47 protein-coding genes and 5 tRNA genes (1 of these 52 running past the window's edge) are annotated in these 42931 nt (G+C 33.6%); 46 read left to right on the top strand and 6 right to left on the bottom strand.

Going from position 1 to position 42931, the window contains the following annotated elements:
- Positions 1-174: 174 nt before the first annotated feature.
- The 19 genes from fumC (at position 175) to fusA (ending at position 19785) form a co-directional block, all read left to right on the top strand.
- The gene (fumC, locus tag CQA53_RS03335; protein ID WP_115542600.1) at positions 175-1566 is read left to right on the top strand and encodes a class II fumarate hydratase; all 1392 of its coding nucleotides are present in this window, start codon (positions 175-177) and stop codon (positions 1564-1566) included.
- A 363-nt stretch (positions 1567-1929) separates the two neighbouring features.
- Positions 1930-2547 carry a dethiobiotin synthase gene (bioD, locus tag CQA53_RS03330; RefSeq protein ID WP_115542599.1) on the top strand — a complete coding sequence of 206 codons (618 nt, stop codon included), beginning with the start codon at positions 1930-1932 and terminating at the stop codon, positions 2545-2547.
- A gap of 145 nt (positions 2548-2692) precedes the next feature.
- Positions 2693-2768 (top strand) — tRNA-Thr (locus CQA53_RS03325).
- A gap of 78 nt (positions 2769-2846) precedes the next feature.
- Positions 2847-2931 (top strand) — tRNA-Tyr (locus CQA53_RS03320).
- Between the two features lie 17 nt (positions 2932-2948).
- Positions 2949-3025 (top strand) — tRNA-Gly (locus tag CQA53_RS03315).
- Positions 3026-3175: 150 nt separating this feature from the next.
- A tRNA-Thr gene (locus CQA53_RS03310) sits at positions 3176-3250 on the top strand.
- Between the two features lie 71 nt (positions 3251-3321).
- Positions 3322-4521 carry an elongation factor Tu gene (gene tuf / locus CQA53_RS03305; protein WP_115542598.1) on the top strand — a complete coding sequence of 400 codons (1200 nt, stop codon included), beginning with the start codon at positions 3322-3324 and terminating at the stop codon, positions 4519-4521.
- Positions 4522-4529: 8 nt separating this feature from the next.
- Positions 4530-4703, top strand: a complete 174-nt coding sequence (gene rpmG, locus CQA53_RS03300; protein ID WP_115542597.1) for a 50S ribosomal protein L33 — start codon at positions 4530-4532, stop codon at positions 4701-4703.
- Between the two features lie 85 nt (positions 4704-4788).
- Positions 4789-4865: transfer RNA gene (locus CQA53_RS03295), tRNA-Trp, on the top strand.
- Between the two features lie 42 nt (positions 4866-4907).
- Complete coding sequence (gene secE / locus CQA53_RS03290; protein ID WP_115542596.1) at positions 4908-5087, top strand: preprotein translocase subunit SecE; 180 nt, start codon at positions 4908-4910, stop codon at positions 5085-5087.
- Positions 5088-5119: 32 nt separating this feature from the next.
- Entirely contained in the window at positions 5120-5650 is a 531-nt protein-coding gene (nusG, locus tag CQA53_RS03285) for a transcription termination/antitermination protein NusG (protein ID WP_115542595.1), read from the top strand.
- Between the two features lie 27 nt (positions 5651-5677).
- The gene (gene rplK / locus CQA53_RS03280) at positions 5678-6103 is read left to right on the top strand and encodes a 50S ribosomal protein L11 (RefSeq protein WP_115542594.1); all 426 of its coding nucleotides are present in this window, start codon (positions 5678-5680) and stop codon (positions 6101-6103) included.
- 17 nt (positions 6104-6120) lie between these two features.
- Entirely contained in the window at positions 6121-6828 is a 708-nt protein-coding gene (gene rplA, locus CQA53_RS03275; protein ID WP_115542593.1) for a 50S ribosomal protein L1, read from the top strand.
- A gap of 224 nt (positions 6829-7052) precedes the next feature.
- Positions 7053-7541: a 50S ribosomal protein L10 gene (rplJ, locus tag CQA53_RS03270; protein WP_115542592.1), complete on the top strand. Its 489-nt coding sequence runs from the start codon at positions 7053-7055 to the stop codon at positions 7539-7541.
- A gap of 2 nt (positions 7542-7543) precedes the next feature.
- The gene (gene rplL / locus CQA53_RS03265) at positions 7544-7918 is read left to right on the top strand and encodes a 50S ribosomal protein L7/L12 (RefSeq protein ID WP_115542591.1); all 375 of its coding nucleotides are present in this window, start codon (positions 7544-7546) and stop codon (positions 7916-7918) included.
- A gap of 176 nt (positions 7919-8094) precedes the next feature.
- Positions 8095-16743, top strand: a complete 8649-nt coding sequence (locus CQA53_RS03260) for a DNA-directed RNA polymerase subunit beta/beta' (RefSeq protein ID WP_115542590.1) — start codon at positions 8095-8097, stop codon at positions 16741-16743.
- Between the two features lie 69 nt (positions 16744-16812).
- Positions 16813-17199 carry a 30S ribosomal protein S12 gene (gene rpsL, locus CQA53_RS03255; protein ID WP_115542589.1) on the top strand — a complete coding sequence of 129 codons (387 nt, stop codon included), beginning with the start codon at positions 16813-16815 and terminating at the stop codon, positions 17197-17199.
- A gap of 21 nt (positions 17200-17220) precedes the next feature.
- Entirely contained in the window at positions 17221-17688 is a 468-nt protein-coding gene (gene rpsG, locus CQA53_RS03250; RefSeq protein WP_115542588.1) for a 30S ribosomal protein S7, read from the top strand.
- An 18-nt stretch (positions 17689-17706) separates the two neighbouring features.
- On the top strand, positions 17707-19785 hold the full coding sequence (fusA, locus tag CQA53_RS03245) for an elongation factor G (protein ID WP_115542587.1): 2079 nt from the start codon (positions 17707-17709) through the stop codon (positions 19783-19785).
- Positions 19786-20362: 577 nt separating this feature from the next.
- Here the strand turns inward: fusA and CQA53_RS03240 are convergent.
- The 4 genes from CQA53_RS03240 to CQA53_RS03225 all read right to left on the bottom strand — a co-directional run bounded on the left by CQA53_RS03240 (position 20363) and on the right by CQA53_RS03225 (position 24911).
- The gene (locus CQA53_RS03240) at positions 20363-21634 is read right to left on the bottom strand and encodes an adenylosuccinate synthase (protein WP_115542586.1); all 1272 of its coding nucleotides are present in this window, start codon (positions 21632-21634) and stop codon (positions 20363-20365) included.
- A gap of 26 nt (positions 21635-21660) precedes the next feature.
- On the bottom strand, positions 21661-22506 hold the full coding sequence (locus CQA53_RS03235; protein WP_115542585.1) for an ATP phosphoribosyltransferase regulatory subunit: 846 nt from the start codon (positions 22504-22506) through the stop codon (positions 21661-21663).
- A 283-nt stretch (positions 22507-22789) separates the two neighbouring features.
- Positions 22790-23293, bottom strand: a complete 504-nt coding sequence (locus tag CQA53_RS03230; RefSeq protein WP_115542584.1) for a chemotaxis protein CheX — start codon at positions 23291-23293, stop codon at positions 22790-22792.
- Positions 23294-23639: 346 nt separating this feature from the next.
- Entirely contained in the window at positions 23640-24911 is a 1272-nt protein-coding gene (locus tag CQA53_RS03225) for a GNAT family N-acetyltransferase (protein WP_115542583.1), read from the bottom strand.
- Positions 24912-25560: 649 nt separating this feature from the next.
- Between CQA53_RS03225 and rpsJ the strand changes: the two genes are divergently transcribed.
- The 24 genes from rpsJ (at position 25561) to CQA53_RS03105 (ending at position 37383) form a co-directional block, all read left to right on the top strand.
- Positions 25561-25872, top strand: a complete 312-nt coding sequence (gene rpsJ, locus CQA53_RS03220; protein ID WP_115542582.1) for a 30S ribosomal protein S10 — start codon at positions 25561-25563, stop codon at positions 25870-25872.
- Between the two features lie 51 nt (positions 25873-25923).
- A complete protein-coding gene (gene rplC / locus CQA53_RS03215) occupies positions 25924-26520 on the top strand; it encodes a 50S ribosomal protein L3 (RefSeq protein ID WP_115542581.1) in 597 nt (198 codons plus the stop codon).
- A complete protein-coding gene (gene rplD / locus CQA53_RS03210) occupies positions 26517-27131 on the top strand; it encodes a 50S ribosomal protein L4 (protein WP_115542580.1) in 615 nt (204 codons plus the stop codon). Before rplC ends, rplD begins: the two co-directional genes overlap by 4 nt.
- A 2-nt stretch (positions 27132-27133) precedes the next feature.
- Positions 27134-27415, top strand: coding sequence for a 50S ribosomal protein L23 (locus tag CQA53_RS03205; protein WP_115542579.1), 282 nt, complete (start codon positions 27134-27136; stop codon positions 27413-27415).
- A 15-nt stretch (positions 27416-27430) separates the two neighbouring features.
- On the top strand, positions 27431-28258 hold the full coding sequence (rplB, locus tag CQA53_RS03200) for a 50S ribosomal protein L2 (RefSeq protein WP_115542578.1): 828 nt from the start codon (positions 27431-27433) through the stop codon (positions 28256-28258).
- 9 nt (positions 28259-28267) lie between these two features.
- Positions 28268-28549 (top strand): 30S ribosomal protein S19, encoded by a 282-nt coding sequence (gene rpsS / locus CQA53_RS03195; protein ID WP_115542577.1) that lies wholly within the window; start codon positions 28268-28270, stop codon positions 28547-28549.
- Positions 28550-28568: 19 nt separating this feature from the next.
- Positions 28569-28985 (top strand): 50S ribosomal protein L22, encoded by a 417-nt coding sequence (rplV, locus tag CQA53_RS03190; RefSeq protein WP_115542576.1) that lies wholly within the window; start codon positions 28569-28571, stop codon positions 28983-28985.
- Positions 28986-29678 (top strand): 30S ribosomal protein S3, encoded by a 693-nt coding sequence (gene rpsC, locus CQA53_RS03185; RefSeq protein ID WP_115542575.1) that lies wholly within the window; start codon positions 28986-28988, stop codon positions 29676-29678.
- Positions 29679-29681: 3 nt separating this feature from the next.
- On the top strand, positions 29682-30107 hold the full coding sequence (gene rplP, locus CQA53_RS03180) for a 50S ribosomal protein L16 (protein ID WP_115542574.1): 426 nt from the start codon (positions 29682-29684) through the stop codon (positions 30105-30107).
- Positions 30094-30297 (top strand): 50S ribosomal protein L29, encoded by a 204-nt coding sequence (gene rpmC, locus CQA53_RS03175; protein ID WP_115542573.1) that lies wholly within the window; start codon positions 30094-30096, stop codon positions 30295-30297. The genes rplP and rpmC overlap by 14 nt, the downstream gene beginning before the upstream one ends.
- Before the next feature lie 14 nt (positions 30298-30311).
- Positions 30312-30578: a 30S ribosomal protein S17 gene (gene rpsQ / locus CQA53_RS03170; protein WP_115542572.1), complete on the top strand. Its 267-nt coding sequence runs from the start codon at positions 30312-30314 to the stop codon at positions 30576-30578.
- Positions 30575-30943, top strand: coding sequence for a 50S ribosomal protein L14 (rplN, locus tag CQA53_RS03165; protein WP_115542571.1), 369 nt, complete (start codon positions 30575-30577; stop codon positions 30941-30943). The genes rpsQ and rplN overlap by 4 nt, the downstream gene beginning before the upstream one ends.
- Positions 30943-31170, top strand: a complete 228-nt coding sequence (rplX, locus tag CQA53_RS03160; RefSeq protein WP_115542570.1) for a 50S ribosomal protein L24 — start codon at positions 30943-30945, stop codon at positions 31168-31170. The genes rplN and rplX overlap by 1 nt, the downstream gene beginning before the upstream one ends.
- 8 nt (positions 31171-31178) lie before the next feature.
- Positions 31179-31724, top strand: coding sequence for a 50S ribosomal protein L5 (gene rplE, locus CQA53_RS03155; RefSeq protein ID WP_115542569.1), 546 nt, complete (start codon positions 31179-31181; stop codon positions 31722-31724).
- A 3-nt stretch (positions 31725-31727) separates the two neighbouring features.
- The gene (locus tag CQA53_RS03150; RefSeq protein WP_115542568.1) at positions 31728-31913 is read left to right on the top strand and encodes a type Z 30S ribosomal protein S14; all 186 of its coding nucleotides are present in this window, start codon (positions 31728-31730) and stop codon (positions 31911-31913) included.
- Positions 31914-31924: 11 nt separating this feature from the next.
- The gene (gene rpsH / locus CQA53_RS03145) at positions 31925-32320 is read left to right on the top strand and encodes a 30S ribosomal protein S8 (protein WP_115542567.1); all 396 of its coding nucleotides are present in this window, start codon (positions 31925-31927) and stop codon (positions 32318-32320) included.
- A gap of 8 nt (positions 32321-32328) precedes the next feature.
- Entirely contained in the window at positions 32329-32865 is a 537-nt protein-coding gene (gene rplF, locus CQA53_RS03140) for a 50S ribosomal protein L6 (protein WP_115542566.1), read from the top strand.
- 16 nt (positions 32866-32881) lie between these two features.
- Complete coding sequence (gene rplR / locus CQA53_RS03135; protein ID WP_115542565.1) at positions 32882-33238, top strand: 50S ribosomal protein L18; 357 nt, start codon at positions 32882-32884, stop codon at positions 33236-33238.
- 12 nt (positions 33239-33250) lie between these two features.
- On the top strand, positions 33251-33700 hold the full coding sequence (rpsE, locus tag CQA53_RS03130; protein WP_115542564.1) for a 30S ribosomal protein S5: 450 nt from the start codon (positions 33251-33253) through the stop codon (positions 33698-33700).
- A gap of 10 nt (positions 33701-33710) precedes the next feature.
- The gene (rplO, locus tag CQA53_RS03125) at positions 33711-34109 is read left to right on the top strand and encodes a 50S ribosomal protein L15 (RefSeq protein WP_115542563.1); all 399 of its coding nucleotides are present in this window, start codon (positions 33711-33713) and stop codon (positions 34107-34109) included.
- Complete coding sequence (gene secY, locus CQA53_RS03120; RefSeq protein ID WP_115542562.1) at positions 34109-35368, top strand: preprotein translocase subunit SecY; 1260 nt, start codon at positions 34109-34111, stop codon at positions 35366-35368. The genes rplO and secY overlap by 1 nt, the downstream gene beginning before the upstream one ends.
- 4 nt (positions 35369-35372) lie before the next feature.
- On the top strand, positions 35373-36131 hold the full coding sequence (map, locus tag CQA53_RS03115; RefSeq protein ID WP_115542561.1) for a type I methionyl aminopeptidase: 759 nt from the start codon (positions 35373-35375) through the stop codon (positions 36129-36131).
- Positions 36132-36356 (top strand): translation initiation factor IF-1, encoded by a 225-nt coding sequence (gene infA, locus CQA53_RS03110; protein WP_115542560.1) that lies wholly within the window; start codon positions 36132-36134, stop codon positions 36354-36356.
- A gap of 145 nt (positions 36357-36501) precedes the next feature.
- Positions 36502-37383, top strand: a complete 882-nt coding sequence (locus CQA53_RS03105) for a tRNA 2-thiocytidine biosynthesis TtcA family protein (RefSeq protein ID WP_115542559.1) — start codon at positions 36502-36504, stop codon at positions 37381-37383.
- Between the two features lie 62 nt (positions 37384-37445).
- On the opposite strand, the gene CQA53_RS03100 is transcribed toward CQA53_RS03105, so the two are convergent.
- On the bottom strand, positions 37446-39182 hold the full coding sequence (locus tag CQA53_RS03100) for an AAA family ATPase (RefSeq protein WP_115542558.1): 1737 nt from the start codon (positions 39180-39182) through the stop codon (positions 37446-37448).
- A 124-nt stretch (positions 39183-39306) separates the two neighbouring features.
- On the bottom strand, positions 39307-40284 hold the full coding sequence (locus CQA53_RS03095; RefSeq protein WP_115542557.1) for a hypothetical protein: 978 nt from the start codon (positions 40282-40284) through the stop codon (positions 39307-39309).
- A 235-nt stretch (positions 40285-40519) separates the two neighbouring features.
- Between CQA53_RS03095 and rlmN the strand changes: the two genes are divergently transcribed.
- From rlmN to CQA53_RS03080, 3 genes are all read left to right on the top strand, one after another.
- Complete coding sequence (rlmN, locus tag CQA53_RS03090) at positions 40520-41755, top strand: 23S rRNA (adenine(2503)-C(2))-methyltransferase RlmN (RefSeq protein ID WP_181882336.1); 1236 nt, start codon at positions 40520-40522, stop codon at positions 41753-41755.
- A 262-nt stretch (positions 41756-42017) separates the two neighbouring features.
- Complete coding sequence (locus CQA53_RS03085) at positions 42018-42899, top strand: polyprenyl synthetase family protein (RefSeq protein ID WP_115542556.1); 882 nt, start codon at positions 42018-42020, stop codon at positions 42897-42899.
- Positions 42900-42919: 20 nt separating this feature from the next.
- Positions 42920-42931, top strand: the start of a protein-coding gene (locus tag CQA53_RS03080; RefSeq protein WP_115542555.1) for a hypothetical protein. Its footprint extends 756 nt past the window's final position; only the first 12 of its 768 coding nucleotides appear in the window; the start codon lies at positions 42920-42922; its stop codon lies beyond the right edge, outside the window.

Below are 42931 nucleotides of genomic sequence, written 5' to 3'. Positions count from 1 at the left end.
AATAAAAATTTTTATTTATATTAAATTTATTATTTTTGATTAAAAAGATTCTCTGATAAAAATTACAATTTTTCACTATAAATTTATGAAAAAATAATGATTTGTTGGATTATTCGCAATATTTCCCTCCTTTTTTATGGTAAAATAAGACATATTTCAACATAAAGGATAACTATGGACTACAGAGTTGAACACGATACAATGGGTGAGGTAAAAGTTCCAAATGATAAATATTGGGGAGCACAAACACAGCGGAGTTTTGAGAATTTTAAAATAGGTATTGAAAAAATGCCAAAAACGCTTGTTTATGCATTTGCAAATCTCAAAAAAGCTCTTGCCATTACCAATAATAAGTTAGGGAAACTTGATGATGAGAAGATGGGAGCGATAACACAAGCGTGTGATGAAATTATTGCTGGTAAATTTGATGATAACTTCCCCCTTGCAGTTTGGCAGACGGGATCTGGCACACAAAGTAATATGAACATGAACGAAGTGATTGCAAATCGTGCAACAGAGATTATGGGAGGTAATTTTAGAAAAGAAAAGCTTGTGCATCCAAATGATCATGTGAATATGAGCCAAAGTTCAAACGATACATTCCCCACAGCAATGAGCATTGTATCTGTGCTTGAAGTTGAGAATAAACTAATTCCAGCACTTAATGAGCTTATTAAAACTTTTGGGGAAAAAGTGAAGAAGTTTGAAAGTATTATTAAAATTGGACGCACCCATTTACAAGATGCTACGCCCCTTACTTTAGGGCAGGAATTTAGTGGGTATCTCTCAATGTTGCAGCATTCAAAAGAGCAAATTGAAGCAACACTCCCAATGTTGCGTGAATTGGCAATAGGTGGAACGGCAGTAGGGACAGGGCTAAATGCACATCCACAATTAAGTGAAAAAGTCAGCGAGGAACTTACCAAGCTTACTAAAACAAAATTTGTTTCAAGTCCAAATAAATTCCATGCACTTACAAGCCATGATGCAATTAATTTTACACATGGTGCAATGAAAGGTTTAGCAGCAAATTTAATGAAAATTGCTAATGATGTCCGATGGCTTTCAAGTGGTCCTCGTTGTGGTTTAGGTGAGATTTTGATTCCAGAAAATGAGCCTGGAAGTTCTATTATGCCAGGTAAAGTAAATCCTACACAATGTGAATCTCTTACAATGGTTGCTGTCCAAGTAATGGGAAATGATGCAACAATTGGTTTTGCAGCAAGTCAAGGAAACTTTGAGCTCAATGTCTTTAAACCTGTAATTATTTATAATTTTTTACAAAGTCTCGATTTACTTGCTGATGGTATGCATTCATTTAATATTCATTGTGCAGAGGGCATTGAAGCCAATGAAGAGAAAATCGATTACAACCTTCATAATTCACTTATGCTTGTTACAGCCCTCAATCCACATATTGGTTATGAAAAGGCTGCTAAAGTTGCTAAAAATGCACATAAAAAAGGCATCTCACTCAAAGAATCTTGTCTTGAATTAGGATTTTTAAGTGAAGCAGATTTCGATAAATTTGTTGTTCCTGCAAATATGATTGCACCAAAAGCGTAATTATCTAGCCAAATTCATTTTCACTTCGATTGTCAAATAACTTTTGGTTTTTAAGAGATTCTAAAGTTATTTTTTATTATATTCAGAATCTAAGATTCTGAAAAACCTTAAATTGTGTTTATTTATAAAGACTCATTAGTGTATTAGAATATTCATAGTAAGTTTTTTATATTCATAAAGAAGCCTACAATTAAATTGGAGAGCCACGCAACATATAGCAGTTTTACATGAATATATATTTTAGATTTAATAAATAGAGGTTGAGTATAGTGAAGTGCCTACAAATTTTATAAATTGAATAAAAGAGAATTTTTATATTTTTAGCAAATCCATATTCCATAATTATTAAAAAAGATTAAGAACATGCAGATATATATATCAGGTATCCATACAGATGTAGGTAAAACACACGCGAGCGTTGCACTTTGTGCAGGATTTAGTTATGATTATTTTAAGTTGATACAAGCGGGGATTCCAAAAGATTCTGATATAGTGAAGCAGTTTAGTCCAAATACACGTATTTTTTCTGAAGGTTTTGTTTTGAATACCCCAACTAGCCCACATATTGCTAAGGGACTTGAAAATGCAAAATATCAAGGTTTGGAGCTACATATTCCTAAGAGCGAAAATCTCATTATTGAGCTTGCTGGTGGATTATTTTCCCCTATTGATGAGCATTTTTGTATGATTGATTTTGTGCAACAATTCAAGTCGCCTACAATTTTGGTCGGAAAATATTATCTTGGTTGTATTAATCATATTCTATTGAGTATAGAATCTCTGCGTAAAAGAGGGATTGAGATTGTTTGTCTTCTTATGAATTCTGCGGATTATAATAAAGAAAGTAGAGATATTGATAATTTTATTATCCAATATTGTGGAATCAAAATTATTCATTTAGGATTTTTTACTCATGAAAATTTTTCTTTGCAAGTAGAGAATCTTAAATATGAAGCGTGTTGTTTGGATATTTCGCTATAAGTTTTTAAATACTATTGATTTGTCTTTAATTTATTCAAAATCATGTAAAACAAATTTTTTATAAAATATATTCTAGTTTATTGTTTATTCTTGACATTCTTACTTTTTTTGTGTATCATTCTTTCTTTTATTCTTTTTATATTTTGCTGGTTTAGCTCAGTTGGTAGAGCAGCTGCCTTGTAAGCAGCAGGCCGGGGGTTCAAGTCCCTTAACCAGCTCCATATTAATTTATAGAATCAAACTCTTTATTTTTATCATAGAATGAAATAAATATCAGTGTTTGACCGGTTTTATATTGTGGTGAGTTACTCAAGTGGCCAACGAGGGCAGACTGTAAATCTGCTGACTTTGTCTTCCGTGGTTCGAATCCACGACTCACCACCATTGTTACAATGAGTGATGCGGGAATAGCTCAGTTGGCTAGAGCATCAGCCTTCCAAGCTGAGGGTCGCGGGTTCGAGCCCCGTTTCCCGCTCCATTGAAACTATGCTTTTTGGTGTATCATTAAATGATGATGTGTAGTATAAGCGACTGGGAGCTGATTAGAACTTGGAATAACTTCTTCGTTTTATCATCTTTTTTTGTAAATTATTCAACAAGAAATAAAATATATTATAGTTGTGTGATTGCCCATATAGCTCAGTGGTAGAGCACTTCCTTGGTAAGGAAGAGGTCGGCGGTTCAATCCCGCTTATGGGCTCCAGTTTATTTTGTTGTTTTTTTGAATTTTTATTCAATTTTTGTTTGTGTTAATTTTATATTGAGGAGATAGCTATGGCTAAAGAGAAATTTAATAGAAATAAGCCCCATGTTAATGTTGGAACTATCGGGCATGTTGATCATGGTAAAACAACTTTAAGTGCTGCAATTTCTGCTGTGTTAGCAACTAAAGGTCTTGCAGAATTAAGAGATTATGATAATATTGATAATGCTCCAGAAGAAAAAGAAAGGGGTATTACAATTGCGACTTCACATATTGAATATGAAACTGAAAATAGACATTATGCTCATGTTGATTGTCCTGGACATGCTGACTATGTAAAAAATATGATTACAGGTGCAGCACAAATGGATGGAGCTATTTTGGTTGTGTCTGCTTCAGATGGTCCTATGCCACAAACAAGAGAACACATTTTGTTGTCAAGACAAGTTGGTGTTCCTTACATCGTTGTATTTCTAAATAAACAAGATATGCTTGATGATCCCGAGTTGCTTGAGTTGGTTGAGATGGAAGTTCGCGATCTCTTAAATCAATATGAGTTCCCAGGTGATGATACCCCTATTGTTGGTGGTTCGGCATTGAAAGCTTTAGAAGAAGCAAAAGCAGGAAGTGTTGGAGAATGGGGTGAGAAAATTCTTGATCTAATGAAAGCAGTAGATGAATATATCCCTACTCCACAAAGAGATATTGACAAAACTTTCTTAATGCCAGTTGAAGACGTATTTTCTATTGCAGGAAGGGGAACTGTTGTAACAGGTAGAATTGAAAGAGGTATTGTTAAAGTTGGTGATGAGGTTGAAATCGTAGGTATTCGCGATACTCAAAAAACAACTGTAACGGGTGTAGAAATGTTCCGTAAGGAAATGGATCGGGGTGAAGCAGGAGACAATGTCGGAGTTCTCTTGCGCGGAACTAAGAAAGAAGATGTTGAAAGAGGTATGGTTCTTTGTAAACCAGGTTCGATTACTCCTCATAAGAAGTTTGAAGCTGAAATTTATGTTCTTACAAAAGATGAAGGTGGTCGTCATACCCCATTCCATAATAATTATCGCCCACAGTTTTATGTTCGAACAACAGATGTTACAGGTGCAATCCAGCTACCTGCGGGAACTGAACTTGTAATGCCTGGCGATAATGTTAAGATTACAGTGGAGTTGATTAATCCCGTTGCACTTGAGGTCGGAACTCGTTTTGCTATTCGCGAAGGTGGTAGAACAGTTGGTGCGGGTGCAGTAACCAATATCATTGAGTAGGGTAGGTTATGGCAAAAGGTAATTTAATTAAAATTGGGTTAAAATGTTCCGAATGTGGTGATATTAATTATAGCACCACAAAGAATGCAAAAACAAACACAGAAAAACTGGAGCTCAAGAAGTTCTGTCCGAGATTAAATAAACATACAATTCATAAGGAAGTCAAGCTAAAGACAAGCTGATATAAAAATAAGGATTGTGTGAATCTTAACTATAAAGAAAAACTTTTATAGTTAAGATTTTGGGTTATATTTAGGTATTGTTCGGAGGTCAGTAGCTCCAATGGTTAGAGCATCGGTCTCCAAAACCGAGTGTTGAGGGTTCGAGTCCTTCCTGGCCTGCCATTTTAATTTTAGACTTTTAATATTTTTACGAGGATATATTAAGTGAAAGTAAAAAAATATTATCAAGAATCAAAAGATGAATTAGCTAAAGTAATTTTTCCTACAAAGGATCAAATCCGCATTGCTTTTATTTCTGTTGTTATTGTAGTTTCTGTGGTTACATTATTTTTAGCACTTGTTGATCTCTTTTTTCATACCACTTTATCAAGTATCGTATCGTAATAAAAAATAATTTTAAAACTAAGGGAACAATTATGAATTTTCAATGGTATGCAATACAAACTTATTCTGGAAGTGAGCAATCTGTTAAGAAAGCCATTGAGAATATTATTGATCAAAATAATGCAAAAGATCGTCTTAAGGCTATAGTTGTCCCCACTGAAGATGTTTTTGAAATTAAAGATAAAAAGAAAAAAACTATACAGACAAGCATTTATCCCGGATATGTATTTATCCATATAGATTTAGATACACAGCTTTGGCATTTAATTCAATCTTTGCCAAGAGTTGGTAGATTCATTGGAGAGAGCAAAAAGCCTACACCTTTAAGTGAAGCAGATATTCAAACAATCTTAGATAAGATTGAAAATAGGCCTGCTCCACGTCCAAAGGTTTCGTTTTCTGTTGGAGAAATTGTGCAAATTACAGATGGACCTTTTGCTAACTTCACTGGTGTTGTGGAAAATTATGACATGATTTCGAAAAAGCTTAAGTTAAATGTTTCAATATTCGGTCGTAATACTCCTATAGAAATTAATGATGTGCAAGTTGAGAAAACTCTTTAAAAATATTTTAGATTTAAGGATAGAAATATGGCGAAGAAAGTTGTTGGTGAATTAAAATTACAGATTCCAGCAGGTAAGGCAAATCCATCTCCTCCTGTAGGTCCTGCTTTGGGGCAAAGAGGTGTAAATATTATGGAGTTTTGCAAAGCTTTTAATGAAAAGACAAAGGATATGGGAAGTTTTAATATTCCAGTAATAATAACAGTATATCAAGATAAAAGTTTTACTTTTATTACAAAAAAACCTCCTGTTACTGATTTGATTAAAGCAAGTGTAAAGATTTCTAAGGGTTCTGATAATCCACTGAAGAATAAAGTTGCTAAACTCACACAAGCACAATTAGAAGAAATTGCGAAAACGAAGTTAGAAGATTTAAATACTTCTGACATTGAAGAAGCAAAGAGAATTGTTGCAGGCAGTGCTAGAAGCATGGGCGTTGAAGTAATAGATTAATTCAGTTGGAGGATATGATGAAAAAAAATAAACTTTCAAAAAGATTGCAAGTTCTATCTCAGAAAATTGATTGTGAGAAAACATACGATATAGAATCTGCTATTACTGCCGTAAAATCCCTAGCATCAGCAAAGTTTGATGAAACCGTTGAAGTAGCACTTAGGTTGGGAGTCGATCCAAGACATGCTGACCAAATGATTCGTGGTGCCGTTGTGTTACCGCACGGAACGGGTAAAAAAGTGCGTGTGGCTGTATTCGCAAAAGATCTTAAGGCAGATGATGCACGTAAAGCAGGTGCTGATATTGTTGGCGATGAGGATTTGGTGGATCATATTAAAGGTGGTAATATTGATTTTGATATGGTCATTGCAACACCGGATATGATGCCCCTTGTTGGTAAGGTTGGGAGAATATTGGGTCCAAAGGGGATTATGCCAAATCCAAAAACAGGAACAGTTACAGCAGATGTTACAAAAGCGGTTACTAATGCAAAAAGTGGACAAGTAAATTTTAGGGTTGATAAAAAAGGGAATATCCATAGCCCAATTGGTAAGGCAAGTTTTGAGAATACGAAGCTTTTAGATAATCTTGTGGAATTAGTAAAAACTATTAATAGGCTAAAACCAAGTAGTGCGAAAGGAAAATACATTCGCTCAAGTAATCTTTCCTTGACTATGAGTCCATCTGTAAAAATAGATTCTCAAGAACTTATGGATATGAAATAAGATTGTTTTGTATATGTGTATATTTAGATATGTTAAAGTGAAAAATTGAATCATGTTTTACCATGATTTAAAGATTTAAAATCTTTGTGTATCATTTTATAATTTAATCATAGATATTGATCTTTGGCTTATTTTATTTATCTTAGGACTAAAGACTACTGGGACATAAGTTTAAAATTACCCCCCCCCCCCCCGTATAAGTTAGATGTCGGAAAGGAGGAAAAATGACAAAAAAAAAAAAAGAAGATTTGGTAACAAACTTGAGTGAAAGTTTTAAGAATGCAAATGCTATGATCGTTTGTGATTATAGGGGTTTGTCTGTTAAAAAATTAGAATCTTTGCGTAGAGATTCAAAACAAGCAGATATTCAAGTGCGTGTTATTAAAAATAAACTTGCAAATATTGCTTTGAAACAAGCTGGTTATTTGCCATCTGAATTAAAAGATACAAACATTTATATTTGGTCAAATGATCAAATATCTCTTGCGAAAGTAGTTTGTAAATTTCAAGAGGCAAATAATGAAAATTTCAAAGTAAAATTTGGATATTTTGATGGTGAAATTGTAGATTCTAAACATATAGAATCTGTATCTAAGTTACCAAGTAGAGATGAACTTATTGGTATGTTGCTTTCTGTTTGGACAGCACCAGCAAGATATTTTGTTACAGGATTAGATAATTTAAGAAAACAAAAAGAAGAGCAAGGAGCATAAATATGGCTATTTCAAAAGAAGATGTATTAGAATATATTGGATCATTATCAGTTTTAGAATTATCAGAGCTTGTGAAAGCTTTTGAAGAGAAATTTGGTGTAAGTGCAGCACCAACTGTTGTTGCAGGTGGTGCGGTAGCAGGTGGTGCGGTAGCAGTGGAAGAAAAAACGGAGTTTGATATTATTTTGCTTGACGCAGGTGCAAATAAGATTAATGTAATTAAGGCAGTTCGTGAAATTACAGGACTTGGTCTAAAAGAAGCAAAAGATGCCACAGAAAAGACTCCTAATACCTTAAAAGAAGGCATAAGCAAAGAAGATGCAGAGAGCTTTAAGAAAAAGCTTGAAGATGCAGGAGCAAAAGTAGAAGTGAAATAAATTAATATCCTTAGTTTTCATTTCTTACTTAAATTATAAAGCCTATCTTTGATTTGGTGTTTTTTACCCTGTCATTTGATGGGCTTTTTGTGTTTATCCAAGTATTGTCTCTATTCTATGCAGTAGAATAGAGAGAGTATTTGGCTCTTCATAAACTATGGTCAAGAAGGTTGCATATGGGTAAAAGATTAACAAGCACACGCTTAAGGGCTGATTTTTCTAAAAGTCAAAAAGAATTGGAAGTTCCAAATTTATTAATGTTGCAAAAGGCAAGTTACGATACTTTCTTGTATTCAAGAGATGGCAGAGAAAGTGGGATTGAAAGAGTTTTAAAATCTATTTTCCCTATTCATGACTCATCGGGAAGGGTTACTCTTGAGTATGTAAGCTGTGAGTTTGGCAAACAAAAATACACCATTCAAGAAACCATGGTGAGAGGATTAACCTACTCAATTCCATTAAAAATTAAAGTGCGTTTGATTTTGTGGGATAAAGATGATAAAAACGAGCAAGTAAGTGTAAAAGATATTAAAGAGCAACATGTTTTTGTGCGTGAGATTCCATTGATGACTGATCGTGTTTCATTTATTATTAATGGTGTAGAACGAGTTGTTGTAAATCAATTACATAGGAGTCCGGGTGTAATATTTAAAGAAGATGAATCAAATACTTCTACGAATAAACTCATCTATACGGGACAAATTATACCAAATATGGGTGCATGGTTATATTTTGAGTATGATTCAAAAGATATTATGTATGTGCGTATCAATAAACGTAGAAAAATGCCCGTTACAATCCTTTTTAGGGCATTAGGATATACAAAACAGCAGATTATTCAAATGTTTTACCCTATTCTTGATGTTTCTGTAAAGAATAATATTTTTTATGTTCCATTCAATCCAAATGATTTAGAAGGGAGTTTAGAATATGATTTAAAAAACGATAAAGGACAAGTGATTTTGCCCTCCGGAAAAAGATTCAATAACAAGCGTATGCGAGAATTGAAAGAACAAAATATTAACTATGATAGAGTGGAATATCCCATTCAGAATCTTGTTTCTTCATATCTTGCAGAGCCAATTATTAATCAAAAATCGGGCGAAATAATTCTTGATATATTAACACCAATGAATGACATGAATCTTAAGAAGATAATGGAATTTGGTGTTAGTGAGTTTAAAATTGTTCATGATACTGCACCTGGTCATGACAATTCTATTATCAATTCATTTCTCGCAGATATGGAAAGCCTTAAAGTTATTCGTCAAACAGAGAAAATTGAAGATGAGAGTGATTTAGCTGCGATAAGAGTTTACAAAGTTATGCGTCCAGCAGAACCTGTAACCAAAGATGTTGCGAAGAAGTTTATCGATCAATTGTTTTTTGATCCATCTCGTTATGATTTGACAGGTGTTGGGCGAATGAAAATGAATCATAAGCTTAATTTGAATGTTCCAGAGTATATTACCGTGCTTACTTATGAGGATATTATCGAAACCGTTAAGTATCTTATGCAGGTTCGTAATGGAAAAGGAAGAATTGACGACAGAGATCATTTAGGGAATAGAAGGATTCGTGCTATTGGCGAGTTACTTGCAAATGAGCTACATTCCGGACTTGTAAAAATGCAGAAATCTATCAAGGATAAATTAACACAGCAAGCTTCATTTGAAAATGTTATGCCACATGATTTAATTAGTTCTAAAATGATTACAAGCACAATCATGGAATTTTTTTCAAGCGGACAACTTTCTCAATTCATGGATCAAACAAATCCACTTTCTGAAATTACCCATAAACGAAGGTTGTCTGCACTTGGAGAAGGTGGGCTTGTGAAAGAAAGGGTTGGTTTTGAAGCACGCGATGTGCATCCAACACATTATGGTAGAATCTGCCCTATTGAAACACCAGAAGGACAAAATATCGGTCTCATAAATACACTATCTACATTTACAAGGGTAAATGACTTAGGTTTCATTGAAGCTCCATATAGAAAAGTTGTAGATAAAAAAGTTACTAATGAGATTGTATATCTTACGGCAACACAGGAAGATGGTAAAGTAATTGCACCAGCAAGTACAAAATTGGATTCTGATGATAAAATTGCTGAGAATCTGATAGAAACTCGCTGTGGGGGTGAAATCTCATTAAGGAAAGCCGAAGATGTTGAATTAATTGACTTGAGTCCTAGAATGTTGCCTGGTATTGCAGCAGCCCTTATTCCTTTTTTAGAACATGATGATGCCAACCGTGCACTCATGGGGTCAAATATGCAACGTCAGGCAGTCCCCTTACTGAATCCAGATGCACCAATTGTTGGAACAGGGATTGAAAGTGTGATAGCAAGAGATTCTTGGGAAGCAATTAAGGCAAAACAAAGTGGTATTGTCGAAAAGGTTGATGGTAAAAATATTTATATCTTAGGTGAGAACGAGAATGGTGCGTATATTGATAGTTATTCTATGCAAAAAAATATGCGAACAAATCAAAATACAAGCTTCACTCAACGCCCTATAGTAAAAGTTGGCGATAAAATTCAAGATGGACAGATTATTGCAGATGGTCCGAGCATGGATAATGGAGAGTTGGCATTAGGGAAAAATATTCGAGTTGCGTTTATGCCATGGAATGGTTATAATTTTGAAGATGCGATTGTGGTAAGTGAGAAGCTTATTCGCGATGATGCTTTTACTTCTATTCATATTTATGAAAAAGAAATTGAAGCAAGAGAATTAAAGCATGGCACTGAGGAAATCACAATTGATATTCCAAATGTTCGTGAAGAAGATGTGATTCACCTTGATGAAAGCGGTATTGTAAAAATTGGGACTTATGTTTCAGGTGGTATGATTTTGGTAGGAAAAGTAACACCAAAAGGAGATGTAAAACCCACACCAGAGGAAAGATTGCTGAGAGCAATTTTTGGCGAGAAAGCAGGGCATGTTGTAAATAAATCTCTTTATTGTCCTCAAAGCATGGAAGGCTATGTCGTTGATGTAAAAATTTTTACAAAAAAAGGCATGGATAAAGATGAAAGGGCAAAGAGAGCATATGAAGAAGAAAAGACTAATTTAGATATAGAACACCATGAACAACTCACTATGCTTAATAGAGAAGAGATGCTTAGAATCTCTTATATGTTGTCTAAAGAGCCTTTGAGTGCCGATGCTAAAATTAATGATAAGCACTTTAAAAAAGGGGCATTGATTCCAAAAGAAGAGCTTGAGGGGATTAATCGATTTGCATTAAATACCCTTGTTAAAAGCTATTCGCAAGAAATCCAAAAACAATATGAACAAATTAAAGTTAATTTCTTGGATCAAAAGAAAATATTAGGTATAGAACATGAAGAAAAACTTTCTATTTTAGAAAAAGACGATATTTTACCTAACGGTGTTGTAAAATTAGTGAAAATTTATATCGCAACAAAACGCAAGTTAAAAGTTGGTGATAAAATGGCAGGGAGACACGGTAATAAGGGTATAGTAAGCACAATTGTTCCTGCAGTAGATATGCCCTATACTCCAGATGGAGAACCCGTGGATATTGTATTGAATCCACTTGGTGTGCCTAGTCGTATGAATATCGGACAAATTTTAGAAATGCACTTAGGGCTTGTTGGAAAGAGATTTGGTGAACAAATTGAAGAGATACTTGAAAAACAACAATATGCATTTAGTATTGAATTAAAAGAGAAACTTATTGAAGTCGCAAAAGCTGTTAATGAGAGTCAAGAAATTATTACACTTCTTAAAAATGCAAGTGAGACACAAATTCTTGATTATGCAAAAGATTGGAGTAGAGGTGTAAAATTTGCAATTCCTGTTTTTGAAAGTATTTCACAAGAAAAGTTTGATAAGTTATTTAAACTTGCAAAAATTGATATGGACGGAAAAACAGAACTTTATGATGGTAAAACAGGTGAAAAAATACGCGAACGCGTAAATGTAGGTTATATGTATATGCTCAAACTTCATCATCTTGTTGACGAAAAGGTGCATGCACGAAGCACAGGACCTTATTCCCTTGTGACACAGCAACCAGTCGGCGGAAAAGCACTTTTTGGTGGGCAAAGATTTGGAGAAATGGAAGTGTGGGCACTAGAAGCTTATGGTGCAGCTCATACGCTTAAAGAAATGCTTACAATTAAATCTGATGATGTTAATGGTAGGAGGGAGGCTTATGAAGCAATTACAAAAGGTTATCCAATAGGAGATTCTGCTATTCCAGAGACTTTTTATGTTTTAACAAAAGAATTGCAGTCTCTTGCACTTGATGTAAATGTGTATGGTGATGATGATACTGAACCTTTGAAGATTAGTGAAAATGAAAAAGAAAGACCTAAAGACTTTAATGCGTTTCAAATTGTTATAGCTAGCCCAGATAAGATTCGTTCTTGGAGCAAGGGTGAAGTAAAAAAACCAGAAACTATCAATTACCGCACATTGAAGCCTGAAAGAGATGGATTATTCTGCACAAAGATCTTTGGACCTGTGCGTGATTATGAATGTCAATGCGGGAAGTATAAAAAAGGACGCTATAAAGATGTTATTTGTGAAAAATGTGGCGTAGAAGTAACCACAGCAAAAGTTCGTCGTTCAAGAATGGGGCATATTGAATTGGTTACTCCTGTGGCACATATTTGGTATGTGAGTTCTTTACCTAGTCGTATAGGCACATTGCTTGGTGTAAAAATGAAAGATTTAGAGCGAGTGTTATATTATGAGGCATATATCGTTAAAGATCCTGGTGATGCATTTTATGATAATGAGCTTACAAAAAGAGTGCATAAATACGATGTATTGAATGAGGAGCAATTCAAGAATATTAATGGTCGTTTCGAACTCGCAGGCTTTAAAGCACAAATGGGTGGTGAAGCTGTAAAAGAATTGTTAGAGGATTTGGATTTAGTCGAATTACTTAATTCTTTAAAGGCAGATGTTGTGGCAACAAACTCTGAAGCAAAGAAAAAACTTTTAGTGAAAAGGTTGAAAGTTGTCGAAAGTTTCTTGAATTCAGGAAATCGTCCCGAATGGATGATGCTTACTGTACTTCCTGTATTACCACCTGATTTGCGTCCTCTTGTTGCTCTTGATGGTGGAAAGTTTGCTGTAAGTGATGTTAATGATCTTTATCGAAGAGTAATTAATCGCAATCAGCGACTTAAAAGGCTTATGGAGCTTGATGCACCAGAGATCATTGTCCGCAACGAAAAGAGAATGTTGCAAGAAGCAGTTGATGCACTTTTTGATAATGGTAGAAATTCCAATGCTGTTAAAGGGGCAAATAAACGACCTCTCAAATCTCTTTCAGAGATTATTAAAGGAAAACAAGGGAGATTTCGACAAAATTTACTTGGTAAGCGTGTGGATTTTTCGGGTAGAAGTGTTATTGTTGTGGGACCAAGCTTACGTATGGACCAATGTGGATTGCCTAAAAATATGGCTATTGAGTTATTTAAGCCACACTTATTGTCAAAACTTGAAGAGAAAGGTCATGCTAAGACAATTAAACAAGCTAAGAAAATGATTGAGCAAAAATCAAATGAAGTATGGGAATGTTTGCAAGAAATTATCGAAGGGTATCCTGTAATGCTTAATCGTGCTCCTACTTTGCACAAGCAATCTATTCAAGCTTTTCATCCTAAACTTATCGACGGTAAAGCAATTCAACTTCATCCCCTTGTATGTTCAGCATTTAATGCGGATTTTGATGGTGATCAAATGGCGGTGCATGTTCCACTTTGTAAAGAGGCAATTGCTGAGTGCAAGATACTTATGCTAAGTTCTATGAATATTCTATTACCAGCGAGTGGTAAGCCTGTCGCTGTTCCAAGTCAGGATATGGTTTTAGGGCTTTACTACCTTAGCCTTGAGAGACAAAACTCAAAAGGAGAGCATAAACTTTTTTCAAATTTCAACGAAATTTCAATGGCTATGGAGTTTGATGAACTCGATATTAATAGCACAATTCGTGTTGTGCTTGATGGACATACTCTTGTAACGACAGCTGGTAGGATGGTAATAAAATCAATTCTTCCAGATTTTGTTTCTCAGCATTTATGGAATCGTGTTCTGAAGAAAAAAGACATTTCAAATCTTATTGACTGTGTATATAAAGAAGGAGGTGTTGGTTTAACGGCGACTTTCTTAGATGATTTGAAAAATCTTGGGTTTAAGTATGCAACCAAAGCTGGGGTTTCTATTTCTGCTGCAGATATTATCATTCCAGAATCAAAACAAAAAATGATTAATGAATCAAAAGGAAAAGTTCGCGAAATTCAATTACAAGCAGAAAATGGTGCATTGACTATACAGGAACGATACAATAAAATCATTGATATTTGGACAGAGACAAATAATAATATGGCGAAAGAAATGATGGAGATTGTTGAAAAAGATAAAGGTGGGTTTAACTCGATTTATATGATGGCAGATTCTGGTGCAAGGGGTAGTGCAACACAAATAAGACAGCTTGCAGCAATGCGTGGTCTTATGGCGAAACCAGATGGAAGTATTATTGAGACACCAATTATTTCAAATTTTAAAGAAGGTTTAAATGTCTTAGAATACTTTACTTCTACACATGGTGCAAGAAAAGGTTTAGCTGATACTGCACTTAAAACAGCAAATGCTGGTTATCTTACGAGAAAACTCATAGATGTGAGTCAGAATGTGAAGATTACTATGGAAGATTGTGGCACACATGAGGGTGTTGAGACTACAGATATTGCTATTGGGAATGAGATGATTGAGCCTTTGCAAGAGCGGATTATGGGACGTGTCACTGCAACTGAAGTATATGACCCAATTACAAAAGAAGTGCTTGTGCATGAAGGTAAACTTATTAATGAGGAAATTGCAGAACAAATTCAGAGTGCTGGTGTTCGTTCTGTAAGTATTCGCACCCCTGTAACATGTAAAGCACCAAGGGGTATTTGTTCTAAATGTTATGGATTAAATTTGGGTGAGGGCAGAATGAGTACAATAGGAGATGCAGTTGGTGTTATTGCAGCACAATCTATTGGAGAGCCGGGTACGCAACTTACCCTTAGAACATTCCATGTTGGTGGGACAGCAAGTCGTTCACAAGAGGATAATCAGGTTGTAGCAACAAAAGAAGGTTTTATTCGATACTATAATATTAAGCCTTATAAGAATAAAGATGGTAAATACATTATTTCTAATAGAAGAAATGCTTCAGTATTGCTTGTTGAGCCAAAAATTAAAGCACCTTTTGATGGTGTTTTGGAAGTTGAAGCAATGCACGATAAAATCTTATTAAAGCTTAAGGGGGTAGGTTGTGAGAAAGTTTATGAAATTAAAAAGTCAGATATTGCAACACCAAGGGAGTTGGCTGGAGTTATAGGCAAAATTGAAGGTAAGCTTTATATTCCGCATGATACAGGTTATAAGGTAAAAAATGGTGGAAGTATAGCAGATGTTATAAAAGATGGTTGGAATATTCCAAATAGGATTCCTTATGCAAGTGAGTTACATATTAGCGATAACGAACCTGTAGTGCAAAATATTATGGCAAATGCCGATGGTGTTGTAAAATACTATCGGCTTACTTCAGATGAGTTAGAGAGGTATAAAGAAGTTACGCAAGGTATGGTTGTAAAGGAAAAAGGGCTTTTTGCAGTAATCGCAGATTCCGATGATAGAGAGGCTTGCAGACATTATATTGCACGTGGTTCTAAGATTGAAGTAAAAGATAATGAGCAAGTTGGGAAAAATACTAGATTGGCAAGTAAAAACACCAACAAAGATTCTCTCATTGCTTCTTGGGATGCTTATAATACATTGACAATCGCGGATTATGCAGGTGTTGTAAGTTTTAAAGACATTGTTGCTGGCACAACTGCGATAGAGAAAGAAGATGAGAAAACACATATTAAATCGCTCAGTGTGCAAGAATATATTCCAGCAGGTTATAAACCGGCTATTGTGATCACAGATTCTAAAGAAAAAGAACATATATATAACCTTGAACCAAAAAGTGTAATTTTAGTTGCAGAAGGTGAGAAAGTTGAGGTTGCAGATGTTCTTGCAAAAGTTCCGAAAGCAACCATTAAGTCAAAAGATATTACAGGTGGTTTGCCAAGAGTTTCTGAGTTGTTTGAGGCAAGGAAACCAAAAGATGTTGCCATATTGGCAGAAATTGATGGTTATATTAGTTATGGTAAGCCTATACGAGGTAAGGAGAGAATTACGATTACCGCGGATGACGGTAGACAAGCAGAATATCTTGTTGATAAATCAAAACAAATTCTTGTCCGCGAGGGTGAATTTGTGCATGCTGGTGAGATGTTAAGCGATGGTTCTATATGTAGTCATGATACCCTTAGAATTAATGGAGAAAAAGAGTTGCATAAATTCATTGTAAGTGAAGTGCAACAAGTTTATCGCAGACAAGGTGTTGCCATTGCGGATAAGCATATTGAAATTATTGTTTCACAAATGTTACGGCAAGTCAAAGTCTTAGATAGCGGTGATACTAAATTTATCGAGGGGGATTTGGTAAGTAGACGACATTTTAAAGAAGAGAACGATCGAGTGTTGCAACAAGGAGGTAATCCTGCGATTGCAGAGCCTGTATTATTAGGTATTACACGTGCTGCAATTAGTAGCGATTCTATTATTTCTGCAGCTTCATTTCAAGAAACCACAAAAGTTTTAACGGAAGCAAGCATATCAGCAAAACGCGATTTCTTAGAAGATTTAAAAGAGAATGTCGTATTGGGAAGAATGATTCCTGTGGGAACAGGGCTTTATAAACATAAAAAAATATTAATTAGACACAATAAAGAAGATTTATAAGCTAAATATAAATATTTTTTTAGTATAATGGCGAGATATTTTTGTAAAAATTTCATTTAAAGGATATATGTGCCAACGATTAATCAGTTAATTCGTAAGGAAAGAAAAAAAGTTGTCAAAAAGACAAAGTCCCCCGCACTAGTAGAGTGTCCTCAAAGAAGAGGTGTTTGCACTAGGGTTTATACTACAACACCAAGGAAGCCAAATTCAGCTATTAGAAAAGTAGCTAAAGTCAGATTGACAAGTAAGTTCGAAGTAATTAGTTACATACCTGGAATTGGGCATAATCTGCAAGAACACTCAATAGTTCTTGTTCGTGGTGGTCGTGTAAAAGACTTACCCGGTGTGAAATATCATATTGTTCGTGGTGCGCTTGATACTGCAGGAGTAGCAAAACGATCGGTTTCTCGCAGTAAGTATGGTGCAAAAAAAGCGAAAGCTGATACAAAAAAATAGTTTATTAGGAGCAATAATTTAATGAGAAGAAGAAAAGCCCCGGTCAGGGAAGTTTTGGGAGATCCAATTTATGGTAATAAGGTTATAACAAAGTTTATCAACAAAATGATGTATGATGGTAAAAAAAGTGTTTCTGAAAAAATTATCTATGCTGCTTTTGATCGCATTGAAGAGAAGACTGGTGAAAAAGGAATTGAAATATTTGAAAAGGCTTTAGAAAAAATTCGTCCTTTGGTGGAGGTGAGAAGTCGTAGAGTTGGTGGAGCGACTTACCAAGTGCCAGTTGAAGTGCGTCCAGAGAGGCAACAAAGTTTATCCATTCGTTGGCTTTTAGAAGCTACGCGGAAGAGAAATGAACGGACCATGGTGGAGAGATTGGCAAATGAGCTTATGGATGCCGCAAGTGATAAGGGAACAGCATTTAAGAAGAAAGAGGATGTGCATAAAATGGCAGAAGCAAATAAAGCATTTGCACATTATCGTTGGTAATTAAATTAAGGGATAAAAATGGCTAGAAAAACTCCACTTAATCGGATACGAAATATTGGTATTGCTGCACATATCGATGCAGGGAAAACAACTACTTCAGAGAGAATTTTATTCTATACGGGTGTTAGTCATAAAATTGGTGAAGTCCATGATGGTGCGGCTACCATGGACTGGATGGAGCAAGAGAAAGAAAGAGGGATAACCATTACTTCTGCTGCTACTACTTGTTTTTGGAAAGATTATCAAATTAATCTTATTGATACTCCTGGACATGTGGATTTTACAATTGAAGTAGAACGATCTATGCGTGTGCTTGATGGTGCTGTTGCTGTGTTTTGTTCTGTTGGTGGTGTGCAACCACAAAGTGAAACTGTGTGGCGACAAGCAAATAAATATGGTGTTCCTCGCATGGTTTTTGTTAATAAGATGGATAGAATCGGTGCAAATTTCTATAATGTAGAATCTCAAATTAAAGAACGATTAAAAGCTAATCCAGTACCAATATGTATTCCTATCGGGGCAGAAGATTCATTCAAAGGTATTATTGATTTAGTGCTTATGAAAGCTATTGTATGGAATGATGAGTCAATGGGTGCACAATATGATATTGAGGAGATTCCTGTAGATTTAGTAGAAAAAGCGAATGAATACCGAGAAAAGCTTGTGGAATATGCAGCAGAGCAAGATGAAGCCCTTATGGAGAAATATTTGGGTGGCGAGGAATTAAGTCAGGAGGACATAAAAAGGGGGATTAAAATAGGGTGCCACAATATGAGTTTGATTCCAATGCTTTGTGGATCAAGTTTTAAGAATAAAGGTGTGCAAACTTTACTTGATGCAATTGTGGATTATCTCCCATCTCCTACCGAAGTTGTTGAGATTAAAGGCGTTGATCCTAAAACAAATAGTGAGATTCTTGTTGAATCTACAGATAATGGGGAATTTGCTGGGCTTGCTTTTAAGATTATGACAGATCCATTTGTAGGACAACTTACTTTTGTTCGTGTGTATCGTGGAATGTTAGAATCTGGAAGCTATGTTTATAATTCCACAAAGGGTAAAAAAGAACGTGTTGGTAGGCTTCTGAAAATGCATTCAAATAAACGAGAAGATATTAAGGAAGTCTATGCGGGCGAAATTTGTGCATTTGTTGGATTAAAAGAGACACTTACAGGAGATACACTTTGTGGTGATAAAGACGCTGTTATCCTAGAGAGAATGGAATTCCCGGAGCCTGTTATACATATCGCAGTTGAGCCAAAAACAAAGGCAGATCAAGAAAAAATGGCTGTTGCTTTAGGTAAGTTGGCAGAAGAAGATCCAAGTTTTCGTGTTAGCACTCAAGAAGAAACAGGACAAACCCTCATTGGTGGTATGGGCGAATTACACCTAGAGATTATTGTGGATAGATTAAAAAGAGAATTTCGTGTAGAAGCAGAGGTTGGACAACCACAAGTTGCATTCCGTGAAACTATTCGTGGCAGTGTTACTCAAGAGTGTAAATATGCAAAACAATCTGGAGGACGAGGACAATATGGACATGTGCATATTAAGCTTGAACCAAAAGAGGCAGGTAGTGGTTATGAATTTATTAATGAGATTAGTGGTGGAGTAATTCCTAAAGAATATATTCCTGCGGTTGATAAGGGTATTCAAGAAGCTATGCAAAATGGTGTTCTAGCGGGGTATCCTGTCGTAGATTGTAAGGTAACACTTTATGATGGTAGCTATCATGAAGTAGATTCTAGTGAAATGGCATTTAAAATTGCTGGTTCAATGGCATTTAAAGATGCTTGCAGAAAAGCGGATGCGGTGCTTTTAGAGCCAATGATGAAAGTTGAAGTTGAAGTGCCAGAAGAGTATATGGGCGATGTAATTGGAGATTTGAATCGTAGGCGAGGACAAATCAATTCGATGGACGATAGAATGGGATTAAAAATTGTCAATGCTTTTGTCCCTTTGGCTGAGATGTTTGGTTATTCTACGGATTTGCGTTCTGCTACACAGGGACGTGGGACATATACTATGGAATTTGATCATTATGGGGAAGTACCAAATAATATTGCTAAAGAGATTATGGAAAAACGCAAAGTGTAATATTCTCATAACATTAAGTATATAGCTAAATAGTTTTATTTAGCTTAAATTGATGAGATAAAGATATAGTTCATTCCTCTCAATTGCGGTTATTCCTTGTAACCGTTCAGTTTTGCTTTTTAGTAAAAAGTTCAAAAAAGTTCGTAATTACTTATTTAAAGTCCCTTTTTAGTGCAGACTTATTTTAGAATATTGCTATATTTTTATTTACTAATAGTGTTTTCAGGATTTTTTCTTGGTGAGAATACCATAATATAAGTTCTTATTATTAGCAATTATTTTTACAAAAACTCTGCTATTTTGAGAGAGATTATATTAGTTGCTTAATGTTTTCTGCTTCTAAATTTAATTTAATATTGTTATCATAAATGTTACTTTTATTTATAGCGGGATTTATTCCATTGAATTTTTCAATGATAATACAAGATATTTATTGATTCTATGAGATATATCACAATAAGAGAAAATAGGATTGGATTATATTATTAAAATAGAGAATTTTTTGTGTATCTAGTAATTTGGCATATAAAATAACATTAATATCTCATAAAACAAAGGCGGTAGCCCATCTATTGCGTTATCGAATAATCAAATCATCTCGTTCTGGGCTTGTAGAGATGAGACTAATCCTGCATTGCGTAAAATCTTCAATAAATTGGATATATTCCTTTGCTTCTTTTGGCAAATCATTGAAATTTCGTAAATTCGCCGTTTTCTCCCAACCAAGAAAGCTTTTATAAATTGGTTCTACATTTAAATCATAGGGTACATAATCAATTTGTTTGTTGTGATATTTATAAGCTACACAAGCTTTTACTTCATTTAGTCCATCAAGGACATCAATTTTCATTAATGCAAGTGCTGTGCAACCATTTAATCTTGCAGCATATTTAATCGCAACAAGATCAAGCCAACCGCATCTTCTTGATCGCCCCGTAGTTGTGCCGAATTCATGCCCTTTTTGGCGTAAAAAATCCCCTATATTATCATTTAATTCTGTAGGGAATGCTCCATTACCAACCCTTGTGCAGTATGCCTTTGTGATTCCAATAACTTCATCTATATTTCGTGTATTTAAACCTGTTCCAGATAAACAACCCGCAATACTTGTATTTGAGCTTGTTACAAAGGGATAAGTGCCATGATCTATATCAAGCATACTGCCTTGCGCACCTTCAAGCATAATGCGTTTTTTGTTATCAACAGCCTCCCACAAGAGTCTTGTAGTATCGGTAATAAATGGTTGAAAGCGAGTAGCATATTTTTCAAGTTCATTCATCAGAAAATCTATATTAAATTCCATCCCAAGATTCTCAAGATTTTGAATCTTTACAAGATTTTTTTCTAATTTTGACTTTAATTCATTTTTTTTGAAAAGATCGCCAATTTGGATACCATATCTTGCTATTTTCTCTGTATATGCTGGTCCTATTCCCTTACCTGTTGTTCCAATAGCAATTGTGCGATTCTTTTCATTGAGATTATCTAATAAAATATGATGAGGTAAGATAATGTGTGCTTTATCAGAGATAAAAAGTTTACCTTCAAGTGGGCTATGAGATTGCTTACTATTTTCTGTTGCATATATTTTTTCAAATTGCAACATTTCTTTTTCAAGTGCGGATAAATCAATTACTACTCCATTGCCGATAATATTTTTGCATTGTGGGTATAAGATTCCACTAGGTATGAGATGAAGAGCATATTTTTTACCATTTACAACAATCGTGTGACCAGCATTATGTCCTCCCTGATAGCGGACAACAAAATCATAATCCTTTGCAAGCTTATCAACGATTTTTCCTTTTCCTTCATCTCCCCATTGCACACCTACAACCACTAAAGCCATATTTTTCCTTTACTTTAAGAATTGTTTTACTGAGTTTGTTTTAATAAATAATGGACAACACCATCAGTATAGATTCCAAATCCACAACTTTTTACACCATCGACTTGATATTTTCCACCTGCTAGAAAAGTTGAATTATTAAGAAACATTTTAAAAAATAAATCGTTGTAATAATCTACAGGTGCACTTAAAAATGGCGAACAAATGAGATTATCATATTGATATTGACAGCAATAAATAAGATATTGTAGTTCTTCGCGTAAAAATGCAGGGCATATTTGCAAGATAGATTCTAAATCTCGCACTTTTTCTACCGCCAAAAGCTTTACAATAAAATCAATATCTTGAATCTTCTCAATATTAAGTTTTGTAAAAAATTCATAATCCAATTCCAACTCTTGGGCACAAAGCTTTGCTATTCTTGTATTGGTAACTTGTAAAATAGGTTGTATTTTTAACGCTTCGAAAATACTGATTCCAAGCTGTAAAATCTCTGGCATTTCTTTTTCATCAAGACACTCTGCACCAATTTGATTATATTCTGTTGTTGGATAGCTAAAAACGGGCTGGATATAAAACCACTTTTTTTGCGTTGTGGTGCGTCCTAGTCGTTTTGTGATAATGCGAATAACATCTATTGTGCTATCATTTCGCATAGCAACTTGATAATTTTTTTCGCTACTAAGATGAATAACATTGCGATTTAGAAAGCTTTTTTGGTGTTGTTGATAGACAAAAATAGGACTTACGATTTCTTCAAATCCATGTTTATAGAATAATTCTACACTTAGATTTTCAACTTGTCGCTTGAGCTTTGCTGATAAACCAAAATGAAGTTTGCTCCCTTCTGGAATCTCATGTTCTAAAATCATTATTAACCTTCTTTAATTCTTTTATACTTTGTATTTCTAATTTTTCTTGATTTGAATTGCGATTCCTGTAATGATATTTTCTTACCTAAAAATGTGTTTATATAATCATAATAATGAAAGAATCTTAAATAATATAAAACTATTATTATACCTTAATAGTTGTTAAATTTTCCATAAAGTGTTCCAATATTTTTGTCGTCTCAATTTTATATTGTGTAAAGGTTAAATTATAGAAATTCTATTTGCTAACTCTTTGTTAGCCACCCATGTAATTGCGATTGTATTAAGTTGGTGCAATGAAAATGTTACAATAGCCATGTTGATTTAATTGGAAACACAAATATGATTTAGTATAATCTGTATGTTGTATTCCTAGAAAAGTTGGTGTAGAAATGGTAAAAAATATATTTTTAGCTTGTGCTAGTACTTTTGTATGTCCAATAACAAGATTGGCAATTTCTTTTGCCATATCATTCATCGTACTAGTATCTGGATTTTCATCAAAAAGAAATTCTTTGCACATAATTTTAAGAAATTCATCATTAAAGATAAGTGTGGCAAGGCATGTTTTTTTGTTAAAATTCATAGTAATTTCAGCACTGTTACCTTTTTCAAGCCTATGGTTGCATTGCATTGGTGTTTGACTAATGGAATTAGAAATAATATCAATAAAGCTATATGCTACTTCTGGAAGGATAATGTTTAAATCTATTTCTTCTTGCAGTATAGATTTTTGTTGTGATAACACAGAATCTCTATTGCTTTGATGCATATTATTATTTGCCATTTATTCTCCTAATAAGCTATGATTATAACATATTTTTATACCTTTATTGATTATAAATGCTATCTTGTAGGTTGTTGTTGTAATTTTTTAAAAATTGTAAGTATTTAGCAATAGAAAGTAGATTCTATAATTTTTGCTTTAAAATTTTTTCAAAAGATAATGAATTTGTTTTCTATCGTAATTAAGACACAGTAACCAAGTCCCTCATGATAGAAATTCAATTATTTTTAAAGTCTAATTGATATAATTCATGAGAAAGTATGTAGTGTATCCAGTTGTTGAAATTAAAATAACGCATGTCCAGCATTGTATTAGACCGCAATATAACATATAATTTCTAAAGCTCTTAAAAATAATCGCTAAAATATGCTTTGCCTTCTGGCAATATTTCTTCTAAGAGATTGATAATATGATCATTTGTGTTTAATCTTCCAATCTCGCGTAAATAGAGTGGGCGTTTGTATCCCAGCAACATTGTTGTGAGTGTTTGTATATCAATTTCTAGTGTGTTTGTATGAGAATCTTGATAGGAAATATTTAGGGTATGCATAGAATCTTTTTGATATTTGTGTGGAGTAATTTCTAAATATACATGATTTTCTTTAAAACACAAAGTAAAGATTCTATTATTCCATTCTAATAATACATCATGGACAATGAAAGAAAGAGTCGTTTCAAAGGTAATCGTATCAAAAGGATATTGAGATAAGAATTGTTCTACATCAACAATGCGTGCCATAATATAAGGTTGCGTTGTTTCTTTGATATGTCCATCTTCAAGTAAAAAAGCGAGGTTGTGGTTGCTAAAATTTAATCCTTCCACCCTATCAAACATAGATTGGTGTGCATTAATGTATCCCCAGATTCCATAACGTGCTTCTTTGTTAAGATAGATAAGTTCTTTTATTTTAAATACATCATTTTCAAGTAAATATACAATGTAGCCTGTTGGATTGTCATCTTTATCATAATAGATTGCGATAATTTCATCATCTACATCCCAACGCCAATACTCATTCCATGCAAGATTATCACGTATAAGACAACCATGTGTTTGTTTTGCAAATATATCATGTAGGGCAATTAAGTCAGGGTGATTCTGCGATACTCTTTGAATCATTCCTTCTACACTTGGGGTTCGTGGCACTTGATGGTCGGCAAGACTGAATGTCATCTTATCGCTTACAATTTCCCAACCGCGTGAACGATAATAGGGAATAGAGTATGGGTAGAGACACGAAATGCTTTGTTTATTTTTACGCATAACTTTAAGAATCTCGTGCATCAAATCCATCATGAGTCCAATACCAGAATATTCGGGATAAGTTGCTACACCAGTAATACCACCCATTTTGTAGATTGTGTTATAAATGTTCATCTGCATAGGATAGAGAGCAATTTGAGAGACAAGTTTATATTTATGAAACCAACCTAATACGTGTGCATTTTTTAAAATTGGAGATTTTGATTGTTTGATTTCTTCGTTATCCCAGCCAAAATGAAAAAGGTCCTTTTCTGTTACTTGAAATGCATAACGCAAAAGTTCATGAAACTGGTTAACATCTTGAGTGTCCAGTTGTTTCATTGTAAGTTCGTTTTTAATTTGTGATTTTTTCATAAATAAATCCTTTTAATGTATATAAAATTATAATGTTTTATAGGAAACAATAAATCTGTATCGTTTAATATGCTTATATGGAATTATATTTTTGTAATTTGCCTGTGGAAATAAGTTTATATGTTATGAATTCAGAATCATTTTATAATAAATATTTTATTCCTTTATATAAGGAATAAAATAGGGGTAAAAAATATTACTTTTAGCTAATATCTCTTGACTTACTCACATTTTTTTATTATCATTGTGCTTTTAAATTATGCACTATTGTTCTTTAAAAACATGATTTATCACAATCCAAAATATTTTTTATTTTTTTGGAGCACCAAATCTCTTTTTGAAAGATGAGTTATGAACTTGATAGTAATCACAATGTTTAACATAGATCATTGGGCTTGGCTATATTTGGGTTAGTCTTATATTATAATAAATGAATCTAATCTCATTGCTGATTCAGCACAAAATTAATACTATAATATGTTAATTAAGTTACAAAATTTAAATTTAACATAGATATTGTGTTAAAAATAAAGGCAATTCCAAAATTGAGATTAGGAGAGATTTATTAAATATTTCTACTTTAAGAAATAGAAATTATGATAACTTTAAAGAACATAAAGTGAGTTCTTAAACATTAAAAAGGAAAACTATGCAAAAGATTAGATTAAAATTGAAGGCTTACGATTATAGGGTGCTTGATAGATCGATAGTTGCTATTGTAAATGCAGCGAAAAGAACTGGTTCTGAAATTATCGGTCCAATCCCTCTTCCGACGCGTAAGAGACGCTATACAGTTTTGCGTTCTCCACATATTAATAAAGATTCTCGAGAGCAGTTTGAGATCCGCATCCATAGTCGAATTATTGATATTATGTCTGCAACAGGAGAAACGGTTGATAGTCTTATGAAACTTGATTTGGCACCGGAAGTTGATGTTGAAGTCATGTCAATGGACAAATAATTTAATCTTAAAATATACAAGTTAAGTTTTTTATATAGAAGGAATGTAAATATGGAATTTATTGTGCAAAAAGTTGGTATGAGTCGTATTATTGCAACACCAAGTCAGGCAGTAACTCTTCTCAAGGTATTGCATACAAAAGTATGCAAAATAGAAGAAAATGGGAAAGCTTTAGTTGCTTATTCACGAGGAAAAACTATAAATAATAGTATTGCTGGGAATCAGAAAAAATATAATTTAAGTAAAGAATTTAATCGTTTTGCAACACTCAAGGTTGCTAATACTGAAGTTGGAGATATTGATACTTCTATATTAGAAAATGGTAAAAAAGTAAAAGCTACCTTTAAAACAAAAGGGAGAGGTTTTACTGGTGCTATGAAGAGATGGAATTTTCAAGGTGGTCCAGCTGCACATGGTAGTAGATTCCATAGAAGATTAGGTTCTATTGGTAATAGAGAGTGGCCAGGGAGAGTGCAACCGGGCAAAAAGATGGCAGGGCATTATGGGAATGAGTTTGTGAGCGTAAAGAGCAATATTATTTCTTTTGATAAACAAAGTGGAATCCTTATATTAAAAGGGTCTGTTTCTGGGTTCAATGGTGCATATGGAAAAATTTTAATTTTAGAAAGTAAGGGTAACAAAAAATGAGCAAAGCAATCGTATTAGATGATCAATTTGTGAAAGGTGGCGAAATAGAATTACCAGCAAGATATAGCGATATTAATGAGCATAATCTCTATATCTATGTAAAATCTTATCTTGCAAGTCTTAGAACCAATAGTGCTCATGTAAAAACACGAGGCAATGTGAGTGGAGGTGGTAAAAAGCCTTGGGCACAAAAAGGTGGGGGTCGTGCAAGAGCAGGTAGCATTACTTCCCCTGTATTTGTAGGTGGTGGTATCAGCCATGGTCCAAGTAACAACAGAAACTATAATCTTAAAATTAATAAAAAACAAAAAAAATTAGCTTTAGAATTTGCATTAAAACAAAAAGCTGATGAAAATAATTTATTCGTTGTAGATTCTATAAATGTAGAAAGTGGAAAGACGAAAGATGCTTATAATAAGTTTCTTGCATTGGAGAGAAAAAGCACATTATTTGTAACACAGCTTAGCACAGAAAAAACATTTTTAGCATTTCGGAACTTACGAGCTTGTTATCTTGCGGATGCAAATGAATTAAATGCTTATCTTGTTGCAGCTTTTAGGAGTGTTGTGATTGAAAAAGCAGTGTTTGATGAAATTATAAAAAGAGGTTAAGAATGGCAGATATAACAGACATTAAAACAATTTTATATACAGAGAAGTCTTTGGGTTTTCAAGAAAGTGGTGTTATTGTTGTTCAAACTTCTACACGCATGACAAAAAATCGACTAAAGCAAATTTTTAAGGAATATTTTGGCTTTACTCCTATAAAAGTAAATTCTTTAAGACAAGATGGCAAAATCAAACGTTTTAAAGGACGAGAAGGACAAAGAATGGACTTTAAGAAATTTTATGTAAAGATTCCAGAAGGTGCGAATATTGATTCGCTTGCAGTTTAAGAATGAGGAGAGAGTATGGCAGTAAAAACTTATAAACCTTATACACCAAGCAGAAGATGGATGTCAAATCTTAGTTCAAATGATATTACAGCAAAGGCAAGTGTTCGTGGGTTGCTTAAAAAATTACCTGTAAGTGCAGGGCGTAATAATAATGGAAGGATTACAAGCAGACATAAAGAAGGTGGTGCAAAAAAACTTTACAGAATCATTGATTTTAAACGCAATAAATTTGGCATTGAAGGTCGTGTAAGTGCAATAGAATATGACCCATACAGAAACTGTCGCATAGCACTTATTAATTATAACGATGGTGAAAAGCGATATATCATTCAACCTAGTGGTTTAAAAGTTGGAGATTCTATAATTGCTGCTGAAGGTGGATTAGATGTAAAAGTTGGGTTTGCAATGAAACTTAAGAATATTCCAATAGGAACTATTGTGCATAATATTGAATTACACCCTAAAGCTGGTGGCACTATAGCAAGAAGTGCTGGATCTTCAGCACAGATTATGGGAAGAGAAGGAAAATATACAATTTTACGTATCCCAAGTGGCGAAATGCGTTATATATTAGATGAATGTATGGCAACTATTGGAAGTGTCGGAAATGAAGATTTTGCAAACATTTCTATTGGTAAAGCGGGACGTAATCGACACAGAGGAATTAGACCGCAAACTCGTGGTAGTGCCATGAACCCTGTTGATCACCCACATGGTGGAGGTGAAGGGAAGACAGGTTCAAGTGGACATCCGGTTTCTCCATGGGGGACACCAGCTAAAGGCTATAAGACAAGACGTAGAAAAGCAAGCGATAGACTGATTATTTCAAGAAGAAAAAAATAAGGAAGTAGTATGGCAAGATCGATAAAAAAAGGTCCATTTATAGATAAACATCTCGAAAAAAAAGTAGAGAAAGCAAAAAATACAAAAGATAATAAGCCTATTAAGACTTGGTCAAGAAGAAGCACAATATTGCCTGAAATGATAGGACTTACGTTTAGTGTCCATAATGGGAGAGTATTTGTCCCTGTATATATTACAGAGAATCATGTCGGATACAAGCTTGGTGAATTTGCACCTACTAGAACATTTAAGGGACATAAGGGTAGTGTTCAAAAAAAAATTGGTAAATAAGTGACGAGGTAAAAATTTAATGAGTAAAAAGCAGAATAAAAGACAGATACAAGGAAGCATAGCAATTTTACGCTACGCAAGACTTTCCCCTATAAAGGCACGATTAATTGCACGGGAAATAAAAGGTATGAATGCAGAAGTTGCATTGGCAAGTTTAGAGTTTACTTCAAATAAAGCTGCACGAGCGATCTATAAGACTCTCGCTTCAGCTATTGCAAATGGTGGATATGAAGCCACAAATGTTGAAGTTTCTTCATGTCGTATAGACACTGGTCCTGTTTTACGAAGATTTATGCCTCGTGCAAGAGGAAGAGCAACTCCTATTAGAAAGCCTATGGCACATATTTATGTAGAAGTTAGTGAAGTAAAGAAAGAGAAAAAAGATGCAACAAAAAATAAAGTTGTAAAACAAACAAGTAAAGGCGAGGTTAAGTAAATGGGTCAAAAAGTCAATCCAATAGGGTTAAGATTAGGAATCAATAGAAACTGGACTTCAAGATGGTTTCCAGATTCTAAGGATACTCCAGAAAGAATTGGTGAAGATCATATTATTCGTAAATTTTTAAAAAAAGAATTGTATTACGCAAGTGTAAGTGAGATTATTATTGAGAGAATGGCGACGAAACTTAGGATCACTATTGTTGCAGCAAAGCCAGGTTTAATCATTGGAAAAAAAGGTGCTGATATTGAAAAAATTAAAGAGATTCTCACAAAGCTTGTGAAGAAAGATATTTCTATTAACATTAAAGAAGCAAAAAGGTCTCAAGCAAATGCACAATTAGCTGCAGAAAGTATAGCGACACAACTTGAGCGTAGAATTGCTTTTAGACGTGCTATGAAAAAAGTTATGCAATTAGCCATGAAATCTGGTGCAAAAGGAATCAAGGTAAAGGTTTCAGGTCGTCTTGCTGGTGCTGAGATGGCTCGAACAGAATGGTATATGGAAGGCAGAGTGCCTTTACACACATTAAGAGCAAAGATTGATTATGGTTTTGCGGAAGCTATTACGACTTATGGAATTATTGGGGTCAAAGTTTGGATTTTTAAGGGTGAAGTTTTACAAAAAGGAATCCAAATAGAAAAAGAGGATTCTAAAGATTCTCGCCTCACTAAGGGAAAAAGGAGATAGATTATGTTAATGCCAAAAAGAACAAAATATAGAAAACAAATGAAAGGTAGGAATCGTGGAAAATCGTTTCGTGGAAATACCCTTGCATTTGGAGATATTGGTATCAAAGCTCTTGAACATGGAAGAATAGATTCCCGTCAAATAGAATCTGCGAGGATTGCAATGACAAGACATGTAAAGAGAGCTGGAAAAGTGTGGATAAGAGTTTTTCCTGATAAACCTTTAACTGCAAAACCACTTGAAGTAAGAATGGGTAAAGGTAAAGGTGGTGTTGAAAAATGGGTTATGAATATTAAGCCTGGTAGGATTATTTATGAAATGGTAGGTATAGAAGAACAAACTGCACGAGAAGCTTTAGCATTAGCTCAAAGCAAACTACCTTTTAAAACAAAAATTGTAACGAGTGAGAGTGAAAATGAAATATACTGATTTAAAAGATAAAGATTTATCAGAATTGCAACAATTACTGAGGGACAAAAAAACTGAGTTATTCACTTTAAAAATTAAGCTAAAAACCACTCAACTTACTAAAACAAGTGAAATTGCTGTAGTCCGTAAAGACATTGCCAAAATTTCTACGGCAATCACAGCAAAATTAAATGCTTTTAAAGAAATATGATTCAAGGATAGATAATGAGTGAAAAACAAGCACATAAAAGAGTGATACAAGGTAAGATTGTGAGTATTGCAGGAAATAAGAGTATTACGATATTGGTAGAAAGAAAAGTTGTTCATGAGAAATATCGTAAGATTGTTAAGCGGTTTAAAAAATATATTGTGCATGATGAAGAGAGTAAAGGCAAAGTTGGAGATGTAGTGACTGCTATTGAATGCAGACCTATTTCAAAATGCAAGACTTTTAAACTGAAAGATATTGTTGTAGTAGGAGTGTCCGAATGATACAGAGTTTTACGCGCCTAAGTGTAGCTGATAATAGTGGTGCTAAAGAAGTTATGTGTATTAAGGTACTGGGTGGAAGCCATAGACGTTATGCAAGTGTAGGTGATGTGATAGTTGTTTCTGTCAAAAAGGCTATTCCAAATGGAAAAGTAAAAAAAGGGCAGGTATTAAAAGCAGTTGTGGTGCGAACAAAAAAAGAAATACATAGAGAAAATGGCTCTCTTGTTCGCTTTGATGATAATGCGGCAGTTTTATTGGATGCAAAGCGTGAGCCAATAGGAACTCGTATATTTGGTCCAGTAAGTAGAGAAGTGCGATATGCGAATTTTATGAAAATAGTGTCGTTAGCTCCGGAGGTATTATAGTGAGTAATAAAGTAAAAATTAAAAGAGGCGATAATGTAACCATTATTGCTGGCGATGATAAAGGAAAAACAGGAGAAGTTGTCGCTGTATTTCCTAAAGATAATAAGCTTATTGTAAAAGATTGTAAGGTGGTTAAAAAAGCAATTAAACCAACTGAAGAAAATAAAAAAGGTGGTTTTATTGCAAAAGAAATGCCTATACATATTTCTAATGTGAAAAAATCGTAGGAGACAGTATGTATGCATTAAGAGAACATTATAAAAATGAAATAAGACAAGAACTTGCAAAGCAACTTAATATAAAAAATCCTGTGTTATTACCAAAATTAGAAAAAATTGTAATTAGTGTTGGTGCAGGTGAATATGCAAAAGAAGCAAAGATTATACAAAATATTGCTGATACAATTTCTTTAATTTCTGGACAAAAGGCCGTTATTACAAAAGCAAAGAAGTCTGTTGCAGGATTTAAAATGCGAGAAGGTATGTCAATGGGAGTTAAGGTAACTCTTAGGGGCAAGATGATGTATAACTTTTTGGAAAAACTTATTGTTGTTGCACTTCCAAGGGTAAAAGATTTTAGGGGTGTTCCTCGTAATGGCTTCGATGGTAAGGGGAATTATAGTTTTGGATTGAATGAGCAACTTATGTTTCCAGAAGTTGTGTATGATGATATTATGGTTACACACGGTATGAATATTACAATGGTAACAAGCACAGAAAATGATAAAGAGGCATTTAAATTATTGGAATTATTTGGAATGCCATTTGCGAAAGGAAAATAGTTTATGGCAAAAAAATCAATGATAGCAAAGGCTAAAAGAAAAGCAAAATTTAGTGTTCGACGATATACTCGTTGTCAAGTGTGTGGAAGACCCCACTCTGTATATCGAGATTTTTCCCTATGTCGTGTATGTTTGAGAAAAATGGGTAATGAGGGATTAATTCCTGGATTACGAAAAGCAAGTTGGTAAGGAGATTGAAAATGGTAAATGATATTATTGCAGATTCTCTTACTCGGATTAGAAATGCAACGATGCGACGATTAGATAATACAGAATTATATTATGCTAAAATTGTTGCAAGTATCTTAGAGGTTTTTAAGACAAGAGGTTTTATTAAAGATTACAAGATTAATGATAAGAATGGTAAGCAAAGTATTTTTGTTCAACTTGCATACGATGATCGTGGTGTATCAGCAATTAATGAAATTGTAAGAATTAGTAAGCCCGGAAGAAGAGTTTATAAAACCTCTAAAGACCTGAAAAGATTTAAGAATGGTTATGGTATTATTGTAGTAAGCACAAGTAAGGGAGTTATAGCAAATGATGAGGCCTATAAGGCAAACATCGGTGGTGAAGCTCTTTGTAGTATCTGGTAGGAGTAGAAATGTCTAGAATTGGTAAAAAGCCCATAAATATCCCCGATGGTATTGATGTTACAATAAACAATAGTGTAATTACCTTTAAGGGTAAAAAAGAAAGTAAAGTTTTAGAAACATATGGTCGTGTTGGAGTAAAGCTTGAAAACAAGCAACTTGTGTTTTCATTGTTAAACGATGAACCGCAGTCTCGTGCATTTTGGGGAACTTATCGTGCCTTGGCAAACAATATTATATTGGGGTTAAATGATGGTTTTACAAAAACACTTGAAATTAATGGTGTTGGTTATAAAGCGAATGTAAGTGGAAAATTTTTAGAGCTTGCACTTGGTTTTTCTCATCCGATTAAATATCCTATTCCTGCAAATGTTGAGATAGCTGTAGATAAAAATACTATTACAATAAAAGGAAGTGATAAACAACAGATTGGACAAATTGCTGCTGAAATACGAGAATTTAGACCCCCAGAGCCATATAAAGGTAAAGGTATTAAATATAATGATGAAGTGATATTGCGCAAAGCTGGTAAGACTTCTAAAAAATAATTTTAAGGTGTAGAGTATGACTTCCAAAGTTTTAGAAAGAAAAAAGAAATTAAGATTAAAGCGTAAAATGCGTGCAAGAGTTCAATGTGCAGGTTGTTCTATAAAGCCAAGAGTAAGTGTTTTTCGTTCAAATAAATATTTTTATGCTCAAGCTATTGATGATACAAAAGGTCATACTTTAGTTGCAGTTGATAGTCGTAAGCTTAAAGTCGGTAATACAAAAGCAGATGTTATAAAAGTTGGCGAAGAGTTTGCAAAGATGTTAAAAACCAATAACATAGAATCTGTAATATTTGATAGAAATGGATATTTATATCATGGTGTTATTGCTTCTTTTGCTGATAGTTTGAGAAATAATGGTATAGCACTATAAGGAGTTGTAGTAATGGAAATCAATGAAATCAATAAAGAAGAATTCAGCGAAGTTGTAGTAAATATAGGACGTGTAACAAAAGTTGTGAAAGGTGGGAGAAGATTCCGTTTTAATGCACTTGTTGTGATAGGGAATCGTAATGGGCTAGTTGGTTTTGGTCTTGGAAAAGCTAAAGAAGTTCCAGATGCAATTAAAAAAGCTATTGACGATGCTTTCAAAAATATTATACAGGTAAATATTAAAGGAACAACGATTGCTCATGATATAGAGTATAAATATAATGCAAGTAGAATCTTATTGAAACCTGCGAGTGAAGGGACAGGAGTTATTGCTGGTGGAAGTGCTAGACCTGTAATTGAGCTTGCTGGAATCAAAGATATTTTGACAAAATCGTTAGGCTCTAATAATCCTTATAATGTTGTACGTGCAACTTTTGATGCATTGGCAAAAATTAAAGCTTAAGGAGTTATTTATGTTGGAAAAAATTAAACCCGCAGAGAATAGCACAAGAGACATTAAAAGAGTTGGACGAGGTCAAGGGTCTGGTATGGGAAAAACCTCTACTCGTGGAGGAAAGGGCCAAACTGCAAGAACAGGTTATAAAGCAAAAAGAGGATTTGAAGGTGGGCAACAACCACTTCAGAGAAGGTTACCAAAAGTTGGATTTACTTCAAGAGTTATAAAGCCTTTTGTGATTAATGTTGAAAAACAAAATAAGGTAAAAGAGATACATTCCATTACACTTCAAGCCATTAAAGAAATATATTCTATTCCGAAATATGTTACAAAGATAAAACTTATTGGCAAAAGTGCAAAAGATTTGCAATCTAAAATTGCTGATGAAAGTGTTATGGTTACTGGAAAAGCTTAATGAATAAAAGTATTTTAAATAAAATTCTTATTACTCTCGCATTCTTGTTTGCTTATAGAATGCTCTCTTATGTTACCGTTCCTGGTGTTGATATTAGTGTCCTTAAAGATATTTTTGCCCAAAATGCTAATAATGCTTTAGGGTTATTTAATATGTTTAGTGGTAACGCCGTTGAACGTTTAAGTATTATATCTCTTGGTATTATGCCTTATATTACAGCTTCGATTATTATGGAATTGCTTTCTGCAACTTTTAGTAATATTGGAAAAATGAAGAAAGAACGTGATGGTATGCAACAATATATGCAAATCGTTCGATATTTAACTATTTTTATTACGATTATCCAGGCAACAAGCGTATCTTATGGTTTAAAGAGTATTGAAAATGGAAATGCAATTGTGCTAGATAGTATGACGCTTTTTGTTGTTATTGCGATTTTTTCTATGCTAACTGGAACAATGTTATTAATGTGGATTGGTGAGCAAATTACTCAACGAGGTGTTGGAAATGGTATCAGTTTGATTATTTTTGCAGGTATTGTTTCTGGCATTCCGCAAGCAATAGGTTTTGAGTTTAAAGCAGTGAGCGAAAATGATAAAAGTATTTTTCAACTTTTACTCGTGTTTGCTGTTATCCTTGTTACCGTGTTTATTATTATTTATGTTGAACTTGGTGAAAGACGCATTCCTATATCTTATGCACGTAAGGTTATTATGCAAAATCAACATAAAAGAATTATGAACTATATTCCAATAAAAATTAATTTGAGCGGTGTTATTCCACCAATTTTTGCCTCCGCATTATTGGTATTCCCCTCAACAATCTTACAACAAGCACCTGCAGATTCTATATGGGAAAGGATTGGGGATTATATTAATCCATCATCGTATCTTTATAATATTTTGATGTTTATTTTTATTGTATTTTTTGCATATTTTTATTCTTCGATAGTTTTTAATTCTAAGGATATTGCAGATAATCTTAAAAGACAAAATGGTTTTATTCCCGGACTTAGACCTGGAGAAAATACAGCACATTATCTTAATAAGGTTGCTGGACATTTGACATTTTGGGGTTCTCTTTATTTAGCTATTATTTCTACGCTACCTTGGCTTTTGTTGAAGGGTATGGGTGTGCATTTTGTGTTTGGTGGAACGTCTGTTTTAATTGTTGTGCAAGTAGCAATTGATACAATGAGAAAAATTGAAGCTCAGCTTTATACAAGTAAATACCAAACACTGAGTGCAGTGGGAATCTAGTATTATGGGGATTGTTATACGAAGTGCAAAAGAGATAGAGATTCTTGCTGAAGCAAGTCGGATTGTGGCTCTTACCCTTGATTATGCAAAAACAATTGTAACTGAAGGTATGAGTTTGCTTGAGCTTGATAAGGCTATTGAAGAGAAAATTTACTCTTTTCAAGCAATCCCAAGCTTTAAGGGATTGTATGGTTTTCCCAATGCTTCTTGTCTCTCTTTGAATCAAGTAGTAATTCATGGTGTTCCAACAGATTATCGTTTGCAAAGTGGTGATATTCTTGGTATAGATATAGGCACAAAATATAAGAATTATTATGGCGATGGTGCAATTACCATAGGTATTGGGGAGATTTCACAAGAGAATAGAAACCTTTTGTCATGTTCGTTTGACACATTGTGTAGCACGATAGATTCAATAAAATCTGGAATGCGATTTAAAGAAATTAGTGCAATATTGCAAGAGAATATTGAAAGTCGAGGTTTTGTTCCATTGCGTGATTATTGTGGACATGGTATTGGCACAAAACCACATGCAGAGCCAAATATACCAAACTATTTGGATAATGGCGTGAAGATTAGTGGTCCAAAGATAAAAGATGGAATGGTTTTTTGTCTTGAGCCTATGGTGTGTCAAAAAAGTGGCGAGACACAATTATTAGATGATAAATGGTCTGTTGTGAGTAAAGATGGGTTAAATACTTCTCATCATGAACATACTATTGCAATAATTGGTGGTAGAGCAAAAATTTTAACGGAGTTTTAAATGGCAAAAGATGATGTAATTAAAGTAGACGGTAAGGTAATTGAGGCATTGCCTAGCACGACTTTTAGGGTGGAATTACAAAATGGACATATTGTTTTATGTCATATTTCGGGGAAAATGCGTATGCATAATATCAAAATTCTTCCTGGTGATAATGTGCAAATAGAGCTTACCCCTTATAGTCTTGATAAGGGTCGCATTGTTTTGCGTTATCCACGCGATTAGACTTTCCTTAATTTCTGAGAATTATAGAATCTTTTGCAAAATATTTTATTTTTAACAAAATTCAAATAGACGAATTTTAAACATGTTTTTGTATGCTTTTGTGATATAAAAATTTCGTGTTTTTAATGGATTCTTAAGGAAAAATATGTATAACAACATACAACAAAAAACTTCTTTTAATATGCACGATTTATCACAACAAGAGATTGGAGATATACATAAAGATTTAGATATTACACATTCTACAAGAATAAATCTTAATAATAAGCCACAAATAAGTAAAAAGATTCTCAATCTTGTTGGTCGCACAAATGCTAAATATAATCTTATCGGCGAGAATGATAAAATCTTGTTGGGATTAAGTGGCGGTAAAGATTCAATGTTGCTTGCAACGATTTTTGCACATATGCAACGACATGCCCCCTTTAAATTTGATTTTTTGGCAATGACGATTGATTATGGTAGAGGTGGTGAGTATGAATATATCTTTGAGTATTGTAACAAGCTTGGGATTCCATATGAACTTAATCGCACAGAAATCTTTAAAATTTTAGAGAATCATAAAAAAGAGGGAAGCATCTATTGTTCATTTTGTTCTCGTATGCGTCGTGGCGAACTCTATAATATTGCTCTTAAGAGAGGATTTAATAAAATCGCACTTGCACATCATTTAGATGATGCTGCAGAAAGTTTTATGATGAATCTTACTTATAATGGTTCACTGCGTTCTATGCCTCCTTATTACAAGGCAAAAAATGGTTTAGGGGTTATTCGCCCTTTAATATTTGTGCGAGAGCGACAAATTATAGATTTTATTGCAAGTAATCATATCTATATTGCTCCTGATTGTAATTGTCCGATAAATTGGTTACCACAAGATAAGAGACCTCGTGCGAGAGCTGAAACAAAGGAATTGTTGCGAGAACTAGAATCTAAAAATCCATTGCTCTTTAAGTCATTAAAAAATGCTTTTAGTAATTTACATGTGAATAGTTTTTGTGATGAAAGGTTTATGGATATTCGATAATGCTGAAATACTATATAGTGTTGCATATACTTTTATATAAAATAGAATAAAAGGATTTTTAATTAAGTATCAGAGATTGAAAGAATGCTTTCAATCTCTTCTTTGCTCAATTTTTCGTGCAAGAGTAAATTTTCGGCAATAATATGAATATTCTTTTTATTAGATATAATAAAATCTCTATGTTCTTCTTTTGCGTTTTCTAAAATTCTTAATTCATCTAACTCATCTGCTATTAGTCGATCTCCCATGCCAAATTCATGACACATTTTGTGAGCTATATATTTTGCATTGTTAATATCTTGCATAGCAATTGTTGAAGATTCTATATTATTTTCTTCTAGTGATAAAGTGCCACTCAATGCTATTTTTATTTGTGCAATTAATTCACTCCTGAGGCTATTATCATCAATTTTTATATGCTGTGGAAGTTGCATAAGTGAGATTTTTTGAAAATCATGTGAAAGCCAATATTGTGAAATTGCCTTCCCTGCATTGTATAATGCAATAATTTCTTTTTGTTTATGTGTAAGGGGATTTTGACGTTTTTTTCCAAAGAGGACTTTTTCTGTATTATCAAGAATATCTTGCATGGTGATTTCTTGTCGTTTATGGCGTAAGGCATTCATTGCCGCTTCATTTACAAGAGATGCGATATTTGCTCCACTAAAGCCTGTGCAAAGTCGTGCAATTTCTTGTATATTAAGAGAATGGGGGCGATTGCGTAAATAAACTCTAAGAATATCCTCTCTCTCTGTAATATTTGGTAAATCTACAAATATACGCCTGTCGAATCGTCCGCTACGTAGCAAAGCAGGATCGATAACATCAACTTGATTTGTTGCTGCAATAACAATTACTCCACTTTGATCGCTAAATCCGTCCATTTCTGTCAATAACTCGTTAAGGGTAGATTCCCATTCGTGATTATCTTTACCACCTCGTGTTTTGCCCACAGCATCAATCTCATCAATAAAGATGATTGATGGTGCATACATTCTTGCTTTTGCAAATAACTCACGCACTCTTTTTGCTCCAACACCTACATAAATCTGAACAAATGATGAACCACTTTGGTAAAAAAATGGCACTCCAGATTCTCCAGCAATAGCTTTTGCCAACATAGTCTTACCTACACCTGGAGGTCCAACTAAAAGCACACCTTTTGGTGGATAGATTCCTAAATCTTGATATTTTTTTGGATTTTTCAAATAATCAATAATTTCCAATAAATCATCTTTTACTTCGCTGATACCCGCTACATCAGAGAATCTAATTTGACTTTTCATGGATTCTATGGGTATAGATATTTCACTATCGCTTTGTGTATCATGTTGTGGTGCAAAGTTTGATTGAGAATCTTTATTCCACTGATTGTTATTATAAAAAACAAAAATGATGACAAGTCCAATTAGAATAATGAGTGTTGCATAGATGATTTTTGTTGAAAATGGTGTTTTAGAAGAAATATTGGGCAGAGTCTTAAGTTGTAGATTTGATGTAGGGGGGGTATAAGTTTGAGATTCTTGTGTTTTGCTTTGAGTTCCCACTATGATAGATGGGCTAAAAAGCTCTTTTGAGGAAATTTCATAAATATTTCCTTTTATAGTATAAAAATAACTTGTTTGTGAATCTACTAATATTTCTTTCACATCTTCTTGTTTTAAGATTTTTTCTAATTGATTGTAGTTTATCATTATTGTTTTTTCATAAATCAAATAAGATGCAACAAGAATCCCAATGAGAATCCATAAGAGAGAAAAAATATAATATTTAGATTTAAATTGATATAAAAATGACATATTTTACCTTTGTTGAGAAATAAATTTTATTTTTATTTCATATTTGGAAACTTGATTATAACAAATATTTTCTAAATATAAGATTTGTGTAAGATTGTTTGTTGTTGAAGCTATTATGATTATACTATAAATGATCACCCATAAGTGCTGATGGAGACATAAGATTGTTCATACCCTTACCAGAAAGCACATTATTAATCTTGTTTGCGATAAAATGATTGCGAGTTGTAAAATAATTAATAATTTCATTGACAAGATCTTCGCTTAAATCTTCTCGCATATCTTGGCAGTATCCTTTAAATTCCTCTTCTGTTATACCCGCAGAATCTTCAAAAGCCTCGATATATTTTCTCATTAATTTTTGTTCTTTCTCTTTTTGCAATACTTGTTGCATAATTTCATTGTAAGTTGATTGGAGGTCTGCAATTTTCATGTCAAATAACTCTTGTTTGGTATAAATGCCACTGATTTCTAGAATCTTTGAAACAAGTGTCCGTTTTTCTTTACTATTATCATAGTAAGGTTTATATTCAAGCTCCAAGTCTTTACTAAGGAAAGTTTGCATAATGTCCAGTTTTGTTTCTGCTGTTGAGCGTAAATAAGCAAGTGTGCCAGAGCTTTTATATTTTTCATGGAGATTCTCCAACCCAATAATGTCATTTCGCTTACTTTCATAATATGCAATTAGAGTTTCTCTCTCTTGCTTTGGAAAATCTCGCAGATCTCGTTTAATATTATCTAAAATCTCATCTTGCACCCTTGCATGCACAATCGTAATAATATTTTTTAAACGTCGATATGGCACAGGCATTTTAAGTTCTGACATAAATGCAATTAAATCTGTAGGGGTAAACATATGTAAAAAATCATAAAGAGTTTGAAACATTTCATCAATTGTTTGCACCTTTTTGAGTGCTTCTATGACATCATGTTTTGGTGGCGAAAAATGAACATTTCCTTCATATAAGAGACTGCGATAGTAGTCTATGCCCTCACGAACTGTTTTTACATATTGTTGCTCTAACTCTTCGTGGTCGAGGTCCAAAACATTATCAACACCATGTAATCGTAAATATTCTTTTACTGCTGAGCTATCATGCATTGTTTCCCCTTTTTTCGTAGTAAATAAATTCAATATTATATCACAAGTCTTTTGCTCTTGCCAAGAATCTTACTTTGTCTCATTGAATATTCAAGAAATATGGAACTTTTAGTTTTGTAAAAGTTCGTAGCTAAAGAAACCTAAATATCACATCTTTAAGAGAAATAAGGAAATTCTTAAGAAAGTTAAAAAAAATATCTTAGAATAGCATTTTATTTTTTCTATAAGGGATTGTATGAAAGAATTAGATAGCATATACTCATATTTGCTTGAAGAGCTTGAGGAGATAATGCAACCAAAGTTTCGTGCAAAACAAATTTATCATTGGCTATATTGTCGATATGTGACACAATTTTCAGACATGAAAAATATTCCAAAAATTATGCAAAAGCAATTAAAGGATAAATTTTGCAATGTAGAAAAATATTTGTTTCAAGACTTGCAACAATATAAATATTCTTCACAAACATGCAATCAAGTGTTCGAATTAAACAAACAAAGAGATACTCAGGCAAATATTTCCCCTAGACAAGATTCTGATATACAAAGTCAACATGCAAATTTTTCTACAATTTATCCAATTCAAATTGAAGAAAGTAAAGATGGAACAAAGAAATATCTTTTTCAGACACATGATAATCTTAGCTTTGAATCTGTTTTTATAAAAATGCGTGAGAAAATTTTTGATAATGAAGGTAAGATTCTTAAGGGTGAAAAATATACATTTTGTGTTTCCAGCCAGGTTGGTTGCCGAGTAGGTTGTGTATTTTGTTCAACCGCTAAGGGTGGTTTTGTGCGGAACTTAAGTGTAGGTGAAATAGTGCAACAAGTTGTATTTCTGAAAAGAGATAATAATTTAGATTCCAATAAGAGTGTAAATATTGTATTTATGGGAATGGGAGAACCACTTGATAACTTTAGTAATGTTATTAAGGCAATACGTATTATTAGTCATAAAGATGGATTGAATATCGCTACAAGGCGGCACACAATTTCGACAAGCGGTATTGCCCCACAGATTGAAAAGCTTGGTGCATTGGATCTTGGGGTGCAAATTGCACTTTCCTTGCATGCTGTTGATGATTCTTTACGAAGTCAATTAATCCCTATGAATCGCGTTTATAATCTTGAACGGGTTTTAGATTCTCTTCGTAAGTTTCCTCTACATACACGCAATAGAATCTTGTTTGAATATCTTGTAATTAAAGACATGAATGATGATTTAGCAAGTGCCAAAAAGCTTGTGAAGCTTTTGCATGGATTTCGTTCAAAAGTCAACCTTATACCATTTAATCCCCATGAGGAAAGTCAATTCAAACGACCAGAAAAAGAAAAAGTGCAAGCTTTCGCAGACTATCTTTATAATCGCGGAATTGTAGCAACTATTCGAGAATCCAAAGGACTTGATATAAGTGCTGCTTGTGGGCAATTACGAGAAAAGATTTTGCAAGGAAATCAAGAAAGAATTTAAATAAGTTGAATGCTTAAGGTCGCATTATTATTTATTTTCAATACAATGATGCACAGAATCTTATTTAAGATTTCTTTACTTTGTTACTAAAAAAATGTGTAATACCTGAAATTTTTGAGACTTTACAATATATTCAATGTATGATTTACTTTTTAAAAATTACCACAAGAGTTTTTGCTTCAGTTTATAATTTATATAATATTTCTACTATTTCATGCTAGAATTGTAAAAAATTTTAGATTTCTTATTTTATGGAGGTTCTATGTCATTTTTTCTGCAGACTTGTCAAGATTTTGAATCTTATCTGCTATCTCATAAGCCACAAATACTAAGTTTTCACCCATATTTTGAAGAAGCTTTTTGGGAAATGATGAAAAATGGTGGCAAAAGATTCCGTCCCAATCTCTTATTAAGTGTTGTTTGTGCACAATCAAAAGAGTTTGTTTTCAATTCTTTTGATGTATGCTTAGCAATTGAATGTTTGCATACTTATTCACTTATACATGATGATTTGCCTGCAATGGATAATGCGTCCTTAAGACGTTCTCACCCCACATTGCATTGTAAATATGATGAGGTTGGGGCAATACTTATTGGAGATGGTTTAAATACTTATAGCTTTTCTTTGCTTTCTCAAGCAGTATTTGCACCGGATGTAAAAATTGCTTTGATTGAATCTTTAAGCCAAGATGGTGGAATTTCAGGCATGATTCTAGGACAAGCACTTGACTGCTATTTTGAAAACACAAAACTCACACAAGAAAAGCTTGATTTTATTCATATTCATAAAACCGCAAAATTGATTGCAACAAGCTTAAAAATGGGTGGAATTATTGCAAATTTAGATTCTACAACACAAAAAAATCTTTATGATTTTGGTATAAAACTGGGATTGTATTTTCAAATACGAGACGATATTATTGATTTTCTTCAAGATGAAAGTAAATCTGGTAAAACAACACAAAACGATACAAACAAAAATAGCTATGTGAATTTACTTGGTATTCAACAAGCACAAGATGTTATGCAACAATATATTGCACAATTAGAAGCAAATTTGGTAGAATTAGAATCTTTGCAGCTTACACAGCTACAACATAATCTCTACGAACTTTTAAAGCCATATTTTCAACCACTTACATGATTGTAAGCAGGGGATAAATAATGAACTCAATA

This window comes from Helicobacter didelphidarum, from assembly GCF_003364195.1.
GTDB lineage: Bacteria > Campylobacterota > Campylobacteria > Campylobacterales > Helicobacteraceae > Helicobacter_A > Helicobacter_A didelphidarum.
This window is presented reverse-complemented; position numbering and strand designations above follow the sequence as displayed.

Excerpts from the sequence above, each read along its gene's own strand:
- fumC (WP_115542600.1), top strand. The coding sequence starts at position 175 with ATGGACTACAGAGTTGAACACGATACAATGGGTGAGGTAAAAGTTCCA.
- bioD (WP_115542599.1), top strand. The coding sequence starts at position 1,930 with ATGCAGATATATATATCAGGTATCCATACAGATGTAGGTAAAACACAC.
- tuf (WP_115542598.1), top strand. The coding sequence starts at position 3,322 with ATGGCTAAAGAGAAATTTAATAGAAATAAGCCCCATGTTAATGTTGGA.
- rpmG (WP_115542597.1), top strand. The coding sequence starts at position 4,530 with ATGGCAAAAGGTAATTTAATTAAAATTGGGTTAAAATGTTCCGAATGT.
- nusG (WP_115542595.1), top strand. The coding sequence starts at position 5,120 with ATGAATTTTCAATGGTATGCAATACAAACTTATTCTGGAAGTGAGCAA.
- rplK (WP_115542594.1), top strand. The coding sequence starts at position 5,678 with ATGGCGAAGAAAGTTGTTGGTGAATTAAAATTACAGATTCCAGCAGGT.
- rplA (WP_115542593.1), top strand. The coding sequence starts at position 6,121 with ATGAAAAAAAATAAACTTTCAAAAAGATTGCAAGTTCTATCTCAGAAA.
- rplJ (WP_115542592.1), top strand. The coding sequence starts at position 7,053 with ATGACAAAAAAAAAAAAAGAAGATTTGGTAACAAACTTGAGTGAAAGT.
- rplL (WP_115542591.1), top strand. The coding sequence starts at position 7,544 with ATGGCTATTTCAAAAGAAGATGTATTAGAATATATTGGATCATTATCA.
- CQA53_RS03260 (WP_115542590.1), top strand. The coding sequence starts at position 8,095 with ATGGGTAAAAGATTAACAAGCACACGCTTAAGGGCTGATTTTTCTAAA.
- rpsG (WP_115542588.1), top strand. The coding sequence starts at position 17,221 with ATGAGAAGAAGAAAAGCCCCGGTCAGGGAAGTTTTGGGAGATCCAATT.
- fusA (WP_115542587.1), top strand. The coding sequence starts at position 17,707 with ATGGCTAGAAAAACTCCACTTAATCGGATACGAAATATTGGTATTGCT.
- CQA53_RS03240 (WP_115542586.1), bottom strand. The coding sequence starts at position 21,634 with ATGGCTTTAGTGGTTGTAGGTGTGCAATGGGGAGATGAAGGAAAAGGA.
- CQA53_RS03235 (WP_115542585.1), bottom strand. The coding sequence starts at position 22,506 with ATGATTTTAGAACATGAGATTCCAGAAGGGAGCAAACTTCATTTTGGT.
- CQA53_RS03230 (WP_115542584.1), bottom strand. The coding sequence starts at position 23,293 with ATGGCAAATAATAATATGCATCAAAGCAATAGAGATTCTGTGTTATCA.
- CQA53_RS03225 (WP_115542583.1), bottom strand. The coding sequence starts at position 24,911 with ATGAAAAAATCACAAATTAAAAACGAACTTACAATGAAACAACTGGAC.
- rpsJ (WP_115542582.1), top strand. The coding sequence starts at position 25,561 with ATGCAAAAGATTAGATTAAAATTGAAGGCTTACGATTATAGGGTGCTT.
- rplC (WP_115542581.1), top strand. The coding sequence starts at position 25,924 with ATGGAATTTATTGTGCAAAAAGTTGGTATGAGTCGTATTATTGCAACA.
- rplD (WP_115542580.1), top strand. The coding sequence starts at position 26,517 with ATGAGCAAAGCAATCGTATTAGATGATCAATTTGTGAAAGGTGGCGAA.
- CQA53_RS03205 (WP_115542579.1), top strand. The coding sequence starts at position 27,134 with ATGGCAGATATAACAGACATTAAAACAATTTTATATACAGAGAAGTCT.
- rplB (WP_115542578.1), top strand. The coding sequence starts at position 27,431 with ATGGCAGTAAAAACTTATAAACCTTATACACCAAGCAGAAGATGGATG.
- rpsS (WP_115542577.1), top strand. The coding sequence starts at position 28,268 with ATGGCAAGATCGATAAAAAAAGGTCCATTTATAGATAAACATCTCGAA.
- rplV (WP_115542576.1), top strand. The coding sequence starts at position 28,569 with ATGAGTAAAAAGCAGAATAAAAGACAGATACAAGGAAGCATAGCAATT.
- rpsC (WP_115542575.1), top strand. The coding sequence starts at position 28,986 with ATGGGTCAAAAAGTCAATCCAATAGGGTTAAGATTAGGAATCAATAGA.
- rplP (WP_115542574.1), top strand. The coding sequence starts at position 29,682 with ATGTTAATGCCAAAAAGAACAAAATATAGAAAACAAATGAAAGGTAGG.
- rpmC (WP_115542573.1), top strand. The coding sequence starts at position 30,094 with ATGAAATATACTGATTTAAAAGATAAAGATTTATCAGAATTGCAACAA.
- rpsQ (WP_115542572.1), top strand. The coding sequence starts at position 30,312 with ATGAGTGAAAAACAAGCACATAAAAGAGTGATACAAGGTAAGATTGTG.
- rplN (WP_115542571.1), top strand. The coding sequence starts at position 30,575 with ATGATACAGAGTTTTACGCGCCTAAGTGTAGCTGATAATAGTGGTGCT.
- rplE (WP_115542569.1), top strand. The coding sequence starts at position 31,179 with ATGTATGCATTAAGAGAACATTATAAAAATGAAATAAGACAAGAACTT.
- CQA53_RS03150 (WP_115542568.1), top strand. The coding sequence starts at position 31,728 with ATGGCAAAAAAATCAATGATAGCAAAGGCTAAAAGAAAAGCAAAATTT.
- rpsH (WP_115542567.1), top strand. The coding sequence starts at position 31,925 with ATGGTAAATGATATTATTGCAGATTCTCTTACTCGGATTAGAAATGCA.
- rplF (WP_115542566.1), top strand. The coding sequence starts at position 32,329 with ATGTCTAGAATTGGTAAAAAGCCCATAAATATCCCCGATGGTATTGAT.
- rplR (WP_115542565.1), top strand. The coding sequence starts at position 32,882 with ATGACTTCCAAAGTTTTAGAAAGAAAAAAGAAATTAAGATTAAAGCGT.
- rpsE (WP_115542564.1), top strand. The coding sequence starts at position 33,251 with ATGGAAATCAATGAAATCAATAAAGAAGAATTCAGCGAAGTTGTAGTA.
- rplO (WP_115542563.1), top strand. The coding sequence starts at position 33,711 with ATGTTGGAAAAAATTAAACCCGCAGAGAATAGCACAAGAGACATTAAA.
- secY (WP_115542562.1), top strand. The coding sequence starts at position 34,109 with ATGAATAAAAGTATTTTAAATAAAATTCTTATTACTCTCGCATTCTTG.
- map (WP_115542561.1), top strand. The coding sequence starts at position 35,373 with ATGGGGATTGTTATACGAAGTGCAAAAGAGATAGAGATTCTTGCTGAA.
- infA (WP_115542560.1), top strand. The coding sequence starts at position 36,132 with ATGGCAAAAGATGATGTAATTAAAGTAGACGGTAAGGTAATTGAGGCA.
- CQA53_RS03105 (WP_115542559.1), top strand. The coding sequence starts at position 36,502 with ATGTATAACAACATACAACAAAAAACTTCTTTTAATATGCACGATTTA.
- CQA53_RS03100 (WP_115542558.1), bottom strand. The coding sequence starts at position 39,182 with ATGTCATTTTTATATCAATTTAAATCTAAATATTATATTTTTTCTCTC.
- CQA53_RS03095 (WP_115542557.1), bottom strand. The coding sequence starts at position 40,284 with ATGCATGATAGCTCAGCAGTAAAAGAATATTTACGATTACATGGTGTT.
- rlmN (WP_181882336.1), top strand. The coding sequence starts at position 40,520 with ATGAAAGAATTAGATAGCATATACTCATATTTGCTTGAAGAGCTTGAG.
- CQA53_RS03085 (WP_115542556.1), top strand. The coding sequence starts at position 42,018 with ATGTCATTTTTTCTGCAGACTTGTCAAGATTTTGAATCTTATCTGCTA.